We start from the raw sequence: 57,671 nt of genomic DNA, 5'->3' as shown, positions 1-57,671 counted from the left end.
ACTGATTCTTGCTAACATTCTCGGACCTATCTCTTCATTATCATGAAATGCAAAAACGAAATCATCCCAATCAGGACGTGACAGAATTTTGTGTGAACCTGATTGACGTTTGATTTCCCATCCAATACGCAACAATGCGGCTAAAACACGCTTTGCTTTTTGACTAGACCATTGACTCATGCTGCTGCAAAAGAAACACTAAATAAATCTGAGTGTACTTCACCATGTTCCAATTTATCCGCTAATACCCGCAAAGCCAAAGCCTGAACCTTAGCTACCGCTTCCTGTCTTGTATTTCCATAAGCCAAAACACCGGGAATATCTATCACCTCAGCAATAAAACGCCCGTCTTCCTCTTGTTCAATCTCAATCTTCAAGTTCATAGCTTGTAACGGTATCGTAATAAAAGCGATATTCAAGAAAAACAAACAAAATAAATGACTACCATAGATTCTAGCAAACACAAAAAAGCCAAAGCCCTCAAACCCGGAAGCGTGCGCCCCGCCAAAGAACTCTGTAGCGAATGCGGACTATGCGACACCTACTATATCCACTACGTCAAAGAAGCGTGCGCCTTCATCACCCAAAGAATAGACGAACTAGAAACCAGCACCCATAACCGCCCCCGCAACCTAGAAGACGAAAACGAACTCTATTTTGGCGTACATCAAGAAATGATAGCCGCCCGCAAAATACAACCCATCGAAGGCGCACAATGGACAGGAATAGTCAGCACCATAGCCATAGAAATGCTCAACCGGGGCTTAGTTGAAGGAGTCGTCTGTGTGCAGAACTCCAAAGAAGACCGCTTTCAACCCATGCCCATCATCGCCCGCACCCCCGAAGAAATACTAGCAGCCAAAGTAAATAAACCCACCCTATCCCCCAACCTCTCCGTATTAGAACAAATCGAAAAATCAGGAATGAAACGCCTATTAGTCATCGGAGTAGGATGTCAAATACAAGCATTACGCGCCGTCGAGAAAAAACTCGGACTAGAAAAACTCTACGTCCTGGGTACACCATGCGTAGATAACGTTACCCGCGCCGGACTGCAAAAATTCCTAGAAACCACCAGCAGATCCCCGGAAACCGTAGTCAGCTACGAATTTATGCAAGACTTCCGGGTACATTTCAAACACGAAGACGGATCAGAAGAAAAAGTACCCTTCTTTGGACTCAAAACCAACGTACTTAAAGACATCTTCGCCCCATCATGTATGAGTTGCTTTGATTACGTCAACTCCCTAGCAGATATAGTAGTAGGATACATGGGCGCACCCTTCAACTGGCAATGGATAGTAGTGAGAAATGATACCGGGAAAGAAATGTTAGAACTCGTCAAAGACCAACTCCACACCCAACCGGTGATGTCCAAAGGAGACAGAAAAGCCGCCGTACAACAAGGAATAGAAGCCTACGATAAAGCCGTCACCTTACCCATGTGGGTAGCCAAATTAATGGGAGTCGTCATAGATAAAATCGGACCACAAGGACTGGAATATGGTAAATTTTCAATGGATTCCCACTTTACAAGAAACTACTTATATGTTAATCGGAATCATCCAGAAAAATTAGAAGATCATGTACCAGAGTTTGCCAAGCGGATCGTAGCGCAGTATAAATTACCGGAATAAAAGCTCACGCAGAGGCGCAGAGACGCAGAGAGTTTTTAGAGGTTGTTGACTACTCGTGATATGCCATCTTTGATGAGTTTGACGTTGAAGTTTATGATTAGTCCAACTTTTTTATCAGCAAGGCGTAAATAGGTTAATAGTTGCTTGTGGTGTACAGGATTGAGATTTTCTACTGATTTTAGTTCGACAATCACCTTGTCTTCAACTATCAAATCAGCACGGAAACCCTCCTCCAAAACCACACCCTCATAAGTGATAGGAATAACTACCTGTTTTCTGACTTGCAACTTTCGCCGTCTCAACTCAACATCCATCACAGTCTCATAAACAGACTCCAACAAACCAGGTCCCAAAGTTGTGTGAACCTTATAAGCCACATTAACAATAACTCCCGTAATCTCATTCTCAATCATACTCTCTGCGCCTCTGCGTCTCTGCGTGAGTAAAAATTATCTCATGCTTCTCCCACAGCTTCAATAGCTGCCTGTAACGCAATAGATACATGAGTCCAATGTGTACCACCTTGGCAATAAACAATATAAGGCTCTCTCAAAGGTCCATCGGCTGATAATTCCAAGGTGCTACCTTCTATAAATGTCCCCCCAGCCATCACAACTTGGCTTTCGTATCCCGGCATTTCATCAGGTACGGGGTCTAAATAAGAACCAATGGGCGAGTTTTGTTGAATAGCTTTACAAAAAGCAATCAGTTTTTTGGCTGAACCGAGTTTAATCGCTTGGATCACATCCCCTCTTGGTGCTAGGGGTGCGGGGTTTACAGGATAACCCAACTTATCAAATACGTACCCTGTTAGGTACGTTCCTTTCATTGCTTCCCCGACTATTTGGGGTGCTAAAAATAATCCTTGGTATAACAAGCGGTTTTGATCAAAGGTTGCACCTCCCGCACTACCTATTCCTGGGGCGGTAAGTCTACAGGCGGCTGCTTCTACTAGGTCAGCTTTTCCGGCTATGTATCCCCCTGCTGTAACCAGTGTACCACCTGGATTTTTGATTAATGACCCGGCTATGAGGTCTGCACCTACGTGGGTTGGTTCTTGGGTGTCTATAAATTCTCCGTAGCAGTTGTCTACAAAACAAACTGTGTTGGGGTTTTGTTGTTTGACGATGTGAATTATTTTTTCAATCTCGGCTATGGAAAGGCTAGGCCGCCATGAGTATCCACAGGAACGCTGAATGAGAACTAAACGAGTATTTTCTGTTATGGCAGTGTTTAAAGCTGGCCAATCTATTTTTCCTTCTTTGGTTAGTTCCAATTGGCGGTATTTTATGCCAAACTCAATAAGAGAACCTTGGTTTTGCCCTCGCAAGCCAATTACCTCTTCCAAAGTATCGTAGGGAGAACCCACTACTGCTAACATTTCATCCCCAGGACGAAGCACACCATACAGCGCACAGGCGATCGCATGAGTTCCCGAAACAATCTGCACTCGCACCACCGCAGCTTCCGCCCCCATCACTTGGGCAAAAACCTGATCTAAGGTATCTCTTCCTAAATCATCATGTCCATAACCGCTGACACCTGCAAAATGGTGCGCCCCTACACGATGATCTCTAAAGGCATTCAGAACTCTTTGTAAATTATGCTTGACCTGAGCGTCAATACCATAAAAAATTTCTAATAGTGCCTGTTCTGCTTCCCGAAGCTGCTCTAAGCTGTTCATTGTTTCCTCATTAAAAAAAATAATCTAAATATGCGGATTCCTAAATCACGCAGATTAGGCTAGACAATTCCTATAAAGGTTACTGCATGACAATTGCTACTTCCACTAAACTTAAAATTAACTGGGTTAATACCCTGTTCTTCATTGGCCTGCACATCGGCGCTTTATTTGCTTTAATTCCCAGTAACTTTAGCTGGAGAGCAGTTGGTGTTGCATTATTCCTCTACTGGGTTAGCGGTGGTTTAGGTGTGACTTTGGGTTTTCACCGTCTTGTTACCCATCGCAGTTTTCAAACTCCTAAATGGTTGGAGTATTTTTTGGTCTTCTGTGGAACTCTCACCTGTGAAGGTGGACCAATTGAATGGGTGGGTATACACCGAATCCATCATTTGCATTCCGATACAGCTAATGATCCCCATGACTCAAATAAGGGTTTCTGGTGGAGTCATCTTGGTTGGATGATTTATCACTCACCCGCTCATGCTGAAGTTCCTCGCTTCACAAAAGACATTAGTGATGACCCAGTTTATCAGTTTTTACAGAAATATTTCATTTTCTTACAAATTGCCCTGGGATTGGTACTGTTTTTCTTGGGCGGTTGGTCTTTTGTGGTTTGGGGTATTTTTGTCCGCATTGTTTGGGTTTATCACTGCACTTGGCTGGTAAATAGTGCGACTCACAAATTCGGTTATCGCACATATCCAGATTCCGGTGACAATTCTACCAATTGCTGGTGGGTAGCTTTACTGGTATTTGGTGAAGGTTGGCACAATAATCACCATGCTTTTCAATATTCAGCCCGTCACGGTTTGCAATGGTGGGAAATTGATATGACTTGGATGACTATTCAATTACTCCAACTGCTTGGTTTAGCAACAAATATTAAACTGGCAGATAAAAGAGCATAACGCATAATTGATGTTTAAAGTCAATAGTTTTATAGTCGTTTTTTGGGTATGAAACTATTGGCTTTTTGCGTGTAATTACGGAGATTCAAAATAGAAATTATGAATTTTTGAATTTTAATTTTGAATTTTGAATTTTCATCTATCCTAAGTTACTCTTAGGTTGCTATAATCTCAGAAATTCAATGTTACAAAACTTAGCTGTAAACTCATTTTGATTATGACTTTGCAGCCCAGTTTGCTGTTTTTCAGGTATTCATGACTACATCACTAATCAAAGACCAGGAAACTTTCGTCGCCACAAACCTTAGTAAAGACGAAATCAAACTAAAACATATTATCAAAAGTCTACCCAAGGAATGTTTTCAGAAAAATAGCCGCAAAGCGTGGACTACTGTAATTATCAGTTTATCTATGGCAGCGTTAGGCTATTATTTTTTGGCTATTTCTCCCTGGTTTCTTTTACCCATAGCATGGATTTTTACAGGAACGGCTTTAACAGGATTTTTTGTCATAGGTCATGACTGCGGACATCGTTCTTTTGCAAACCGTCGTTGGGTAAATGACCTGGTTGGGCATTTTTTCATGATGTTTTTAATTTACCCTTTTCACAGTTGGAGAATTAAACATAATCATCACCATAAACATACAAATAAATTAGATGAGGATAACGCATGGCATCCCATCAGACCAGAGGTTTTTGAAGGTTGGGATAAAACCAGACAGTCTGCTTTTCAATTATTCATGCGGAAGCGTCTGTGGTGGGTAGGTTCTATCGGACATTGGGCAGTTGTGCATTTTGATGCGCGGAAGTTCCAAGCAAAAGATCGGGCTAATGTGAAATTATCTGTAGGTGTGGTAGTAGCTTTTGCAGCTATTGTTTTTCCCACTTTGATTATTACAACTGGTGTTTGGGGCTTTATTAAATTCTGGTTTATTCCTTGGATGGTTTACCATTTCTGGATGAGTACCTTCACCATTGTTCACCATACAACCGCAGATGTTCCTTTTGAAACCGCTAACAAATGGAACGAAGCGATGGCGCAGTTATTTGGAACTATTCACTGTGATTATCCTCGTTGGGTAGAAATCCTTTGTCACGATATTAACGTTCACGTTCCCCATCATATTTCTACTGCTATCCCCTCCTACAATTTGCGGTTAGCTTACGATAGCATTAAGAAAAATTGGGGTGAATATCTCCATGAAGAATGTAATTTCTCTTGGGATTTAATGAAACAAATTACTAACGAATGTCAACTTTATAAAACTGACATTGGTTATACAACGTTTGATGAATATTACGCCCAGAAAGCTAAATCTCTAGCTTAAATTCAATAATTAACCTCATGATTTAATCAAGCAAAATTTATTAAATCATTTTTCTCAACTTTGCCTGTTTTGGTGGGCATTGCCCACCCTACCTTAATTACTTTTCGTTTTAGAGATTCACAAATCCAGTGCAATTAGAATCAGTTCAATTCAACCAAAATCCTGCTGTTAAATCTTCTCAGGATGAAGATAAACTGCCTTTCACTCTTGCAGATTTAAAAGCTGCTATTCCTGCTGAATGTTTTGAGCCGAGTGTCGCTAAATCACTCTATTATTTTTTCCGTGATGTTGCTATTGTTGCTGGTTTATATGCACTGGCAAATTATCTAGATTCTTGGTATTTCTGGCCAGTTTTCTGGGTGATGCAAGGAACTATGTTTTGGGCTTTGTTTGTAGTAGGTCATGACTGTGGACACCAATCTTTTTCTAAGCACAAATGGCTAAATGATTTGGTTGGTCATCTATCCCATACACCTATTCTTGTACCTTATCACGGTTGGAGAATTAGCCACAGAACCCATCACAAAAATACTGGCAGTGTGGAAAATGATGAAAGCTGGTATCCTTTGAGTGAATCTCAATATAAACAATTACCTTTCTTGCAAAAGCTAATCCGCTATTATCTGTTTTTACCTCTAGCTTATCCCATCTATTTGTTTCAACGTACTCCTGGTAAAAGTGGGTCACATTTTGATCCCAGAAGTTCTTTGTTTAAACCTTCAGAAAAGTGGGATATTATCACTAGCACTATCCTTTGGATTGGGATGGTAGGTTTGTTAGGTTTCCTTACCTATCAATGGGGTTGGATGTGGTTAATTAAATACTACGCTGGTCCTTACGTTGTGTTTGTAATTTGGTTGGATTTGGTGACATATTTACACCATACAGAACAAGATTTACCTTGGTATCGTGGTGATAATTGGACTTTTTTAAAGGGTGCAATTTCTACCATTGATAGAGATTATGGCATTTTTAACCATATCCATCATGATATCGGTACTCATGTTGCCCATCATATCTTTTTGAATATGCCTCACTACAATTTGTTGAAGGCAACGGAAGCAATTAAACCTGTGATGGGTGACTATTACTATAAGTCTGATGTTCCTATCTGGAAAGCTTTGTTACATTCTGCTAAGGTTTGTCGTTTTATTCCTGATGAGGGTGGTAAGGTTTATCACACTTATTATCAAGAGAATGCGAAGTAATTTTTAGGTTTTTGATGTTTATTAAGTCCGCCGAGTGCGGGCTTTTTTGTCTGAATCAGGATTTATAGGATTTAAGGATTTTCAGGATTTTGGTTATTGTTTTAATTTTCGATATTTGTTATAGATAGTATTTGATATTTGTGATAATGAAAAGAATAAAAGGATATAAAGTTGGACAATGAACAACATCTAGTTTTCTTATTATTAAATATTAAATAGATAACTGTATCACTTTAAAAGTTTAAATGTACAAGACTTACCTGAACTTCAAGCAATAGCAAAAAACAAATCCTGTAAATCCTTAAATCCTGGATATCCTGATTCTGACAAGATTTAATTACTACTATTCTGGTAAGAACTCATTATCTAATATTTGTAAAATTGTATAATTACAACTTTGTGGAAAGCTTTCAAAAGGTAAATTAGTTTCCTTAACAGCTAAGTTAATTCCATCTTCATAACTTAATTGCAAAGCTTCTTCTAAATAAGATTTTAAACTGGGACTATCTGTTAATATTCTTTTGACTTGAGTGCGCTGTTCTCGAATGGTGGCTAACCAACTATTACTGCGTTTTTCTGGTTGGTATTGCCATTTTAGTAAATGTCCTAATAACAAGGCTAAACGGTTAACTAATTCTCTTCTTTCTTGTCTTCCCAAGGCTTCTATTTCCTCAATTAAGTTTAACTTATCGAGTATTTCCCATTTTTCTTCTCTTAGTAGTTGAACTTGTTCTTTTGTCCATCCATAAAAATCCGAGTCGTAAAGTGTATTCATGGATTTTATCTATAATACTACTGTTGATGATAAAAAATTAACCGCAAATTCATCTGTTAAAACCTTCCATTCCCCTGAATAATATGCTTCACCGTTGTCAAGGTTTCCAAACTAATAAACCCTCTGCGGTGTCCTTTTTGATTTGACATTCCTAAAAATACTGAATCTCCCCGTGAAGGGTTACGAGAAAACCGAGGAGAAGCATTGATATAAGTAGAGGCGCTATTAACTCCTAATGCAAATTGGCGACTTTCTTGGTAAGAGTCTGTAACTATTGCATCCGCATGACCGCTACTATATTGATTAATCCAAGCGATCGCACTTTCTAAGCTATCTACTAATTTAAACGCTACGGTTTTACTTAAATACGGTGTTCCCCATTCTCCGTCTTTTGCTAATTGTAATTGGGGAAAGGCTTCTACTAATTCTGCATCTGCTTTGAGTTCAAAGCCTTTTTCTTTTAAGCTATTCCACAGCACAGGCAAGGAAGATGGTAAAGCTTGACGATGAATTAAAACTTTTTCAATGGCATTGACTGGATCTGGTTCACTTTTATGGCTATCTAAAATCATCCAGCGTACCATTTCTAAACTACCATTGAGGGACCAGTACAGGTAACAATTGCCCATTGCTGACTTTAACACGGGACAGGTGGCTTGTCTGACTACTTGCTGAATTAAGCTAGAACGTCCGTAGGGTATGACTAAACTTAAATACTGGTCTTGAGTGACTAAATCTCGTAAAGAAGTACCATGTTCAGTGGTGACTAATTCTATACAACCTGGGGGTAAACCAACTTCACTAATGGCTGTTTGCAGAACTTCGGCGATCGCCGCATTAGAATGACTAGCTTCTGTACTGCCTTTGAGAATCACAGTATTACCAGTTTTCAAACAAAAACCAGCAGTGATCGCCCCTAGTTCTGGAAAAGCCTCATAAATAAACCCAATTACTCCCAAAGGCATCAACTGGGTATAACTTTGAGAATCTTCCTGTTGATAATCAGCATTTCTCACCCGTCGCAAGGGATCGGATAATTCCCCCAAACGTTGGAGAATCTCAACAGTATTCTCTAACCGAGAGGGAGTTAATTTCAGCCAATCCAAAATTAATTCTGGTACTGCCATTTCCCGACTAGCTTCTAGATCCAGGGTATTGGCTTCGAGAATGTCGTCAAAGGAGCGTTTTAGCGCCCGTGCCATTGCCAACACAGCGCGACTTCGGTCTGCCCCTTTGGTAGTTCCTAACTTCAGGGAAGCTTGATAAGCGCGTTTGGCGCTGTTCATTGGTTCGGGATAATCATCAAAAGCTTCAACAGTCATCCGATTTTGGATTTTGGATTTTAGATTTTGGATTAGTTCCTCGGATAAATCCGGGGCGCTGATGCAGTTAACGTCTGTAAGTAAGCCAGACCATAATTGCTGGCAGAATAGCTAATAGCACCGCCACTATTGCCCAAGCAATAATACTCGAACCATTTGCCAAGCGTAATGCTAACGGTAGCCATATAATGACTAACACGAAAATAATGCCCAACGCTATCGGCAGATAACTTTCTGCCAATTTTGGTTGAATCAGATTCCAGCTTTTCCCTGTCCAGCGCCAAGCCCGCTTATAGGGATAAGTGGTAGAAAGTTGCTCCAGTACATATCCATTATCTTCAACGACAAATATTTGCTGACAGCGATCGCAGCCAAATGCTTCTGTCAGGGTAATGGGAATTAACCGCCCCCGACGACGACAAGGACAAGTATAATCCGTATTTAAGTCTATTTTTTCCGGTTTTTGAGATGGCACAAGCAGTCTAAATAACTTGAGCGAGTTTTTGTTAACGGTTTTGGGTGGGAATGCCAAAAATTACTTTTTGGTCAACATCCCCACACTTAGCATTATTTCTAGTATATTTCTGCAAGCATTGTAGCCGCTATTTTCAATTAGACAAAATAGGAAGCAGGAGGCAGAAGGCAGGAGTTTATACAATTAAAAATTTTAGGTCTGAAAATCTAATCATGATTTCCCAGACCTAATGATTTTGTTGGTTGATTATTTGATATTATTTTTTTCAGAGCGGGTAACGCGATTCGAACGCGCGACATCAACCTTGGCAAGGGTAAACCATACCCGATAACCCTTGTAATTCCGTTAGTCGCACCTCACTTGCTATTATTTTTGGGGCAATTTTGGGGCAATTCCTAACCCTACCAATCACCAGATTTTTACTGGTAGTTAGGTAGGACATAATGCAAGATTTAAAAAACATCACTGATTTATTAGACGCGGTTAAACGTGCTAACAACGAACTGGAAATAGTCACCATCAGCACTAAACAAGATAAAAATGGCAACCATAGGTTAAGGTTGCGTGCGCGATCAAGAGAAATAAGCTTTGAAAAATATACATTCCCGTTAACAAAACAGGGACTCAAAGCAACGATTAAAATAGCACAAGAGATCGAAACAGACTTTTTTAGAGGGTGTTTTGATCCGTCCCTGATCAAATACGGGTTAGCTAAAAAAACTGATCCTAAGCTTACAGAAATCGCAACACTACCAATAAATAATGAACCCGATTTAAAGGAAATCTGGGAGAATTATAAAGCACTCAAACCAGATACACCTAAATCGACGATCCGCGCAAAGTGGCAACCTATCGACAAATGGCTATTAAAATGCCCCAAAGAGTGCTTAAATCTAGCTAACGCAGATAAATTACTTGCATGGTTAAGATCGCAAAATCTGTCAGATGGATATTTAGAACCGAGTTTAAGGACACTTAGGAGCGCTGTAAACCTATCAATCAAGCTAGGTAAAACTAAAGCAAGCAACACCATAGCCGCATTAATTCCACTGTTAGAAATTGATGATCGCAACATCCAAATATACACAAAGTCCGAAGCCAAGATAATACTAGCTGCATTCAGATCCGGTAGATACGACAGTGACGCAAGCGCATACAGCAGCGAATATTATGCCAATTTTGTCGAGTTTAGAATTAGAACCGGTTGCCGGCCTAGCGAAGCGATCGCACTGACTTGGGAAGATATCAAAATAAATGGCGACAAAATGCAGATAATTTTTAACAAGCGTTTTGTCACTGGACAGCTACTGCAAGGAACTAAAAACGGAATAGCAGCTAGGATATTTCCTTGCAATAGGGGAATGATTGACTTTATCAAAAACCTGCCAAAAATCCCTAATGATAAAAATCTAGTATTTCCTAGCTACTCTGGACTATACCTTGATCTTGCTAATTTTAATCGACGGTATTGGCAACCTATCGTAAAAAATTTAGCCTTGTCTAAAGTAATCAGCAAAGAATTAAACTTTTATGATCTTCGCCACTCCTTTATCACTTGGCTAGTCAGGGACGGAATTGACATCAAAACCATAGCGACTATTTGTGGGAACACACCTGAAACAATTATGAAGTTCTATCTTGCAAGTAACGACTCAATCGAACTTCCAGAAATCTAGTCCTATTCCTTACTTTGTACGTCACCTACTCATATACCGAGTAGGTTTTTTTTTAAGGTCAGTTTGCATTACCGTTAATGAAAACTAGCAAATATCAAGCAAGTTAATCCCACTTTTGATCGCGGTAAAATGGCTGAAACCTATACCCAGTAAGGGTTTCCAGTCCCACCGACAAATTCGGCAGGGTTACGATAATAACGAACTCCTTAAAAATGGCTGAAACCCTTACAACAAGCCAGTTACGGGATTCCCCATATCCACTTTTGTATCAGATTGATACAGAATCATAATGCCGAATTATTCGGTATTCAAACTAGGAAAAATAGCAGCTTTAGAGCGATCGCACATAATCCCCCTCTATATTTTTGCTAGTCATATCAAGCGTTATGCTATTTGGCGTAACGGTAAAATCCCCGCCTAAGTATTTTATTTACGTTTTTAGGTATTCTAGAAAACTATCGGTGACATTTCCCCATAATATATTAATAAGTTAAGGGTGAGTGAGGAATTAGCAAGTTTTTGGGGGGGAACTAATTAAAGAATAGGGAGGGCTTGTTTAAAACCCATTCCCCAAAACCCGCCAAAAACACCCTCTAAACAACTTTACCTAGTCCTAATAACAGAATCATCATTAGCTACTTTCAACAGTCCTTAAAATCCAAATTAGGGGCGAAGTTAGAAAATACCTTATAGTTCCCTAGTTTCACCCTATTAAAATCCTTAAAATCCCTAAAAACCTTATGCCGTAAGGATTACAAGGTTCACTACTTAAACATCTTAGTTATTTATTTATCCTAAAAAACTGTAAGTATAGCCGCTACTGAGTTTTTTAAAATACAAAAATTTTGTAAGTGAATTTTAACTAATTTGGTAGATTAGTTTGTATAAATAAAATTAGAGATTTTCCCGTGTTTAACTAAAACCCTTACAGTGTAAGGATTCCAGTATTTACTACTTAATATACTTAGTCAGGTAACTTACAATTTAATTTCTAAGCACAGTATACGGATTGTGTTATAAAATTTAAGTAGTTTGTTTTATACCTCATAAAATGTAAGTAGTTTGTGCGATCGCTATAATCAAAAAAAAATCCTCACTACACAAATTATGGAAACCGATTACTTCGACATTAAAATAGAGTTCCCAGAATTGCAATTAGAACCAGATCCTGAACTAGCTGAATTGCAGCAGCACCTTAAACAAAGTTTCTATAATATTTTGCTGCATAAAAATAGAGTGTTAAAATCTAAATTAAGTCCCCACAAAAAACCCAAAAAACAATGAATAATCACGAATATAACGGGATAATCAAGGATTACGAAACTTTAGGTATACCGTCCCCACTCGCCAAAAAATTAGCAGATGTTCACTTAAAAGAAAAAACTAAACCTTATTACGAAAGATCGCGCCAAGATAACGAATTATTTGAGGAGGCTCATAAAATAATGGCTATGAAGTCGGTTCTACCCATAACAACACCATTCATAACAATCTAAAAAAAGTACAGCACTAAAAACTAGTGCTGATTTTTTTTATTAACTTTTCTCAATCACCTCATAACCTTGCGAATCAAGAATTGAAACCGCGCGATTTACATCTAACAAATGAAGTCCATTAACAATAAATTCATTTTTCTGGATATTGCACAGTGAGCTAACCAAGATACCAACATTTTTAAAATTTATATCCTTGTATTCTTTATCTAACTCAATCAATAACTTATCTTGCAACCTTAACCGGATCTCCCTATTTTGCGCTGCTATTTCCTCACTTGTCTTAATAGCGCGATCCAGCCAATCACTATGGGTTTCTATTATTTTGTTAGAACTCAACTCAATATCATAATCATCTAATCTCTCTCTATAATCTGGATTTTCGTGCTTAAACTCGGTAAACCATCTGTATATAGTCTTATCAGTGATTATGCCACTTAATTGCTTCCTAACATATTTAAGCGAATGTCCATTTGCCCAAAGACTAAAAGCGGTTTTCTTTTCTTGGCACGATGATCTAGGCATTTTTATAAGTTCCTTAAATTACGACAAATCAAGTCTAAATTACTTACATTATAATGTAATTATGTACGTATTAGGTGGAAAAAATGCTAGATAATTGCGCTATTCGTGTCAAAAGAAACCATGCGGTTATTCAATGCCCTAACGAACAAGAATACAAAAACTTAATGAGGAATCAATCAAAACTAATAGCTTTATTTCCAGATTTTGAAACAGTTTCAATAAAACTAAAAAACAAAATTACAACCTTAAATTGTGTCGAGTATAGGGGACTAGCCCCTATAAATTAGCTAAGGAAATGACGGAACAAGCTTAAAACTAACCTCACCCTCTAAAGCAGCTTGACCTATATCAACTAAATCAGCAAGATTGAATTGAGATTTGATATCGACTTGGGGAACTGCTGCTTTTATAGCCTTAGCATCTAACGTTATTGGTTCATTGTTTGCGATTGCCAACTCATCAATAAATTCCGAGTAAGGGTTATTTTCGCTGAATGCAGACAAACCAATCAATTTACGCATTGTTTCGTGGTAAAGGTTTCTAAGTGCCTGATTATTCTCCCTAACTAACACGTATTTTGTGGCTTTACCATTCCCAATAGTTTCGATCTTATAGCCGAAGATATCCAGCACCTGCCGAATAATAGCTAAAGTAGTTTTCTCAGGTTTGAAACCTAGTAAATTCTTCGCTTTTAAGGGTTCATTAGCTATTTTTTCAGCTATTGACTGTAACAAAGATCCTTTACTTAAATCAAGTCTAGTTCCTGTCAAATTAACGGTTAATTTTGCGCCATTAACATCAATTTCTTTAGTAAATTCTTGGTTAGGCGACTTAACAAACTTTGATGATTCAAATTTTAACGATCCAGCTTCAAGCCAATATTTCTCGCGTATCAGCAAATCTAGTCCCAATTCACGTAAATAAACTGATCTTGGAAGATCAGATTTTTTAACCCAATCGAAATCAAAAAAGTGTTTATTCTTGATCGACTTTTCTAACTTGATTGATTCCTCAATTCTGGTAAACCAAAATCTATCGATCAACAAAGAAAATTCTGATTTTAGTTTCCTCCAAAAACCATCACGCCATAGTTGAATATCATCCTTATTTGGGTTGGGAATTACCCCTAAACAAGCTTTATTAAACTGATACCGATCAAGCAATATTTCCTCATCCCTACTAAATTTCTGATTTTGATTAATTAGCTTTTTATAGTCGTCATCTGAAATTAATTGAGCGATCGCAACTTCGCTATTCTTACCCTCTACAGTTTCAACTTGCGACTTCTTGATCGCGCTATATAAGTCCATTTGTCCTATTTCCGTTTTTGGGTTATACACCCTATCAATAGTTTCCTTATGAACACCAGATTTATATTCTTCCATCCATTTATCAGCCTCCAATAAAGTCCAATTTTGCTTATGTTGCATTAATCTCAAGACTGCACGCCTAAACATAGATCCGATCTTTAGGTTTGATTCAAGAGCTATCATCTCATACATATATTGGCTTGATAAAGCACTCCTAACCAAATCAGCAGGATTATAATAACCTCTTAAACGTTCATAGCCTTTATCAAAATATTGAATTTTTAGGTTAAGTTGCTCCTCAACTTGTTTAGGAGTGTAGCCTGTTAATGTGCTAGATCCTAAAACGGCATTAGCTACCCATATATGGCGCTGCAATCCTTGTTTGTCGCGTAGCCTTAACGGGATCTGTAACGCGTCTGTTGGCAAACCTTGATTATAGAAAATATTAAATTGATAATCAAAACAGTGTGACGCAACACTCACCCCGCTAGAAAAGAAATTTTGATTTGTTATTACAATTTTCCCCTTACAAAACTTTGAAAAATACGCTTCTTGGATATGCTTAGGTTTTGACAATATATCAAAACCAGGATGATCCGGTTCTAAATTTTCCCCATCATGCACAATAATGTCTTCAAACCAAATACCCATATCCATCAATGCATTAGCTATATTTTTAGGGGTGTACGTTGCGTCAAATTTTGCGCTCTGAGAATTAACATTAATTGTTGCGTTAGGTTCATTCAATCGGATCAAATGGACAGCTTTTAGCATATCTTTGGGACTAGCACCATTCCATAAAACGAACTCTCTATTAAATTTGAAACCAGTGCCAATTTTTAAGCTATTTCTAGGCGCGGATCGCTGCACATAATTAACAACCGATTGATAAATATCAGCATCGAGAAATACATTCAACTCGCTGCTATTTAACAACTTTTCAACTTTCGATAAATGTAGCGCCCTATCTTTTTTAATGTGGGTATCACCTGTATGCAAATGACTAATATTCTTGCTACACTCATCAAAAACCAAAATATATTTAATATCGTGTTCCTCCAAAAGTGGCATTACTCTTGTAAACAAACTGTCCAAACAAGTCACGCAACCTCTAAAAATTTTAGGATTTTGATGTATCCAAAAACTCTCATCGACTTGGGGTAATTTATACCCAACACCACAATTTTTTCTTAATGATATTGTAGGCGTTACTACTACAGTTGCAATATTAAAAAGTTCCCAAAAATAGGCGCTCAAAGCTGTACTAAAAGTGGTTTTACCCAGTCCGTGCGGTGCCTCAAAATATATGTTTTTAGATTGTCTTTTTTCGATTTCAGCTATTAGATGATCAACATCAACATTCCGATCATCAAAGCATATATCAAGATTATTCAAACTTAGCTGATTATCAATCAAATCATCTGCTAAGAAGTCAAACATATCTTGACCGTCAATAGTCAACTGACAATCACTAACCTTGTTTTTAGAACCGTTATTTGCAGTAACAAACTTAACTAAATTCACAAAATCAGATTTAGCCCATTGTTTAGCGTTTTTTGTGTCGATGCTAATTTCTCGCTTGTTCCCAATATAAGGTTTCAAACCCTCCCTTAAATCATAGTTGATATACTCTTGGTTTGTTTGTTTAATGTCGGGAATAGCGATCATCGGAATACCCGGCAATAACGCCACATTCCCAAAAACAATAGTTAACGGTTCACAAGATTCACTAAACCTAGTCCAATTTAGGTAAGTAGATTTTGATAGATCAGAGAACCTTAAATTAGAGTTAGTCGTATCTAATTTAGGCTGATCAGCTGTTTCTAAAGGATTATTAATTTTTTCTCTCTTGCAGTAAAAAGCTAATGTTTTACCAACTTTCTCAATAGTTAATTTATCCAGGGAATTATTAGGATCTAAAGTTTCAGATCCTACACTAGCCAACATATTAAATGCAGCAAGATAGGAATCATCACTAGGGGATAATCTCGAATTTTTCGCCCAAATAGTTAATAAATCAAAAGGTGTATTTTTAGTTGCAAGTCCTAAGCTGATTAAGTAGTTGTAAGTCTTGGCAAGAGAGTGACATAGTACCTTATATGCACTGTACCTAGTCCCTGAAATAGAACCTGACTCAATCAAATCTCTGTCTTGTTTCCAGACAAAATCCAATAAATCAAAATTAGTTTTTTTAGCAGACAAAACCAACTCTTTATTGATAGTTATTTGGGGAATTGCTACTTTATTAGGTGTTAATTTTTTGCTACCCTCCTCCTCATATTGAATTGGCCTAATCTTCCCTAGTTGCTGATCAAAAATAGCTTGATTGTGTTGCTTATCAATAGCAGCTAAAAACTCATCAATATTATGATTCTGAAAATAATCAGCAGCGCCAAAACCAGATCCGTTTTTTTCTTGCTTGCAATTAACGGTTTTCCATTCCCATCTGGGCAGATCGCGCCAGAATAATCTGGGTTTTAAAATTAAACAAGGTACACCGACAATTGCACTAGCTACCCTAACCTTAGCTGCTTTTTTAATCCCCTCCAAATCATCATCCATCCAAAAAACTAGCAACGATATGCCGTTATCTTTGAGGAGTTTAATGTTATGCTTTAATCCATCTAACGCCCAACACTTCGCCATAAATGTAGACGCGGCTAATCCCTTTTGACGCAAACTTTCACAATCTTTCTCGCCTTCAGTGACGATGATCGCTTTATTAGCTGCAAAGTTCCTAACATCATCAATTCTATAAGGACTAAAGAATTTTGTTATAGTCCAGTCATACTTTCTAAACAACAAACTATCGAAAGTGAGGGAACTAAAAATACTCTCATCGTGCAACGTACCCGGTTTGAGTTGATATTGTCGAATATCCTTGATAGCTTTACCTTTAACCGGATCTATAACAAGGTCATTCCACCTTATGACAATACCCTCAACATACTTATAAATTATGCGATCGCACTCCCTACCCCTCACATCTTTTTTACTAAACTTGTGACTTGTCCTATATCTTGCCAACTCCCTAGCAGCACTAGGCAATTTAGCAATATCGACATTAGCCGGAATATTAACAGGATTAACGATCATAAGATTATCCTCAAAAAATTACTCAACTTCGCCCTACCTACTCACTATTTTAAGTCCAATTATGTTCTATTCCCGTAGTGCAGACATACCGATAACTTATTGAAAAAAGCCGTTCTAAACTGTATCAATAAGAGAACATTATCTAATGTCAAGCACTAAAGTAGAACCCTTATAGCGTAAGGATTCCAGCCATTGCAAATATAACGATCTATCATCAAAAATCAGCTATTTATCGACTAACGCGACGATCTCGTTAGGCTGTATCAAATAAGTTTCACATATTTTTTTTAAATTGACGCTGCTAGGTATCTCATCTGGATTATTTAAAAACTTATATATAGTGTTTAGACTTATCTTTGTTTCTTTACCTAACCTATACGCGGTAAATTGAGAATAACCCTTACCCGTGCCGTGCAACCTGACATATTCAGCTAATCGTCGTTGATCTGTTGTCTCAATAAATTGCCTTAACGTGTTAACTAGTTTCATTTTTTTAACCAATCACTTTTATCTTATTATACCAAAAAAACTAATAATATAAATAAACACACATAAAAACCTATTCGTAGGGTGTAGGGGCGAAGCATTTGGACGATAACTTAACAGAATGATCGACAAATAAACTTCCAAATGCTTCGCCCAAACCATCACAAACAAACCCAAACCAATCGCAACTATAACAAAATAACTGCTATAATACAAATATATTACAAAACAAGGATGTTGCAATAATGAAAACAGAAATAATAATTGAAACCATAAAATCATGGGCATTCAGATTGTTAATTGATAACCAAAAAAACCAAATAAACATCCAGCGCGGCTGGTTAGAATTTGCCCAACCAATCAACACAGATAACGCCCAAATCGCAACCATCAAAAACCAACTAGCTAAGGATAAAAACTTCATAAAAATAACGGACAATGAGTATATTAATATGTCCTTAGCTAAAGGCTACGAATGTTGTTATTTACCAACCTCAAAAAAAACTTACCAAACCCTAATCAAAATATATTCCGTCAACGATGAGAGCTTAATTTTCGATGTGAACATATATGCTAAATTGCGATCGCAATTCCCAAACAAACTAATAAGCTATGGACTATCATTAGTCTAATCAACTAGGTAAGGAATAGCAGATAACCCGACACTTAGCCGGGTTATTTTTTATACCTGTCCGAAATCTGTACTTAAAAATAGCCTCAAAGCTTTATGCTGTAAAGGTTTGAGCCTGGCCGAAGCCTAGACGATAAAAAAACAGTTCCCAATCACTACTTACAATTTAAGAGGTATAAAACAAACTACTTAAATTTTACGACACTATCCGTATACTGCACTTACAATTTAAATTGTAAGTTGCCTGACTAAGTAACCTATGTAGTAAACCTTGGAAACCTTACACTGCAAGGATTTTAGTTAAACATCAAAAAAAAGATGTTTTTATTAATACAAATTAATCTACCAAATTAATCAAAAATCACTTACAAAATTTTAGTAGCTTAAAAAACTCAGTAGCTGCTATACTTACAATTTTTTAGGATAAATATCTTACTAAGATGTTTAAGTAGCAAACCTTAAAAACCTTATGCTGTAAAGGTTTCAGCAATTTTAAGGATTTTACCAGGGCTAAATCAGGGAACTATAAGGAGTTCCCCCAATCGTCCTTTAAAACCCAATTTAAGGACTGTTGAAAGTAGTTAACGATGATTCTGTTGTTGAAACTAGCTAAAGACATTTAAAGGGTGTTTTTTGTGGGGATTTTTGTGGGGACTTCTAACCAACCCCTCCCTATTCTTTATTAGGTTTCCTCCCAAAAACTTGCTAAAACCTCACTCACCCTTAACTTATTAATATATTATGAGGAAATATCACCGATGTACACAAAAGTTACCTGAAAAATTAAATAAAATACTTAAAAGGAGTACGGCGAACGTACCCCTAACTGATCAACCTTGCAGCTTTAGAACATTCCCATCCCACTCACCATAGCCAGCATCAGCTAACTCTTTTAACCATGCCCTAATCTGATCAGCACTAAAGCGACTGCCATTAACTTTAAAGTTCGGCTGAATATACGCTGCTGTAATTAGCTTTTTATTAGTCCTATTTAGGTAATCTAGTAGGTTTTTAGCATTGTTACTTAACTCAACATTTTGGCTATATAACTCTTCCAATCGTTCCCGTTCCCGTTCCCTGAGCGAAGCTTGCACTGAGCGAAGCCGAAGTGTCGAAGGGAACAAATCCCCAAAAACTCGAATCTTTTCACTAATTTTTGGCAACGCAACCTTAACCCAATCGTTGCTATTTTCTATTTTCAAAAGTGCTGTACCTGACGACATAGGTTGCTTAGTTTGTGGGTTAGTCGTAGCTAATGGCTGTATCTGCTGACTTCGTTCTATTAAATTAGCCAGTCCTTTAATATTACCTAAACAAGATTGTGTATTATTGTGGGCAACAAAAATAACAGGTAATTCTTGTTTCCTAGAAAGTGTTAATGCCACTTTAAAAAACTTACCAATGAGTTCCTTGTCATCAATAAAGTCAGCATACGTGCTGACCTCCTCACATAACACGGATACAGCTTTACCCTGTTTCCATAAATTAGCCCGCCATTCCTCCTCAGATATATTTGATCTTCCAAAATCCTCATATCTTCCCATAACCTCCTCAACATATTCCCTCATATAGTTTTCAATCTCATGATGAGTATTAATAAGCCTCACACCCTGCCATTCATAAGCATTAGAGTTCGGATCTAGCACTACAATTTGATAACCCATATTGGATTTTTCTCTTAACAAGTATCTTGCTAACCAAGATTTACCACTACCCTGATTTCCCCAAATTAAACAAGTAGTTGATAGAAAAGACTTAACCCAGTCAGTTGAATTATCTTCTAGCGTTAACTCTGTAGTTTGTGTTGATTCTTGCGATTGTGCGATCGCCCAACTTCCATACTTATCAAATGACTTACCACCATCCAGCAAATAACCCCAATCGCGATAATCATCCCTACCCATACTCATCAATAAAAGATTAATTTGCACCGGGCTAATATTTCTTAAAAATTCCAGTTTAGCCTCACTAGACTTAATAGGTTTCAAATGTTTAAGCAACTCATTCGCCGAATAATCCACTAGTTGCTTATCAGCTGCTAAGTTAGATCCAGCAATATGATTATTAAGTTCCAAACTACTCAAATAATGAGGTCTGGTATAATTCAAACTTTCTCTTAATTTTGCAGCCGTACCTACAGTCAAACCACCAAACAACATAGCACCAATTCCCAGATTAAACTTGTTAGGATTATCTGCTTTAATTCTCCTAACTGTTGTCAAATTATCACTCGATAAAAAAGCATAGCTATTAAAATCAGGATTTGATGATTTATGTTGATTAGCCACAAAATAAGGATCGGGTATGGTAGCTATCTTTGTTAATTTGCAACTTTCGCCCTTGGGACTAAAACAAACCTCTCTCTTACCTATTCCTGATCCTATTGATGCAAGTAAAGCTAACGTTATTGAAATCGCTCCTAACCCGTAGCTTGCAAATTCCAGATTTAACGTTTCATAGCTTCTTTGCTTGTTCATTTTTCTAGCTCCTTAGTTGATTCATAAGTTTTAATACATCCAACAATCAGCGTATTTAACGCTGTAACCCAGTCATATTAAGGACTTTGAGCCATCCTGGTATCGTTATTAGCTATAACCTAAACTTATCAATTGATTAATTAATAAGTTTTACTAATCAAGTAAAGTAACCCGTACCGTTCGACAAAGCCTTATATAGCAAGCATTTTGAGGAATATTAACTAATTAAGCATCAATCCAAAACACTTATTAATTCGTGTCGAACGAAAACCCTTGTCGAACTGAAAACCCTTACTATATAAGCACTTCGACATTTTGCACCTTACTCCATGTCGAACTGAAAACCCGCCCTGCAATTCGGTATAGCGGCGAATACATAAGATTTCCTTAACTAGCGCCAAGTTAGTTTTATCAAACCGTGAGGAACGGGAAACCCTTGCCTAGACTGCATTATTGAGGATTAATGAAAACTCCCCGGAGGAACTAAACAACATAACCAAAACTTATACAACACCCAATTGATAAGTTTTCTTAATGTAGCTTGACCCAGGCTTAAAGCCTTACTATACATAAGTTTCAGCCTGGGGCAAAGTTACCAGAGGAGCAGGGGAGCTATAAGCAAGAGTTATATATCTAGAGGTTCGGGTTAGAAACGGATAACCCTCAAAAACCAGAGATAAAGGAAGAAATTAGCCAAAAATAGCCAAAATAGAGGTAAAGGTTCTAAAACGGATAACCCTCAAAAACCAGAGATAAAGGAAGAAATTAACCAAAAACGCCCAAAATAGAACCGTGCCTATTTTTTCCTTAGCGCGATCGCTCCAAAGAAAACCAAAAACAACGCTAAAAACACCACAAAGAAATTATTAGCTTGTGGCTCTGGTAAATTGCGATATTCTCGCTCTTGCTTAATAACCAAGTCAAAACTATTTTTAGCTAATGTATCAATCTGATGTAAATCAAAAGATATCTTTCCGGCGTTAGCTGACAAGGCTAATGTCCTTAAAATCTGAATAGGCGCTTTATATTTATCCTCTATTTCCACCCTCACCCGTTCCCGTTCCCGTTCCCGTTCCCTGGAATGATCAAAACTAAAATTAGTCAACGTCACAAGTCCAGATCCTAAAACCGGAACTAAAGAAACCATAACAGGGAACAAACCAACTACCCCAATAGATAGTAAATACTGACTAGTAACAACTTGGCAACCTGCCAAAAAAGCAGTTTGCCCAATTCCTACTAAAAAATCACTAGTATAGTCCTTAGCAACAATAGATTTATAAGCTTGCTTATCATCGTATTGCTGACGATGATCAACCGGAGAATTTACCCTAGTTTCACTACTCAAATTAGCAGTAGCTGATTTGACAATATCCGTTTTATTCGCTATCATAGGTATAACATCCTTAAAAAAATTATCGTTCTACCTTTATTGACCGGATCAGCGAGCGATCTGGTTTTTTTATTTGTGGTTGTTTGCAAAATAAACCTCATAATAATTCCTCATCGAATGACCCAAATAGTTGCCTAAAAAACAAGGAACAAAAACCAAAATCAAAACCAGATAAGGCTTGATCAAAACCGCTTTATATTCCCTAGTTGCCGCTGCTAAATTATCTTTTTTGTGTTGCATAAGAATAAACTCCCAAACCAATTAAACCCGCCCCTAAAGGATTAATAGCAGCAGCTAACCCAAACAATAAACTTAATGTCGCAATTCCGGTATATGTGCATAATTCGATCATGATTTTTTTCTCTCTCTCTGATCTAATGAATGAAAGTGCCATAAGGTAGCGTGAGTCGATCAAAGCTACCTTATAGCTAAGGAAATTTAACTTTTCATTAGTGAAAATATTGCCTTCGACGTTTCCATAGCCTTCATTGTCGCCACTGACTTTTTTTTACCTTGTGAGTTAATTCCTCTAGCAGCTAAAAACTCATTAGCATCACTAGCCATAACCAGTTGAGCCGCTTCACTCGCTTGATTCGCAAAATCATCTAAGTAAGTTTCTAACCCGTTCCTAACTGTTTCAGAGTGAATCGTTACAAAGTCATTTACCGTTTTTTGCGCTGAAACATAAGCAAGGGCTTCATTTATCTGTAGAATTGATAAATGGTAACTACCATAAAAATCACTAAGAGAATTAATACATCCATTGTAAATTTGCTCCTTAGTTTCGTTAGTTAAACCTGCTGATTCGCCCATTTGTGCGATCGCACAATCTTCAAAACTAGTCCCTGTTAATTTCTTAATTCCCTGACTAGCAGCCAATTTTAAACTTTCAACAATCACCTCATATTCGCTCAGTGGAATATCTTTGATCGACTCGTAGTTGTCAGGATAGCGATCCGCTAAAGCAAACCGAATCACGTCCTCATCAATGCTTAGTTGCTTAGATATTTCTTTGATAGAAATGTTAGTCATCTTTTCTCGCTCCTAATTAGTTAATACATTTTTGCGACAGCAGCTTTAAACTTATAGACTGAAAAATCATCAGGATTTTTGCTTATATATTGCGCTACCCTCTCACTGGTTTCGTAAATCTTAAACAACCTGCCGATCAAGCTAATCACCCAACATTGATAAGGAGATAAAGGAGCTTGCTTGTCAATATTTCCATTAGCTTTAGTAGGATACGCTTCCTTGAATCCAGGAACTCGAAAGTAGGCAATTCGTGACCATAAATACAGCGTTGATCTTGCAATTCCCAACTCCTTAGCTAAATTGGTTTTGTTAATAGGTAAATCAGTAAAAAAAGGAGGAGAATCCTTAGCTAGTCCAGTTTTTGCGGTTTTCATAATATGACAATCATCTGGTTTTCAAACATCAAAATCAGGAATCGAACAATAAACTTGCTATTTTTATCAAAAGTGATTGATGTAATACGCTAAAACCTAGTATTTATAAGCAGTTAGGTTACTCGATTCACAATCAATTTCTATCTGATAAACAAGCTATAAATCATTTATTTCTGACTCATGATTACAATGTAACACATAAATTTAGGATACAGCTACTTTCTATTATTTAGATTGTTTATTGTAAAACCATTGTGTTAAGTTGTTTCAACAATATTTACTTATGTCTGCAAACTGTAAACCTAACAACAACAATATGCTATATATATAAGGTAGTTTTACATACAAAAACCATGAAAAATAGAGTCAAGGAACTTAGAAAAGATAAAAATCTCACCCAAGAAGCTATAGCCGAGTTTTGCCAAGTTTCTATTCCGACAATCAAGCGGCTAGAAAACAATAAATCATCCAGAATCCAAGTTTCATTATTAAGTCCATTGTGCAAAATTCTTGACTGCAAGCTAGATGAAATATTCATAGTGAACTCAGATTAGTTTAACTAATCAAACATAGTCCCAAATAGACAGATCAAAAAAACCAGACAGAATCCAAAACCCTTACTATATACAGATTCTGTCTATTCCTCCCTAGACAGATCCCCCCCAAAAAACCATAAAATATTTAAATATAACCTAAAGAAAAATAACCTAAAAATAACAAGATACCTTGTTATACTATGGGAACAAACTTAAACAAGGTGCTAATGATGAACTTGCAAGAATTAGAACTAGCAATTGCCGAAGCTAACCAAAAAATAGAAGAGATAAAAGCTGAATTATTAGCCGCTAAACAAGCTAAAAAAGAATTAGAAAAGAAACAAAAAACAATAAAAAAAAATATTGATAAAGCAGCTAAATTAATTAATCAGACCAGCGAACTATCAGGAACTAGCCATGATGACGTTATTGGCGCGATCAAAACCGAACTTGACAACCATATAGCCGAAACTGCTAATCCAGTTGACACCGATAGCGCCATAACCACTGCTGATCCGGCTGCAAGCGACGCTCATCTTACACAAGCTACAGATTCGCTTAAACACTTGCAGCCCCAAAATGCAGACGACAACGCGCACGATACCCAACTAAATCCTATAAAAGAAGAATTAGAAACAAGACTAACCTTACTAACACTAGGCGAACGTGCAATAATCGCTAAAAACTTAAATTTAAAAAACAGCAGCGAACTGTACAACTATTTAGCCGATGCTAACAAACAAGAGATAGATATACTAGTCAGGGAACTGGAAGAGATCCCCCCAAAAAACGCCCCAAAAATTACCCCAAATTTGCCCCAAAAACATATCCATCAACTAGCAGCATAACCCACATATAACCATTGACTATATTAAATTTATTTGTTATACTTATAGCAGTTTACCGAGTAATCGCCATGATTGAACAAGATATAGAGAACAAGTTAGCTGAAATAGAAAAAACTCATCCTTGGTTCAATGGTAGTAACAAACCAGTCACAAAAGAAAAGACAGCACCCTCACCAGTGCCTACGTTCTCACCTGAGATCGAGAAAAAAATAGAAGAAGTGGCAAGATCACATCCTTGGTTTATTAGACGCTAGGCGCTAAAAATAAAAAAATCCCTGACCTCAACAGTTAGGGATTTTTTTTGGATTTTATTTTTTGGGGCATTTTTGGGGTAAAATTGATTTATTGGTGCTTGATAGGGAACTGGAAAAAACCCTAAAACCCTTACGTAGCAACACAAGCGGGTAACGCGATTCGAACGCGCGACATCAACCTTGGCAAGGTTGCGCTCTACCACTGAGCTATACCCGCGACCTCAACATAATCTTAGTATTTCAGATTTATCTAGGTTTGTCAACCCCTATTGGAAATTTTTTTTTGAGAAGTCAGGAGTCGTAGGGGCGAAGCATTCGGACAAAAATATTGGAGAAAAATCGAGAATTGATCACCCGAATGCTTCGCCCGTACAGGAGGCAGAAGTCAAGAGTCAGGAGGTAAATATTTCTCCCCATCTCCCCAAACTCTCTTTTAAACTACTTCTGACTGTACCAATTTTTGGACTGATGCTGGTAAAGACTGAGCGTTACTGGCATAAGGTTCTGCTAGGTTGGAACGTAGTTGACGCATCAAACTGGCCATTTCTATGGCATTCATGGCATAATCCCAGCCATGATTACTTTTAATCCCTGCTCTTTCCAATGCTTGCTGCATGGTATCTGTGGTCAAAATGCCAAAAATCACAGGTACACCAGTTTGAAAGCTGGCTGCTGCAATACCCTTGGCTACTTCAGCAGATACATAATCAAAATGGGGTGTTTGTCCTTTAATTACCGCACCCAAGCAAATTATGGCATCATAACGTTGAGAGAGTGCCAACTGACGAGCGACGGTAGGAACTTCAAAACTGCCTGGAACCCATACATAATCTACTTGATTGCCTTGGGGGTCAGGATCTATACCGTGACGTTTTAGGCAATCTTGACATCCTTCTAAAAGCTTAACGGTAACTAGATCATTGAATCGACCGATCACCATTGCAAACTTTAAAGGTTCTGTTTGAGTAAAGTTGCCCTCAAAAACTGCCATGACTGCCTCTTATAACTATACTTCTTAGCCAATACATTTTTCTGGATGGAAATAAAGGAGCAGGAAAGCAATATCAGCACGGAAAAAGAACAAAGAAATTTTTGCTTCCCTTTCCTGTGAGTTCAGCTTTTCTGCTCCTCTGGTTTTTATGTTATGTGTGAACGCTTGTGTGCAGCCGTTGTCTACACCACAAAAAAGTTTAATAAACCAACTAAAAGCACTAAAGCAATCCAAACACCAGAACCAACCCACAGCAGCTTTTTAGATTCCACCCAGTTTTGAGGGGTTGCGTAAGCAACAGGAACACCAATAACCAGGACGAAGGACATCAGAACGAGAGATACTAAAGCAAATTGGAATACTATGGTCATTTTTACTTTTCCCAACACAGCGAAATCGTAACTTTCACCAAGACTGTCACGATATGATAGACAGACTAGGCTGATCAGTGAACCATTTAATTTAGGTCTTCTGAACAATTAATATTTTAAAGCTGCTTTGTAACAGTTGATCAGTTATTAGGAAAGAGGTAATGGGTAATGGGTAATGGGTTATTAACCTCCCCCTGCTCTCTTTTCTGTCCCCAGTCCCCAGTCACCAGTCCCCAATCACCTATCATGGATATAATTCTTTGTCACACAACTGCTGATTTTGACGCTTTAGGGGCGGCTGTGGGGTTAACTTGCCTCAAGCCAGGAAGTAAGATTGTCTTAACTGGGGGATCTCATCCACCGGTACGAGATTTTTTGGCTTTGTATCGGGATGAATATTCACTGATTGAAAGACGTTCTGTAAATCCTGAAAAAATACGTTCTTTGATGGTTGTAGATACTCAACAGCGCGATCGCTTAGGAAAAGCTGCTGCATGGTTAGATTTACCGCATATTCAAGAAATCATAGTTTATGACCATCATTTAACACAAGATAGCAATATTCCCACCACAAAATTATATATTGATAAAGTCGGTGCAACGACCACTTTAATGGTGGAAGAATTACAAAAACAGCATATTTCTATTAATCCTGCTCAAGCAACAGTAATGGCTTTGGGTATTCATGTTGATACAGGTTCTTTAACTTATGATCAGTCTACGCCCAGAGATGCTTTGGCTTTAGCTTGGTTGATGCAGCAAGGGGCAAGTTTATCTGTAATTGCAACTTACCGAGATCCAGGTTTATCTCCCCAACTACAAAAATTATTAACTCAATCTTTGGAAAATTTAGAATATATTTGTTTCCGGGGATATACCATTGGACGAGTTACTCTCAAAACTGATAATTTTGTACCTGGTTTATCAGCTTTAGCATCAGAACTGGTAGAATTAACAGAAATAGATGCTTTACTGTTAGCCCATGAATATCTTTTAGAAGATGGAGAAGTTAGATTAACAGTAATTGGTAGAAGCCAAATTACCCATACCAATCTTAATCTTTTATTTCAACCTTTCGATGGTGGTGGACATTCTCAAGCTGCATCTTTCAATATTAGAACCACTGATTCACAATCAATTTTACAACAACTATTAGCAGGGTTAAAATCACAAATTCCCCATCCTCCCACAGCCAGAGATTTAATGTCTTCTCCTGTGCGAACTATTCGCCCAGAAACCACTATTGCTGAAGCTCAAAGAATTTTACTGCGTTACGGACATTCTGGTTTATCTGTTGTCAATCATCAAGATAAATTAGTGGGTATTATCTCTCGACGTGATTTAGATATTGCTTTACATCACGGATTTAATCATGCACCAGTTAAAGGTTACATGACCACTAATTTAAAGACCATTACGCCAGACGCTACCCTACCACAAATTGAGTATTTAATGGTTACTTATGACATTGGACGTTTACCAGTTTTAGAAAATGAAAATCTCGTTGGTATTGTCACTCGTACTGATGTTTTAAGGGAACTGCATCAAAGTGATATAAGTGATGAAGAAATAGATCAAAAAAGCGAAAATAATATTACATTACCACAATTACAAGCTAAATTAAAGCCGCAACTTTGGCAATTATTAAATATAGCATCTCAAGCAGCTGAAAAACGTGGTTGGCATCTTTATTTAGTAGGTGGTGCAGTACGTGATTTACTATTAGCAGAAGGACAAACTGGCACATTAATGATTAATGATATTGATTTAGTGGTAGATGGTTTTCATCAAGCAGCGGATGTGGGTGCAGGTGTGGAACTAGCAAAAGTATTGCAGGAAGTTTATCAAAATGCACGTTTAGAAATTCATGGTGCATTTCAAACTGCTGCTTTATTATGGCATAAACACCCAGAATTAAATTCATTATGGGTAGATATTGCCACTTCAAGAACAGAATTTTATCCTTATCCCGCAGCTAACCCAGAAGTTGAAGCTAGTTCTATTCGTCAAGATTTATATAGAAGAGATTTTACAATTAATGCAATGGCATTAAGGTTAACATCTCCCCGTAGCGGTGAATTATTAGATTTTTTTGGTGGTTTATTAGATTTACAAGCTAAGGAAATCAGAGTTTTACACCCTAACAGTTTTATTGAAGATCCTACTCGTATTTATCGCGGAGTTCGCTTTGCTGTGCGGTTTGGATTCGCCATTGAACAGCGAACAAAAGAGTATATTAACTATGCCATAAATAGCGGAGTTTATGACAGAACAACTCAAGAAAATGTCAAAACTCCTGCCTTACAAACTCGGTTAAAAACTGAATTAAAGCATATTCTTGAAGCTCCCTATTGGCAATCTGCTTTACAATTATTAGATGATTTGGGTGCTTTACAATGTATCCATTCTACCCTAAAATTAGATATTGATATTTTACAAGAATTACGTTTATTGGAAAAATTAATTATCATATATTTGCGAAGCTGTGAAAAACAACAAATATTACATCCTTTTTTACATCCTTGGCAAATGCGTTTAGAGTTATTAATTGCCCATTTAGAACCGCAATATAGAACAAAGGTAGCTAAAAATCTACAATTAGCTGATGATAGTATTAATAGATTAAAGAAATTAGCAGAAATGCAAACAGAGGTAATTTCATTATTACCAAGTTGTGAATTACCGAGTCAAATTGTCCACTTATTGAAAAAATATGATGCACCAACTTTGATGTTAGTTGCTTTAAAAAGTCCGCGCAAAGTTAGACGGAAAATCTGGTATTATTTAACTAATTTGGCAAATGTCCAACCTTTGTTAAATGGCAATGATTTAAAACAATTGGGGTATAAACCCAGTCCGATTTTTAAACAAATTTTGGATGATTTATTGACTGCTACTCTTGATGGTACCATTAAGGATGAATCTGAAGCGCGGGAATTTTTAGCTAAACATTATCCTCGTTAATTTTAATATTGCCAGAATCAGGATGTCCAAGATTTGAGGATTTTCAGGATGTTGATTTAATGTTGATTTAAAAATTAGTAATTTGAATTAGTAATTTGAATTAGTAATTTATATGTGAAAAAGTGCTGTTACCTAATTCTGAAAAATTCCACCTTAAACACCAACAAAAAATTAATCAATTACCATCCTGTACATCCTTTAATCCTGGTTATCCTGATTCTGACAAATTCTATTTTTTAAAACGAACCACAGAGTCACATAGAACACAGAGAAAAACAACATCATGTAAATCCTTAAATCCAGGAAATTCTGATCATGATCTAAAAATCATCTGCGTTCATCTGCGTTTAATTTTTGATATTTAATATTTAATCCTGTAAATCCTCTAATCCTGGACATCCTGATTCTGACAAATCCTGATTGTGACAATTTAAATTTAATTATTCTACTTAATTTAAATTGAACTAATAAATAGTTAATATTAAATTAAATATATTGCAATAAATATTTACGTATGTATTCATAATTATTTAGATATTAAAATTATTTAATAATTCCAGTATTTGAGGGATTACCAGCTAAAATTATACAAATTCATTAGCGTCCCAATACTGATAAAATTCTGAATGATAGTCAACACCTGATGCTGAATGCAAGTTATAATTTTCTTGCGGAGCAACTTTACAAAAATTTATGAGTAATCCTCTTGTGCAAGCCTTTTTTGTAGGCAGAGCAGTAGCAGAAGTAATTAATGAGCGTGTAGAAGTCGCCTTGACCGATGCTTTGAGCGAACTGGGTAAATTTGATGCTGAAGCCAGAGAACAGTTACGCCAGTTTACAGAGGAAGTCATAGCACGAGCTAATCGGGCTGCCGAAGCCTCAGAAACTGGAACAACCAAAGGTAGCGGTGCATCTGGTGTAGGTTCAACAGACTTACAAGCAGAAATTGACGAATTGCGGGCAGAAATCGCTTTATTACGCACTGAATTACAAAAATATCGCAGTGCGTCAAAATAGATAAAGGGAACGGGGAACGGGGAACAGGGAAAAATAACATTTATTACCCATTACCTATTACCCATTACCCATTACGAAGAGTGTCTGTTATTAGTGGAGATTCCGTGAATACCCAACGGTACGAAAAAAATATGGAACAAGGTTATTCAGGTAAGGCTTACCGTTGGAATCGGGAAAAATACTCTAGCAAACGCCGTTTTGTGGATATTTGGTCTTTTGTTCTGACTTTAATGTTCAAAATTTGGCGGTATAATAAAGCTTGGAGTTATCCTGGGGGTGTAACGGAAGCTAAACAAGCTGCTAGACGTAAAGCCCAAGCTATCTGGATTAGAGAGACCTTTTTAAATTTGGGACCGACTTTTATTAAAGTTGGTCAGCTGTTCTCTACCCGTGCTGATATCTTTCCTAGTGAATACGTGGAAGAGTTATCTAAGTTACAGGATAGAGTACCAGCCTTTAGCTATGAACAAGTAGAGGCAATTATTGAGCAGGAGTTAGGTAAAAAAATTCCTGAACTATTCCACAGTTTTGAACCAGTTCCCCTGGCTGCTGCTAGTTTGGGACAAGTTCACAAAGCTGTGTTACATTCTGGAGAATCGGTAGTTGTCAAGGTGCAACGTCCGGGACTCAAAAAGCTGTTTGAAATAGATTTACAAATTCTCAAAGGTATTGCCCGCTACTTCCAAAATCATCCTAAATGGGGACGGGGACGAGATTGGATGGGTATTTATGAAGAATGTTGTCGCATTCTCTGGGAGGAAATTGATTACCTAAATGAAGGGCGCAATGCTGATACTTTTCGCCGCAATTTCCGCGCTTATAGCTGGGTGAAAGTACCCAGGGTTTATTGGCGTTATGCTACTTCTAGGGTCATTACTTTGGAATATGTTCCCGGAATTAAAGTGAGTCAATATGACGCTTTAGAAGCTGCGGGTGTGGATCGGAAAGCGATCGCTCGTTATGGCGCTCAAGCATATTTACACCAATTACTAAATAACGGTTTCTTCCACGCTGATCCCCACCCTGGTAATTTGGCAGTTAGTGCCGATGGTGCTTTGATTTTCTACGACTTCGGGATGATGGGAACAATTAAATCCAATGTCCGCGAAGGATTGATGGAAACTTTGTTTGGCATCGCTCAAAAAGATGGCGATCGCGTGGTACAGTCTCTGATTGATTTGGGTGCGATCGCACCAATAGACGACATGGGTCCGGTGCGGCGTTCTGTCCAGTATATGCTGGATAACTTCATGGATAAACCTTTTGAATCTCAATCAGTGGCCGCCATCAGCGAAGACCTGTATGAAATAGCTTACAATCAACCATTTAGATTTCCAGCAACTTTTACCTTTGTCATGCGGGCTTTTTCTACCCTGGAAGGGGTGGGAAAGGGTTTAGACCCAGAATTTAATTTTATGGAAGTTGCCCAGCCTTATGCAATGGAACTTATGACTAATAGTAGTGGTTCAGAGGGGAATAGTTTCTTGAATGAATTAAGTCGTCAAGCAGTACAAGTCAGTAGCACTGCTTTAGGTCTACCACGTCGATTAGAAGATACACTGGATAAACTAGAACGGGGTGATATTCGTCTGCGGGTTCGTTCCCTAGAAACAGAACGTCTGTTAAGGCGACAAACTAGTATTCAAATGGGAATGAGTTATGCTTTGATCATCAGTGGATTTACAATTTCTGCTACGATTCTTTTGGTGAATCATTATGTATGGTTAGCAGCAGTAGCAGGTTTAATTGCTGCCGGAGTTTCACTTGTACTTCTCCGCCTAATTTCACGCCTTGACCGTTATGATCAGAAGTATTAATTATTGCTGCACAAATTTATGAAACTTAACTTCGTGGGTTTGACCGATCCAGGACTTATTCGTTCTAATAATCAAGATGCTTACTATATAGACCCGGAAGGACGGTTTTTTATAGTTGCTGACGGTATGGGCGGTCATGCAGGAGGAGAACAGGCCAGTCACATTGCTACCCAAGAAATTCGGGGATATTTAGAAAAAAATTGGCAATCTTCTGAATCTACGCCAGAATTATTAAAAAACGCTTTATTGTTCGCTAATGAAGCAATTTTGCAGGATCAGCAAAATCATCCTGAACGTGCTGATATGGGGACTACTGCTGTTGTAGTGGTTTTTCGTGATTCAGATTTACCTTGGTGCGCTCATATCGGCGATTCAAGATTATATCGTTATCGGAAATCCCAATTAGAGCAAATCACAGAGGATCATACTTGGGTGGCCAGAGCTATCAAAATAGGCGATATCACTGAGGAAGAAGCTAGAGTTCATCCCTTCCGTCATGTTTTATCTCGCTGCTTGGGACGTGAAGACTTGCATCAGGTTGAAGGACAACCACTAGATATCCAGGTTGGCGATCGCTTACTTTTATGTAGTGATGGACTCACGGAAGAACTCGTCGCTCCCCAAATTAAAACTTGCCTTGACAATTTTCCCGTATTGGATAAAGCTGCTTTCTCTTTGGTTGAAGCAGCAAAAGAGGAAGGTGGACACGACAACATTACTGTTGTCCTTGTAGTTGTTGAGGAAAATTCATAATAGGGAATAGGGAATAGGGAATTAGGGATTGCTGATAGCGTAGCGTGGCGTTAGCCATATAAATATGAAAACTTTACGAAACTGTCACCTGTCACCTGTCACCTGTCACTGGTCTTTCACAGATAACTTTTTCAGCAAACCCTAATTATCTATTCTTCCCATATCCCTATCTTCCAATGCCCAAAAACCAACAAAGTAAATATACTCAGCATTTTGTTCAATTTGAGCATTTTTTATGTTAGCAAATTGCTAAAAATATCTTTAAGCCTTTCAATTCACCTGATGAGGCTAAATTTACATTAGACTTCTCCGAAAAAGACGTAGAGACAATTCATGAATTGTCCCTACCAAGGGTTTCAGGTTATGCTTATGTAATTCTCGGAGATATCTATTATTTAGAAAATTGAAATTTTGAAATTATCGCCCTTGTTAGTCCCAACTGCAAGGATCAACAATCAAGCTCAAATAAATCTACTGTAAAAATCCTTGATTGGTCCATAAGTCTATTTACATAAAACCTGCTTTCAGGAATCATGGGCTTAAAACATTAGATTTAAACGCAAGATTTAGAAACAGAAAAATTAACCGCAAGGTACTGGGCAATTTGTCAAACAATTGTTATCTTTCTTAATACAGAGGAAAAACAAATGCTGAAAACAAATATCAGCCCAAGTCTCACACCCTTGGCTTTTCTGTCACCAATATCACTGTTAAGCGTTGTTTTTTGAGGTTTTAACTATGAATCAACCAATAGAGCTTTCCTTGGAACAGCAATTTAGCATTTGTTCATTTGCTACACAGGTCAAGAACATGAGCCATGAACAAGCACAAGAGTTTTTGGTTAAACTCTATGAACAAATGGTTGTAAGGGAAGCAACTTATAAAGAGCTTCTCAAGCATCAGTGGGGATTAGATTCAGGTTCCACTATGGCATAGAGTAGGTTTGCTTTTGTCGCAGTGGGCGACCTCCTTCTCTTGCTTGGTTCCACCAGCGGAAAAAAGCTGGGGATGTTGGGGCGTCAACTTCGATTACCAGTCACCTAACTCTTGATCTCACAGGATCTGACACAGGTAAATTCAGTAATCATATTTCAGTCTAATAATGCCCAGACCAATTTTGTAGAAGATGCTATTGTATATAGCTGAAACTAATTTAGTGGAATACAAAAATTACCCAAAAAGCTCATATCTCAAAGAATAGAGCCGTTTGTTGTTTGCTTCCTCCTGCTACCAAGGATGTCGACATCTTTTTATTATGTCGAGAGTGCAGTTAAATTTAGCTTTCCATTTTATATAACTATAATTTGCGTTAATCAAGAAATTTTATTTACAAAACTTTACTTATTATCCAGATATATCAAAGGATGAACCAGTATGACTTGTTTGCAGTTTAGCTAATATTTGCCGTTTTATCTTTTCATACTCCTGTTTGAGAAAATTTTTACTAACTTGAGCATCTGCGGATGATGTCAATACTTTGCTGATTTCTAGCCACTCTTGCAGTCTTTCGCGTTGAATAGGGGCAATACTAGAGGAAAGAACATGAGTGCAGTGACCTTCCAGGAGTGAGTTTAGTGATTTGTTTCTGCCACGGGAGGGGATTGTCATTAACTGGAGTTTAGACTAAGCCATGAAAAATGACCCCAATGAGTTGGGGGTTTTGAATCTGGCGCGGTTGCGGCTTTATTTGGACCTGTTTTCTCTGTGGTTAGTGGGGGAATAGGTACGATTTTGGTGGTGGTTGTGACGGCGATGATTTGGCCGGAGATCCGCAATTTGGGGGCGTTGCATGAGGATTTATAGGGGAAATAGTCTCACGCAAATACGCAAAGAAAGAAGGAGTCTGAGAAATGAACTATTCATGACTTCTCTGGTTGAAAGTTGATGAATAATGAATTACATTAAAAATAATGCAATATAATGTTGTGCATTATTGAGGTAATTTCATGAGTACCACGAGTTTTCGGCTTGATGATGACTTACAAGAGAAACTTGAAATCACTGCCAACCGTACTAAGCGTTCTAAAGGTTGGATAATTAATGATGCTCTCCGTCGGTATATTGAGCAGGAAGAACTTAAACAAAGGATATTGGAAGAAACTCAAGAAGCTTTAGCTGATATTGAAGCCAGTCGCGTGGTATCAGGAGAAGAGGTGATGAAATGGTTGGAGACTTGGGGAACTGCGGCTGAAACTAAGGCTCCTTTGCTATGAAATTAGAGTTTTCGGAAAGTGCAGTTCAAGATTTGATTCGTCTACGAGAGTCCCATTACATTCTTATGATCAATGGTAGTTTTGATGTAGTGACAAACAGAAATTCATTAACTGAAACTGCTTTAAGAATTCTGAATGATGATGATTTTGTAACTAAAATAAAACAATTCTTTGATCTGGCAAAATTTAATATTCAAGTTTTTCGCGAACTTATTGATACGCTAAATAAACAAAAGCAGGATGTCATTAGTCTCAAGAAACTGCTTGATAAAACTTTTAATTGCGAATGGTTTACCCCACCACCAACACCTATTTTTACAGCAAAGAAAGGTAAGAAAAAGTAAAAATATAAAGGATATAAACTGTGTAAAAGCAAAAATACTAAAGAGACGTTCCATGCAACGTCTCTATGTTTTTACTACTGTTATCCAAAAAATCCCTAACTACCCAACCGCTACCGGAACTTTATAATAAACCGGCTCATTCCCTGCTTTCCATTTAATATTACAACCAATACAACGCTTTGCCATTACGACTCCTTACTCCTGACTCCTAACTCCTGATGTATTTACTTGACTTGACGTTCTAGGCTGGCCTCCATGGTACTAGTGAGAAAATGACCTGCTAAGATACCGCTAGTCAGGTAATAACTATCTTCTGAAATCTGGTGTAAAGTTTCAAAACCGCTGCGACGTTCGCGATCGCCCAGGACCAAATAACGCTGTACGATGGTATCTGGGCAAATCCAACCTTCACCTTCAATCTGTCCAAATATATTATGCTGAAGCAAAAAAGTATATTGGCGATCGCCTTCATGGAGTCTACCTTTATATTGGCAAGATATTTCTGAATGATCGCTACCAGGAAACACCAACTTTGTCGCCATAGAAAACCAATCATCACCATCCCAAACTACCAAAGTCATACCTTTAAAGCTGATCGGCATACTATTTCTTTCCAACCAACTTCCTTGCATGATCCAGCGTCCTGGTTCCAACAAAAAACTGTGAGCCACCTTATAAATTCCTGTGATTTTTTCAACAACAATAATCTTAGGAGTCAGGAGTTATTGATTTTGGATTTTGGATTTTGGTCAAGCAGTGAGTTCTTGGGGGTTTCCCCATGAGCAACTGCTGTTAGCGTAACGTGCCGGAGGCATCAACCGAAGGTATTGTTTTTGTGATTTCCAATCTAAAATCTAACATCTAAAATCTAAAATTTTCCTCACTTATCACCTGTCACCGGATGTACTTCTCCTAAAACCACTTCTTGATCTGCTCCAGTTGCAACGGGTAAATTACCAGGAAGACCTAACTGTCTCCAGTAGGCTAAAATAGCGAAAGCGATCGCTTCTTTAAACTCTGCACTTACCCCGGCTTCATCTGTAGTTAAAACTTTTACTGATTTCAACAATAACTCTAACCTGTGTTTTAAGTAAAGATTCTGACTACCCCCTCCACATAATAATAAACATTTTGGCATTCGCGGTAAAAAAGCATGGTAACTATTAACAATCGAAGCAGCCGTGAGTTCTGTAATTGTTGCCAGCACATCTGCCGGACTAAGTTGATATGCTTGACATTCTTGTAAACACTGATGTAGATAAGTTACACCAAATAACTCCCGACCAGTAGATTTAGGGGGTGGTAAACGAAAATAATCTTGACTTAGCCATTTTTCTACCAATGGATAACAGGGACTACCACTAGCAGCCCAACTACCATTTTCATCATAACTTTTAGCACCATTGCTAAAATATTGCACTGCCAAATCCAAGAGACTATTTCCAGGACCAGTATCCCAAGCCAGAATTTGATTTAACCAGTCATCACGCCGGGGAGGTAGATAAGTTACATTGCCAATACCACCAACATTTTGAATACAACGTGCTTCCTGGGGATGACTCAGTAAATAGGCATCGACTCTAGGAACAAGAGGCGCACCATGACCACCAACAGCAATATCAGCCACACGGAAATTACTAATAGTAGTGATGCCTGTCAGGCGAGAAATTAAAGCACCCCGGCCAAGCTGCAAACTGTAACCTAATGATTGGGGATAGGGGAATGGTGACTGATGACTGGGTAAAATATTTGCTGAAACAGAATTTTCTGAAATAGAAAATCCTGGAGGTCGATGGTAAACAGTTTGACCGTGAGAACCGATAAGGGTGGCAGGGGGATAACCGACTTGAATATTTTGGGCTGCTTGGGCAAAAACAAGAGCGATCGCATCATCTATGGCTGCCAGTTCTGCCATTGAGATAGGCGCACCACCACAGATCGCCAATATTTTTTCTCGTAGTGCAGCAGGGTAAGGATAGGTTTTCCCGGCTAATAATTCAACTTTCAGATCCAAATCTGTACCAACAATTTCTACCAAGGCAGCATCTATCCCATCCACAGATGTGCCACTCATTAAACCTATAACACGAGTCGGGTGCATTGACAGAGATTCTGGTGTGATTTTCAAAGGTAGTTTAACTTAAATGTTACCTTGATGAAAACCATTTATACAATCGTGAATCTGTTAATTCCTGATTTAACAAATATTCTGACTCCTGACACCTGACTTTTAAATTTCTAATTTTTCCCAGTGGCAATAATATGTAAATCAATATTTTTTAGCAAACCCACCAATTTTTGAATTAAAGAACCTTTCAGCAGAATTTCCCAACGAGAACGCCTACTCGCACCAATAACTATCTGAGTAATACCATATTTTTCTGCGACTTCTACAATTGCCTTAGCAATATTACTATTACTTACCCGAATAAAAATTCCATTAAATTCTTTACATAAATTTTCACAAATATCAACGTGTAGGCTTTCTTCTTTAGTTAGAAAATGATCAGGATTAGCCACAAATAAAACATACAAAGGAGCATTTATATAACCAGCTAATCTTGCGCCCCGACGTAAAAGTTGTACAGAATTAGGGTAAGTAGATACACAAACTAAAACTCTTTCGTGAACACTAAAACTTTGACTTTTCTGTATACAAGCAATGGCATCTTCTTCTACACTATCAGCAACTTCCCGTAAAGCTAATTCTCGTAAAGCGATTAAATTACGTCTTTGAAAAAAGTTATCTAAAGCTGATTTAATTTGATCATGGGCATATATTTTGCCTTCTAATAACCTTTCTTCCAAAGTTTCTGGTGTTACATCTACAACAACTACCTCATCCGCCACTTCTAAAAGTTTATCGGGGACTCGATCACGCACAACTACACCCGTAATTCTTGCTACTATATCATTAAGACTTTCCAGGTGTTGAACATTCATAGTTGAGTAGACATCAATACCTGCTGCCAAAACAACTTCCACATCTTCATAACGTTTTTCTTGTGGTGAACCAGGAACATTAGTATGGGCAAGTTCATCGACTAATACTAATTGAGGACAACGGTTAATAATTGCCTGAGTATCTATTTCTGGTAACATTAAATCACCAAGAGACCATAATTTTGGCGGTATGATTTCTAAACCTTCAGCTTTTTCTGCCGTTTCTTTTCTACCATGAGTTTCTAACAGTCCGATAACAACATCAATACCTTCCTGTTTGAGTGCGTGTCCCTCTTCCAACATTCGATAGGTTTTACCTACCCCTGGAGCCATGCCAATAAAGATTTTGTGTTTTCCTCGTCCTTGGAAATACATAGAATCAGTGTCAATTGATTATTAATTTTGCTGACGGTTAATTTCTTGCAAATCTAGAGCATAATTTAAACGCAAAACATTAACTCCTGGTTCACCAAAAATACCTAAAAATCTGCTATCAGTATACTTATTAATTAAAGGGATAATTTCATCTTCTTTAATACCCCGTGCTTGTGCAACTCTGGCTAACTGCTGACGTGTTGCCTTCAAAGAAATATGAGGATCTAAACCAGAACCAGAAGAGTAAATTAAATCAGCCGCAGGTTGTATATTTTCATCTTGAAACTGAGTTGCTTCTTCAATAATTCTCTTAGTTAGTTCTGAATTACTAGGAGCAAGATTACTACCCCCTGATATACCAGTTGGTCTAGCTATTCTACCTTGGCTATATCTCACAGCACTGGGACGACTCTGAAAATATTTATCTGATGTGAAAATTTGACCAATCAAAGATGAACCAATGGGTTGAGCATCTATATTTAAAACAATGCTGCCATTAGCTGAAGAAGGGAAGGCGAACTGACCAACGCCTAATATTGCTACAGGATAAATAATTGCTGTTAACAACCAAAGTAATAAAATCATCCGCATAGCGCGGATAGTTTCTCGAATAAACACCATAATTGGATCTTAGATTTTAGATTTTAGATTTGGGATTTTGAACTTGGTACTTGGTAGTTGGTAATTGGTAGTTGGAAAAAATAAAATTGATTACCCAGTCGCCAGTCACCAATCACCAGTCACCAGTCCCCGATTAAGCTAAACCTGCAACTGTAATTAGCATATCTATGAATTTAATAGCAATAAATGGAGCAATTACACCACCTAAGCCATAAATAAAAATATTGCGTTGCAGAAGTTGATTGGCTGTTAAAGGCCGAAATTTGACACCCTTCAATGCTAAAGGAATCAAAATCGGAATAATCAAAGCATTATAAATCAGTGCCGATAATACAGCCGAATTCACACTGGTTAACTTCATAATATTCAAGCCTTGTAAATTAGCATATGCAAAAATTACTGGTATAATGGCAAAATATTTAGCAATGTCATTGGCGATAGAAAATGTCGTCAATGCCCCACGAGTAATCAATAATTGTTTACCAATACTAACGATATCAATGAGTTTGGTAGGATCAGAGTCTAAGTCCACCATATTAGCAGCTTCCTTAGCAGCTTGAGTACCCGTATTCATGGCTACACCAACATTAGCTTGAGTTAAAGCAGGAGCATCATTAGTTCCATCTCCGGTCATGGCCACCAGTTTACCTTCTGCTTGTTCCCGCTCGATGACGCTGATTTTATCTTCTGGTGTAGCTTCGGCGATAAATTCATCTACTCCTGCTTCTTTAGCAATAACAGAAGCGGTGATGCGGTTATCTCCAGTTAACATCACGGTACGGACTCCCATGCGCCGCAGTTGCTCAAAACGTTCGCGGATACCAGGTTTAACAATATCTTTGAGATAAATCACCCCATAGATTTCATTATCGAGACAAACAGCTAAAGGCGTACCTCCTTGATGAGAAACTTCCTCATAAGCATTATCTAATTCTGGAGTTTCCCGTCCATTGCGAGAACGAACAAAGCCTTTAATTGCCCCCACCGCACCTTTTCGTGCCTCATGTCCACCAGGAAAGTTAGTGCCACTGATGCGGGTTTTGGCAGAAAATTCTACTCCTTGGGCTTGTTTGCGGTCTATATCAAATTTTGCGCCAAATTTTTCTGCCAAGCGGATAATAGATTTACCTTCTGGAGTATCGTCAAAGATACTGGCAGCTAAAGCCACATTAGCAATTTCCGATATTGAGTGACCGTTGATGGGTATAAAAGCTTCTGCTAAACGGTTTCCCAAAGTGATTGTACCTGTTTTATCTAAGACTAAAGTATTTATATCTCCACAGACTTCCACTGCCTGTCCTGAAGTAGCAATGATGTTAAATTGGGCGACTCTATCCATACCCGCAATACCAATAGCACTAAGTAAACTGCCAATGGTGGTAGGTATAAGTGCAACCAAAAGGGCAATTAATACGGTAACGCTCACAGGACTGTTGACATAGTAGGCAAAGGCGGGCAAGGTGGCGACTACAAACAAAAATGCCAAGGTCAGCACTGACAGTAAAATTGTTAAAGCAATTTCATTAGGTGTTTTAGTGCGTTCTGCCCCTTCTACTAAGTTGATCATCCGGTCAATAAATCCTTTACCGGGGTCAGCAGTAATACGGATGATTAATTCATCGGAGATAATGCGCGTCCCACCAGTTACAGAACTGGCAACATCTGAACCTGATTCTTTGAGGACTGGGGCTGATTCACCGGTAATGGCTGATTCATCAACAGAAGCGACACCCATAATCACTTCCCCATCGGCGGGGATGATATCACCAGCAACTACATGAACGGTATCGCCTTTTTTCAGTTCCGTGGAAGGGATTTCTGTGATTGTGCCATCGACGACAATTTTTTTGGCTATGGTTTCTGAACGGGTAGATCGTAAAGCATCGGCTTGGGCTTTACCTCTTCCTTGTGCCAATGCTTCGGCGAAATTGGCAAAAAGCACAGTGAAAAATAAGATAACTGTAACTAAACCGTTGAAAAGCTGGGGGTTTTTCTGGGTGACGGGTCCAAATATGGGGGGATAAATTGTGGCAGCTAGGGTAATGACTGTTCCCAACCACACCAAAAACATGATGGGATTTTTAATGGCATATTGGGGAGATAGCTTCACAAAGGTATCTCTCATTGCCCTGATGTAGAGTCCTTTGGTACTAATCCGCCGTGTTTTTTTACGTTTGATACGTCGATCGCGGGGACGCAAACGAGAAGATTTCGGTCTTGGGGTAGTTGCAGCAGAGTTCATAAAGGGTGATTGGTGATTGGTGATTGGTGATTGGTAATTGGTGATTGGTAATTGGTGATTGGTAATTCAATTTTGGATTTTGGATTTTGGATTTTGGATTGTTTTTGTTATCCCCAATCTAAAATCTAAAATCTAAAATCTAAAATTTTTCTCCCAGTCACCAGTCACCAGTCACCAGTCCCCAGTACCCTAACTTCCAGATGCTAATTTTAAACCTTCGGCGACTGGACCAAGGGCTAAAACTGGGAAGAAAGTGAGGACGGCTAAAATTATGGCTACAAAAGCTGTAACGCTGGTAAATAGGAAAGAGTCGGTTTTGAGAGTACCACGAGTTTGGGGAACTTTTGGTTTACGGGACATACTATCAGCTAATAGGATCAGGGCAATAATGGGAATGTAACGCCCTGCTAATATGCTGAAACTGCTACTCAAGTTCCACCATAAAGAGTTGTCTTTCAACCCCTCTAGTCCAGAACCATTGTTAGCTGCCGCTGATGCGTATTCATAAACTACTTGGGAAATACCGTGAAAACCGGGGTTACTGATTCCTGATAGGGATATGGGATAAGCTAGGGCGATCGCACTAGGCACTAATACTATGATCGGATGAATCAGTAGGACGACGCTGGCCAGAAATATTTCCCGTTGTTCTATTTTGCGTCCTAAAAATTCGGGGGTGCGTCCTACCATTAACCCAGTTATAAAGACGGTCAGGATCAGATAAATAAATAGGTAGGCTGTTCCTGTTCCTTGTCCTCCCCAGATTATCTGTACAAATAAATTGAATAAGCTAGAAAATATACCTTGGGGCATTAAGGAATCGTGCATTCCGTTAATTGCACCGGTCATGGTAGCGGTGGTTGTCACCGCCCAAAATGCTGTTTCTGCCCAGCCAAATCTTACTTCTTTTCCTTCTAAATTCGGTAGTTCTGTATTTAAAGCTTGGTTAATAATGGGATTTCCTTGCAGTTCACCCACTGCTGTAACCCAGATCATAACTATGAAGATTACAAACACCATCCAAAACAGTAACCAAGTTTGTTTCTGGTTATTGGCAAATACACCGTAGGTATAAATTAAGGATGAGGGAATTGCCATCATGGCAATGATTTCTAGTAAATTAGAAGCACCATTGGGATTTTCAAAGGGATGGGCTGAGTTAGCTGCAAAAAAGCCGCCGCCGTTGTTGCCTAACAGTTTGATAATTTCAAAGGAAGCAACAGGACCTCTGGCTATGTACTGTGTTCCTCCGTCTAGGGTTTGGACAACTAAAGTACCTTCTAATGTTTGTGGTACACCTAAAGCCAGGAGAGCGATCGCCCCAATAATTGAAAGGGGCAACAATATCCTAGTAATGGCAAGGGTAATATCAACGTAAAAATTCCCTAACTTTCGACCTGTTAACCCCCGAATAAATGCTATTCCTACTGCTAAACCAGTTGCTGCTGAGGTGAACATTAAAAAGCCTAAAGCTGCTGTTTGGCTAAAATAGCTTAATGTTGTTTCCCCTATGTAATGTTGCTGGTCAGTGTTAGTCAAAAAGGATATGGTAGTATGTAGCACTGTATTCCATGTAGGCATTACTAAACCGTTGGGATTCCAAGGCACTATTCCCTGAAAAGAGATTAGTAAATACACAGAAATTGCCATGATTAAGTTACTACTGATGACTGCCCGGATATACTGCCAAGCTGTCATCTCCTCTTTTTTACTTACACCCCCCACTAGGTAGAAAATTTTTTCTATCGGGTTCATGATGGGATCAAGTATTGTGCTTTCTCCCAAAAAAACACGGGCTATGTATTGTCCCAATCGGGGTGTGATAGCTATGACAATACATAGGGTTAACGCAATTTGTAAAAAACCTTGTCCCATTTATTTATTACTCGATTACACTGAAGTTATAGCCAGTCAATATTGAAAAAATCACCGAAGTTACTCTTACATTAGATTGCTAGGTTTGGATAATGTCTCAATATCACCTCAATTTATCAATCTTGTTTTACTATTTTCTGGATGTTTGTGGGATTTAGTATTAAGAATATTTCATTTTTACTATTACTCATCTATTTTGCTGGTTATGTCACTGATACTTTTTTATACAAAAATGCAGTAAGCTTATACTTTCAAAAATATAAAAACTCCTGATAATTTTATTACATCTTTATTGGTCTCTAGTATAAGACTACACTTTTAATATATCGGATGCCAACCATAACAAAGGTTAGCAGATAATTATATTCTCTATTTCCGAGTTTTGGTAAAAATTATTAGTTGTGCAAGAAGATATAGGGAAATTATATATGTTGGCACATAGAGATTGTAAACAGGAATACAAGGGTTATTGGTTATGCCAATGTTGATTTTTGATTTTAGATTTGATTATTGTTATAAATTCTGAATTTTTACTGGATGACTAATTAACTGTTTTTGTAAAGCTACGGTAACAGCAGTCTGGCGATCGCCAACTCCCAATTTATGTAAAATAGCATGAACATGAACCCTCACAGTACCGGTGGTAATATAAAGAATTTCTGCTATTTGATGGTTAGTTTTTCCTGCTACTAAAAGTTGGAGAATTTCTATTTCTCGATGGGTGAGAGGATTGAGAGTTTTTGAGTTATTTTCTGAAGATAAATGAGCAGAATTTAAAGTCAAGGAAGAACGAATTGCTTGAGTTGCTATTTCATCCCACCAAGATGCACCAGCAGCGACAGAACGGAGAGCTAAAATCAATGTTTCCGCAGCTACACCTTTGAGACAATAACCTTGAGCGCCCGCAGTAATTAACTGTGTAATTAGAGATTTTTGAGAATGGGAAGTAAGAACTAAAACTGGTAAATTAGGGTATTTTTGTTTAATTTGATAACAAGCGTCAAGACCGCCAATTCCTGGTAAACCAATATCTAATAATACCACATCCAGGGAATATTTATTAACTAAATCAATAGCTGTTTCTCCATCTTCAGCTTCAGCGATAATATCCAAACCAATTTCCTGTTGCAATCGTACACGCAAACCTAAACGAAAAAGTTCATCATCTTCAACAAGCAGAATTTTAATAGTGGTAGAAGACATTTTACCTAGATATTAGATATATTTAAAACTTCAGCAGACTGAAATAGAGAGTATCCCCATTTTGGGAAATAAACGCAGCAACACTAAAAAATCTCTCACAACCTCTTACCTTTGTGTCCTTTGCGTTCTTTGCGGTTCAATCATATCAAGTTTTGGATCACTTTATTTCCCCAGTGAAAAATAAACTTACACATTTGGGATGCTCCCCTGAAATGGTAAAACAGGTAGCTTGAAAGCAAAAACTGCCCCTTTAGGAAATCTGTTTTCTGCCCATATTATACCATGATGGGCTTCAATAATTTGTCGAGATAAATAAAGTCCTAATCCCGAACCTTTAGCTTGACGTTGGGAAAGACTGCCATAATCATCATGTACTTGATAAAATCGCTCAAACAAGTGGGAAAAATGTTCTGGAGGGATACCAGCGCCCGTATCCATAATTTTTACAACTTGATAGGAAAGTAGGGATTCTAAGACCACTTCAACGCGATCGCCTCTTCGGGAATGATTAATAGCATTAATTAACAGGTTATCAATAACCCGTTGTAATTGTAGTGCATCACCAAGCACCCAGAGCGATCGCTTCCAATCAGAATCACCATAGTTTAATGATATATGAATACGACGATTTGCTGCTAATTCCATCAAAGTAGAAACTGCTGTTTCCGCCAAAACAGCTAAATCCACAGGTGCTAAATTTAGCTTTAATCCGTCAATATCATTACGATAAACATCTAACAAAGTTTCCAATAAAACCAAAGATGTTTGATGACTACGTGCCATTGTTGCTAAAACTTTTTCTTGACTTGGTGAAACCGCACCAAATTTTTCTTGTTGAAAAGCTTTTATAGTTTCAATTGCCCCTAAAAGTGGAGTTTTTAAGTCATGGGTAAGTGTAGAGGCGAAATCTTCTCGTAGTCTCATTAATTGTGCTTGATTTTCTAATTGGGTTTGAGTGAGTGAAACAGCTTGTTGTGTGATTCTCAATCTTTGACTTAAAAATCCTGTAACTATCAATGCTATAGCTGCAATTACCCGATTAGCAATAGTAAAAAACTGAATTGATTCATTTCCAGGTATCCAAATATTGAAGATAGTTAAAAAAACAGCCAAAAATGTAGCACCTATTGTTGCTATTCCTCTAAACCAATAATTAACTAAGACAATTGATCCACTATAAAGATAGCCAAAAACATAATCATTGGGGGTAGAATATTCTAACAACACTAAACAGATAAATATAGTAATAATTATCAAAATTTTCCCCGTATACAATTTATTAGTTAATAATTTAAGCTGTAAATTTTTCATTTTGCACCCAAATGACATCATGATATTAATTTACATTTTATATAAAAACGACCCTTTTTACTCCTGACTCCTGACTCCTGAATTCTGCTATAGCGTTTAGATTTTAACTAAACGCCCTAAACAATGATATATACCTGGCAATAAACACATAAATAGAAAAAATAAACATTTTTTATATCCTTGTATCCCTTGTTTTCTACCTCAAAATCAATAATCATATAAATTCATCAAGCCCAGATCACGGCAGTATCCCAAATGTGTAAGTTTATTGTTTTGGAATCTTGAAATTACTACTTGATACGATTGAACCGCAAAGAACGCAAAGGACACAAAGGTAAGAAGGTTTAAGAGAGTTTTTAGTATCGCTGTGTTCATTTTTGTAATTGGGATGCTCCCCAGATCACAGCTATTTGATTTAGTCTTTAAGGAGTTTTAATCATTCATGATACAAGGTTTATTACAAATAGCATTGACATTAATAATTGTCATTGCTACCACTCCCTTACTAGGAAAATATATTGCTCATGTTTTTCTAGGACAAAGAACAGTATTAGACAAAGTCTTAAATCCCATAGAAAGAATAATTTACAAATTGATTGGAGTTACTATTGAAGATGAAATGACAGGTTGGCAATATGCAAAAGCCATACTATATAGCAATCTTTTCATGGCAATTTTGGTATTTTGTATATTTATTACTCAAGGATTTTTACCACTCAATCCTACAGGATTAAAAGCACCGAGTTGGGATTTAGCATTACACACTACCATCTCCTTTTTAACCAACACAGATCAACAACATTACTCTGGAGAAACAACCTTTAGTTATGCCAGTCAAACCTTCGCTATAGGTTTTTTAATGTTCACATCAGCAGCTACAGGTTTATCGGTAGGAATTGCCTTTATTCGCGGTTTAACAGGCAGAAAATTAGGTAATTTTTATATTGATTTAACCAAATCAATTACCCGAATTTTATTACCTCTATCTATTGTAGGAGGATTATTATTAATCATAGCTGGTGTACCAGAAACCATAGCAGGAGTAGCAACAGCAACAACATTAGAAGGATTAACACAAGCTATAGCTCGCGGACCAGTTGCCCACCTGGAAATTATAAAACAAATTGGTGAAAATGGGGGTGGTTTTTTTGGTGTTAACTCAGCCCATCCCTTTGAAAATCCCAATGGTTTTTCTAACTTATTAGAAACTTGGGCAATGATTTCTATTCCTTCAGCCTTGATTTACACCTATGGGGTATTTGCTAATAATATCAAACAAGGATGGTTAGTATATTGGATGGTATTTATCATCTTTGTTTTCTTAGTCATGATCACAGCTATTGGTGAATATCAAGGTAATCCTCTTGTTAATTCTATATTAGGATTACAACAACCTAATTTAGAAGGAAAAGAAGTAAGATTTGGTTTCGCGCAAACAGCACTTTGGGCAGTGATGACAACAGCAACAATGTGTGGCGCAGTTAACGGAATGCACGACTCATTAATGCCTACTGGGGGATTTTCTACCCTTGTAAATATGTTTTTACAAATTATTTGGGGAGGACAGGGAACAGGTACAGCTTATTTATTTATCTACTTAATTTTGGCAGTATTTCTCACAGGATTAATGGTAGGGAGAACACCGGAATTTTTAGGGCGAAAAATTGAAAAACAAGAAATAGTTTTATCCAGCGTAGTGTTATTAGTTCATCCTTTTGCTGTTTTAATTCCTTGGGCGATAGTTTTTGCCTTTCCTGATGCTATTTCAGGTATTAGTAACCCAGGGTTTCATGGTGTTTCTCAAGTAGTTTATGAATATGCTTCTGCTGCTGCAAATAATGGTTCTGGGTTTGAAGGTTTGGCGGATAATACCCTGTGGTGGAATCTTAGCACTAGCGTCAGTATTTTAGTCGGTCGTTATATTCCCATTATCGCATTATTGTTATTAGCAGATGGTATTTCTAGAAAACAACCAGTACCCATAACTGCCGGTACTTTGAGAACTGACACTCGTTTATTTACTGGAGTTACAGGGGGAGTAATTTTAATTCTGGGGGCGTTAACTTTTTTTCCTGTATTAGTTTTAGGTCCGATTGCTGAATGGTTTTTGATTAGTAAATAAACTTCAGATCCCCGACTTCTCAGAAAAAATCAGAATTTATAGAAAAGATTTAATCAAGAAGTCGGGGATCTTAACCTCACCAATAAAAAAGATATGAAAATTACAAAAACCCGACAAGAACGTAAACATACACCCAAAATTAAAATTTCTGGGCTTTATCCTAGCGCATTTAAACAAGCATTTGTTAAACTAAACCCCCGCCATCTAATCAAAAATCCCGTGATGTTTTTGGTGTGGGTAGGGACAATTATTACAGCTTTGGTAACTATTGATCCTCATCTTTTTGGTGTTACTTCTGGGAATAATCCGCGATTTTTTAATGGTTTAATTACCATAATTTTATTCTTCACTCTTGTTTTTGCTAACTTTGCAGAAGCTGTTGCTGAAGGTAGAGGAAAAGCTCAAGCTGATTCTTTAAGGGCAACAAAATCAGATGTTACAGCTAGAAAACTTCTTCCTGATGGTTCTATTCAAGAAATTAATTCTAGTCTTTTACGTCGTGGTGATCAAATTAAAGTTATTTCCGGTGATGTGATCCCCGCAGATGGAGAAGTAATTTCTGGAGTAGCTTCTGTTGATGAATCTGCTATTACTGGAGAATCTGCACCAGTATTAAAACAACCAGGAACAGATATTGCTAGTTCTGTCACTGGAGGAACACGCATTACTTCTGATGAATTAATCATTAAAGTTACATCAGATCCGGGACAAAGTTTTATTGATCGAATGATTTCTTTAGTTGAGGGTGCAGCGAGAACTAAAACCCCTAATGAAATTGCTTTAACTGTGCTTTTAGCAGTTTTAACTCAAGTTTTTTTAGTGGTAATTGCCACTTTACCTACCGTGTCAGTTTATGTTAAATCACCTGTGAGTATTGCGGTATTAATTGCTTTATTAGTGGCATTAATTCCTACTACAATTGGCGGTTTACTGAGTGCCATTGGTATTGCGGGTATGGATAGAGTCGCTCAATTTAACGTCATAGCTACTTCTGGAAGGGCTGTAGAAGCCTGTGGAGATATTAATACTTTGGTTTTAGATAAAACGGGAACTATTACTTTAGGCAACCGCATGGCTGAAGAATTTATTCCCATCCAAAATCATCCTTTAGATGAAATTGCGAAAATTTGTTTAGCATCCAGTATTTTTGATGAAACTCCCGAAGGAAAATCTATTGTTAAATTAGCAGAATCATTAGGAGCAAAATTAGATTTTAACCCCCAAACTGCGGAGGGTATAGAATTTTCTGCCAAGACGCGCATGAGTGGAATTAATTTACCCAATGGTGTGGAAATTCGCAAAGGTGCGGTAGATGCAATTAAAGGATTTGTGCGTTCTCGAAATGGGCAATTAACACCAGAACTTGATGTAGCCTATGAGCGAGTTTCTAAATTAGGTGGTACACCCTTAGCAGTTTGTCAAAATGATGAAATTTACGGTGTAATTTACCTCAAAGATATTATCAAACCAGGGATTAAAGAACGATTTGCACAAATGCGAAAAATGGGCATTAAAACTATAATGTTAACAGGAGATAACCGCCTTACAGCTTCAGTTATTGCCCAAGAAGCAGGGGTAGATGATTTTATTGCCGAAGCAACTCCAGAGGATAAAATTGAAGTAATTCGCGCTGAACAAGCTCAAGGAAAATTAGTTGCTATGACTGGAGATGGTACTAATGATGCACCAGCTTTAGCTCAAGCAAATGTGGGTGTGGCGATGAATTCTGGTACACAAGCGGCAAAGGAAGCTGCTAATATGGTAGATTTAGATTCTGATCCTACAAAATTAATTGATATCGTTACTATTGGCAAACAATTACTCATTACTCGCGGAGCATTAACAACTTTTTCTATTGCTAATGATGTCGCTAAATACTTTGCAATTATTCCGGCGATTTTTCCTGGTATTGGTGTGAATGGATTAAATATTATGGGTTTAGCAAGTACCCAATCTGCTGTGTTATCAGCTTTAATTTATAATGCTTTAATTATTCCGGCTTTGATTCCTTTAGCATTAACTGGTGTGAAATTTCGTCCTTTAACTGCTGATCAACTTTTGCAAAGAAATATCTTTATTTATGGTTTGGGTGGTGTGGTTGCTCCTTTTATCGCTATCAAAATTATTGATGTTTTAATTGTGTCTGTGGGTTTAGCTTAATCAATTTTAGATTTGGGATTTGAGAATTATGGAATATTTATCACTGGCATTTTCTAAACGTAATCGTTTTCCTCTGATTTTGTTTTTATTACTTTGCGTTAATGTCTTATTAGCACCAGCAGTACGAGCAACAACACCGGGAGCAGAATCACGTTTTTTTGCTTACACAATTACTTTATTAGGACTTGTCACCCTCAGTTTTTGTGTTTATTTGTTTGTCGTGATTTTTCAACCTGAGAGGTTTTAATTACTAATTTGTAATTCGTAAGTTGTGTTAAGCGATAGCGCAACCCAACAAAAACTTTAATATTTTTGAAATGGAGAGGTTTTAATATGCGTCAGAGATTTCAAGTTAGTAAGGCGATTCGTGCAACTTTAGTTTTATGGGTGCTAACAACCTTTATCTATCCCTTATTTATGTTGATTTCAGGACAGGTTGCTTTTTCTTTTCAAGCAAATGGCAGTTTAATTACAAATTCCCAAGGTGTGGTGATTGGTTCTGCTTTAATTGGTCAAACTTTTACCAGTGAAAAGTATTTTTGGAGTCGTCCTAGCACTACTAACTATAGCACTGCTGACCCCAAAAATGATGAGGCTGGTATTTTGAAAACTGGTGTATCTGGTGCTAGTAATTTAGCTCCTAGTAATCCCGCATTGTTAGCAAGAATTAATGGTAATGAAGGTGAAATTAATAAGCTCAAAAAATTCAATATTCAACCAACTGCTGATTTAGTTTATACTTCTGGTTCTAGTCTCGATCCTCACATTACTCCTGAAGGTGCAAAAGTGCAAATTCCCAGGGTAGCAAAAGCTAGAGGAATTGAACCCCAGCAAATAGAAATTTTAATTTCTCAAAACACAGATGGGCGTTTTTTGGGTATATTTGGTGAACCTGGAATGAATGTTTTAAAATTGAATCTTGCATTAGATAAAATCAGGTAATTATTAGGAAATTAACTCATGTTTTATTCTTCTACTCGCTCCCCTGATAGTTCTTATATCCGTCCTGCTCGTCGAGGGAAACATAAAATTTTTATTGGTATGGCTCCCGGTGTGGGTAAAACTTATAAAATGCTAGAGGAAGCACATCAACTGAAACAAGAGGGGATTGATGTTGTTATTGGTATTTTAGAAACTCATGGACGTAAAGAAACTGCTCTTAAAGCACAAGGATTAGAAGTTATTGCTAGAAAATCCATTATTAAAGAGAATATTAAACTGCAAGAAATGGATACTCAAGCAATTTTAGAACGCTCTCCCCAACTGGTGTTAATTGATGAATTAGCTCACACAAATATACCGGGTTCTGAACGAGAAAAACGCTATCAAGATGTAGAAGAAATTTTAGCATCTGGCATAGATGTTTATTCTACTGTGAATATTCAACATTTGGAAAGTTTAAATGATTTGGTGGCAAGAATAACAGGTGTTGTAGTGCGAGAACGCATTCCAGATCGGGTGCTGGATGAAGCGGATGAGGTGGTTGTAATTGATGTGACTCCAGAAACTTTGGAAGAGCGTTTGCTTGAAGGAAAAATCTATGCTGCTGATAAAATTGAACAGTCTTTAGAAAACTTTTTTCAACGTCGAAATTTAATAGCTTTGCGAGAATTAGCATTAAGAGAAGTTGCAGATACGGTAGAGGAGGAGGCAAATACTTCAATTACTACTGGACAAGTTTATAATATTCATGAACGGGTTTTAGTTTGTGTTTCTACTTATCCTAATTCTTTGCAATTATTACGTCGGGGGGCGCGACTTGCTAATTATATGAATGCTCCACTTTATGCTGTATTTATAGCTGATCCTGAAAGATTTCTCACTAAACAAGAAAGTTTACACATTGATACTTGTGAAAAACTTTGTCGAGAGTTTGGTGGTGAGTTTCTGCACGTTAAAAGTAGTAATGTTCCTAAAGAAATAGCTCAGGTTGCTGCTACCCATCACATTACACAAATCGTTATTGGTGAAAGTCAACAACCTAAATGGAAAAGATTTATTAAAGGTTCTTTTACTCAGCGATTAATGGATTTAATCAGAGATAAAAAAATAGATTTACATATTATTGCTACTGAAAAATGATAACAATATAGCAGGAGTCAGGAGTCAGGATTCAGGAGTTATTGATTTTGGATTTTGGATTTTGGATTGTTTTTGTCAACTTCAATCTAAAATCTAAAATCTAAAATCTAAAATTTTCCTCCCTATTCCCTATTCCCTACCTCAACGGAAAGACTTTCTCAGTAACCCCTACATAATATTAATGGGATCGACATCAATAGTTAAGCTGACTGAAGCAGGACAAAGTTTTCTGATTTCTTCCCAATCTGGTAAATTAGGCAGTGCATCAGGAGCAAATTTTAATAGTATTTGCCAGCGATAACGATTAGCTACTCGTAAAATACTAGCCGGTGCTGGTCCTAATATCTCTAATCCTTCTTGTTCGCTAAAATTTGTCGCTATGAGTTGGGCTATATTTTCCACTTTTATGGGATCAGAACTACTCAAACGTAATAATATTAATCTGCCATAGGGGGGATAATTAAGTGCTTCCCTTTGTTCTAATTCTGCATCACAAAAAGATTGATAATCATGGGTTTTCACTGCTTCAATAACTGGATGTTCTGGGGTGTAGGTTTGGATAATTACTCTACCGGGATCTTCTCCTCTTCCCGCCCTTCCTGCAACTTGGGTTAAGGTTTGAAAAGCTCGTTCACTAGCGCGATAATCTGATAAATGTAGTAACCCATCAGCCGCAACTACCCCTACTAGGGTAACTTGGGGTAAGTCTAAACCTTTGGTGAGCATTTGTGTACCCACTAATAAGTCTGCTTCACCGTTGGCAAATTGGCTGATCAGGGTGCGATGTGCGCCTTTTTTGCGGGTGGTGTCGCTATCAAAACGAATTGGTTTAATGTGGGGAAATTGGCGTTGTAGTTCCTGGGTTACTCTTTGAGTACCACTACCAAAGAATTTGAGGTAGGGTGAACTACATTGAGGACAGTTTTTAGGGTGTGGTTGACCATAATTACAATAATGACATTTTAATAACTGGGGTGCGCCTTCTTCTACATGATGATAAGCCAAGGATACATCACAGTTTGGACATTCCAGCACATAACCACAGCTACGACAGGAAACAAAGGTGCTATGTCCCCGACGATGAATAAATAATATTCCTTGTTGTTTTCTTTGTTTTAATTCTTCTAAAGCTTGTTGTAGGGATCTACTAAATATTGATCTATTTCCTTCTTTCAACTCTTGACGCATATCCACTATTTCTATAGGTGGTAGGGGTTTGGAGTTGATGCGTTCAGGAAGGGAGAGGTATTGGTGATTGGTGATTGGGTTGTTGATCTCTCCCTGCTCCCTGCTTCCTGCTCCCCTGCTTTCTTTGATACTTACCCAACTTTCAAGGGAGGGGGTAGCAGAACCTAAAATTAGGGGGCAGTTTTCTAGTTCTGCACGCCATTGGGCTACTGTGCGGGCGTTGTAAGTGGGGATGGGTGAGTCTTGTTTAAAGCTGCTGTCGTGTTCTTCGTCGAGGATAATTAATCCCAGGTTGGGTAAGGGGGAAAAGATGGCGCTGCGTGTTCCTATGACTACTTGGGCTTCTCCGGTAAACATTTGTCGCCAGGTGTCGTAGCGTTCACCGTCGGAAAGGGCGCTGTGATAAACTTGCACTTTGTTACCAAAACGGGCGCGAAATCTATCTGTGAGTTGGGGTGTGAGGCCAATTTCTGGGACTAATACTAGGGCTGATTTTCCTTGGTTGAGTAGGGGGGCGATCGCCTGTAGGTAAACTTCGGTTTTTCCTGAACCTGTTACCCCATGTAATAAAATTTGAGCAAATCCGTTTAATGATTTGATGGTTTCTAAAGCATTAGTTTGGGCTGGTGTTAATAATTTGGCTTGATCCCCGGCTATTTTGGGTCCTTGTTCTCTCCGTAGTTTTTCCCGTTCTTCAATGACAATACAACCTTTTTGTTCTAATCCTCTTAAAGTAGGTAGTGTAGTTTGACATATTTCTACACACTCTGTCACCCATAATTCACCACCATGATCTCCCAGTATTTTCAATATTTCTTGTTGCCGTTTAGTGAGATTCATGTATCTTCCATGATCAACTAGCGTTACTGCTAGTTTCATTTGTGGTTTAGATTGAGTGAATTTGAAATAGCTTTCTGCCCAGTTTCTATCTATTAATTGTTTTTTTGCCCAATAAAAACCTTTGACTTGACGTTTGAGGTATTGAAAACTGTAATCTCCATCTGGTTGCGATTCAAGTATTGTCAGTATTTCTTTGGCAGCTTGAGAACGTAAAAATTCGGCTGCACCATTGGGAATATTTTCTGGTTTTAGTCGCAGACGACTTTGCGATCGCCCTAATAATCCTGGTGGTAATGCTACCCGAATGACTTGAATTAATGGTGTGTAGTAATAGGCGGCGATGCGATTCAGTAATTCCCAATAGGTGCTAGAGAAAAATTCTTTGCTGACTACATCTTGTACTTCCCGAATTTTCTCTAGTCCTAAATTTGCTGGTGGTTGGGATAATAAACGAATCGCTATTCCTCCTAACAGTTGTGTCCTCCAGGGAACTGTTAAAATATCACCCGGTTTAATATCTAAATGTTCTGGTATCTTATAAATCAATAGCTCCTTGTTAGATAGTTCATCAACTGATAATTCCTGTTCTGGTATGGCATCATTTAATAAATCTTTTTCTACTGTTTCATCAATTGCTACATTCTCTTCTGGTGTTTTATTTGTCGTCGGCGCTAAAGTTTTTGACAAATCTACCAATACTTCAATCCAAGGATAAAGATTTGTTTTGGACTGGTATGATGATCCTGGTTCAGCTACCAATAGAGAGGATAAACTTACATCCTGAATATACATAATTTTTGGCTTTTTTAATAGATATTTGCTCATCTGAATGAATCAAATTCACCAGACGCACTTAACGTTTAACTACTATTTTACTACAAACAAACTGTATTTCGCAATACTTTTATTACTCATGATAGTTGATAACTTTGTTTATATGTCATCTTATAGACAAAATAATTTCTACAATACGTGCAATAAATATTTTATGCTAACTACACAAATGAAAGTATATCCGATAATAATGAGTTGTTTTTGTCTACTAAATAGGTAGTAGAGTTTTTCCACCTATTGATAGATATTCAATAGTTTTTGTATGTGAGATGCTTTGATACAATCAAGATTGTCCGGATTTTAAGCTACCATTTTTGTAATTTGGATCATTTGGGAAGCTTTAACTTAGGAAGCTTTAACTTTTTTACTCCAAATCAAACAAAACTTCATGGAAATACATAAAAATTTAACGTATAGGGTCTTTAGATGGAATTTTTATATTTGTTAAGCTGGAGAATGTTTGAGGGGGGTTTGACATATTTGGTGATGAAGAAAAAAATTAGAAATATGTCTGCTGGTAGTGGGGAAAGATGGTATTTTGGGTGCAAAGACCATATAAATTGTATCTAGATGTAACCAAAATATGGCAGACAGATACATATTTTCTTTCCGAATCAAGAATTTTCAAGAAGATTGTATTTGGCTGGGTAAATGGGTGTATATGTCGGTAAAAACTAACTATTCTCAAACGAGCAGCTGTCACTAAATTTATGTACCAAACCAAGCAACTATCCCAAAAGGAAACTATGAATCTTGCTGAATTGGGAACAATGGAAATACTGGATAACGCTGCTGATCATGAAGAACCATCACTTGATAGTTTAGATGCAGTAGTATTTGAAGACTCTTCAATTGTGGAAAATTTGGAGTCAGATGAACGAGATGGGGATGAAATGGCAGCGGCACGTCCTTCGGGATATAATAAAACCGAACATGACGATGCTGTGGGCGCGTTTTTTAAGGAAATGGCGCGTTATCCTCTCCTGAAACCTGACGAAGAAGTAGAGTTGGCGCATAGGGTAAGATTTTTAGAAGAAGTAAAAGACTTACAAGCTGCTTTAGAAGCAGAACTGGGACACAACCCCAGCAAAAGCGAGGTAGCTGCTAAGTTTGATATGACGGAAAAACAACTGGAAAGTCGGTTGTATCAAGGTAGGGTAGCGAAGCGGAAAATGATTCGCTCTAACTTGAGATTAGTAGTATCTATTGCTAAACGATATCTTAATCGGGGAGTGCCTTTTCTAGATCTAATTCAAGAAGGGGCTATGGGTTTAAATCGCGCTACAGAGAAGTTTGATCCCGATAAGGGCTATAAGTTTTCGACTTATGCTTATTGGTGGATTCGACAGGCGATTACACGGGCTATAGCTAATGATGCCCGCACTATCCGCCTACCAATTCACATTGTTGAAAAACTCAACAAACTTAAAAAAGCCCAAAGAGAACTTAAACAAAAACTCGCTCGCAACCCGACAGAAGCGGAAATGGCCGAGTCGTTGGAAATAAGCGTTCAACAACTGCGTCAACTGCAACAACTACGCCGGCAAGCATTATCTTTAAATCACCGTGTTGGTAAAGAAGAAGATACAGAATTGATGGACTTGTTGGAAGATGAAGATAACCAATCTCCAGAAGCAAAAATGAATGAAAATATGATGCGTCAGGAGATATGGGAGGTTTTAGGTGATGTTCTCACTCCCAGGGAAAAAGACGTAATTTCTTTACGCTATGGACTGACAACCAGCGAACCCTGTACTCTGGAAGAAGTGGGGAATATGTTTAACCTTTCCCGTGAACGAGTACGGCAAATTCAAAGTAAAGCGATGCGAAAATTACGCCGTCCTCATATCGCTAAACGTTTAAAAGGTTGGTTAATTTAAAGCAGGAGTCAGGAGTCAGGAGTCAGGAGAGGTTAACCCAGTCCCCAGTCCCCAGT

At 37.7% G+C, this 57,671-nt stretch carries 52 protein-coding genes, 1 tRNA gene and 1 pseudogene (1 of these 54 running past the window's edge); 26 read left to right on the top strand and 28 right to left on the bottom strand.

What is annotated here, in order from left to right; all coding sequences use genetic code 11:
• Positions 1 to 180 carry the 5' portion of a type II toxin-antitoxin system HicA family toxin gene (locus PN497_RS20185; protein WP_096568882.1) on the bottom strand. Its footprint begins 33 nt before the window's first position, so 180 of the gene's 213 nt are visible here — the first part of the coding sequence; its start codon is at positions 178 to 180; the stop codon falls past the left edge of the window.
• Positions 177 to 383 (bottom strand): type II toxin-antitoxin system HicB family antitoxin, encoded by a 207-nt coding sequence (locus PN497_RS20180; RefSeq protein WP_096568883.1) that lies wholly within the window; start codon positions 381 to 383, stop codon positions 177 to 179. Before PN497_RS20180 ends, PN497_RS20185 begins: the two co-directional genes overlap by 4 nt.
• 54 nt (positions 384 to 437) lie before the next feature.
• Between PN497_RS20180 and PN497_RS20175 the strand changes: the two genes are divergently transcribed.
• The gene (locus PN497_RS20175; protein ID WP_096568886.1) at positions 438 to 1,637 is read left to right on the top strand and encodes a Coenzyme F420 hydrogenase/dehydrogenase, beta subunit C-terminal domain; all 1,200 of its coding nucleotides are present in this window, start codon (positions 438 to 440) and stop codon (positions 1,635 to 1,637) included.
• A 35-nt stretch (positions 1,638 to 1,672) separates the two neighbouring features.
• On the opposite strand, the gene PN497_RS20170 is transcribed toward PN497_RS20175, so the two are convergent.
• Together PN497_RS20170 and PN497_RS20165 are read right to left on the bottom strand one after the other, a co-directional pair.
• The gene (locus PN497_RS20170) at positions 1,673 to 2,050 is read right to left on the bottom strand and encodes a GxxExxY protein (RefSeq protein WP_096568888.1); all 378 of its coding nucleotides are present in this window, start codon (positions 2,048 to 2,050) and stop codon (positions 1,673 to 1,675) included.
• A gap of 41 nt (positions 2,051 to 2,091) precedes the next feature.
• Positions 2,092 to 3,321, bottom strand: a complete 1,230-nt coding sequence (locus PN497_RS20165) for a methionine gamma-lyase family protein (RefSeq protein WP_096568892.1) — start codon at positions 3,319 to 3,321, stop codon at positions 2,092 to 2,094.
• Between the two features lie 86 nt (positions 3,322 to 3,407).
• Here PN497_RS20165 and PN497_RS20160 point away from each other — a divergent pair, with 86 nt between their 5' ends.
• The 3 genes from PN497_RS20160 to PN497_RS20150 all read left to right on the top strand — a co-directional run bounded on the left by PN497_RS20160 (position 3,408) and on the right by PN497_RS20150 (position 6,766).
• Positions 3,408 to 4,229 carry an acyl-CoA desaturase gene (locus tag PN497_RS20160; protein ID WP_096568895.1) on the top strand — a complete coding sequence of 274 codons (822 nt, stop codon included), beginning with the start codon at positions 3,408 to 3,410 and terminating at the stop codon, positions 4,227 to 4,229.
• Positions 4,230 to 4,484: 255 nt separating this feature from the next.
• The gene (locus PN497_RS20155; RefSeq protein ID WP_096568898.1) at positions 4,485 to 5,558 is read left to right on the top strand and encodes a fatty acid desaturase; all 1,074 of its coding nucleotides are present in this window, start codon (positions 4,485 to 4,487) and stop codon (positions 5,556 to 5,558) included.
• A 128-nt stretch (positions 5,559 to 5,686) separates the two neighbouring features.
• On the top strand, positions 5,687 to 6,766 hold the full coding sequence (locus PN497_RS20150; protein WP_096568901.1) for a DUF3474 domain-containing protein: 1,080 nt from the start codon (positions 5,687 to 5,689) through the stop codon (positions 6,764 to 6,766).
• Positions 6,767 to 7,109: 343 nt separating this feature from the next.
• On the opposite strand, the gene PN497_RS20145 is transcribed toward PN497_RS20150, so the two are convergent.
• The 3 genes from PN497_RS20145 to PN497_RS20135 all read right to left on the bottom strand — a co-directional run bounded on the left by PN497_RS20145 (position 7,110) and on the right by PN497_RS20135 (position 9,338).
• A complete protein-coding gene (locus PN497_RS20145) occupies positions 7,110 to 7,541 on the bottom strand; it encodes a DUF29 domain-containing protein (RefSeq protein ID WP_096568903.1) in 432 nt (143 codons plus the stop codon).
• 56 nt (positions 7,542 to 7,597) lie between these two features.
• Positions 7,598 to 8,863 (bottom strand): glutamate-5-semialdehyde dehydrogenase, encoded by a 1,266-nt coding sequence (locus PN497_RS20140; RefSeq protein ID WP_096568906.1) that lies wholly within the window; start codon positions 8,861 to 8,863, stop codon positions 7,598 to 7,600.
• A 67-nt stretch (positions 8,864 to 8,930) separates the two neighbouring features.
• Positions 8,931 to 9,338: a hypothetical protein gene (locus PN497_RS20135; RefSeq protein WP_096568909.1), complete on the bottom strand. Its 408-nt coding sequence runs from the start codon at positions 9,336 to 9,338 to the stop codon at positions 8,931 to 8,933.
• Between the two features lie 443 nt (positions 9,339 to 9,781).
• Between PN497_RS20135 and PN497_RS20130 the strand changes: the two genes are divergently transcribed.
• From PN497_RS20130 to PN497_RS20115, 4 genes are all read left to right on the top strand, one after another.
• Positions 9,782 to 11,014: a tyrosine-type recombinase/integrase gene (locus PN497_RS20130; RefSeq protein ID WP_096568912.1), complete on the top strand. Its 1,233-nt coding sequence runs from the start codon at positions 9,782 to 9,784 to the stop codon at positions 11,012 to 11,014.
• Positions 11,015 to 11,303: 289 nt separating this feature from the next.
• Positions 11,304 to 11,435, top strand: a complete 132-nt coding sequence (locus PN497_RS20125; protein WP_272110790.1) for a hypothetical protein — start codon at positions 11,304 to 11,306, stop codon at positions 11,433 to 11,435.
• Between the two features lie 686 nt (positions 11,436 to 12,121).
• Complete coding sequence (locus PN497_RS20120; RefSeq protein WP_272110788.1) at positions 12,122 to 12,298, top strand: hypothetical protein; 177 nt, start codon at positions 12,122 to 12,124, stop codon at positions 12,296 to 12,298.
• Positions 12,295 to 12,510: a hypothetical protein gene (locus PN497_RS20115; protein WP_096568915.1), complete on the top strand. Its 216-nt coding sequence runs from the start codon at positions 12,295 to 12,297 to the stop codon at positions 12,508 to 12,510. The genes PN497_RS20120 and PN497_RS20115 overlap by 4 nt, the downstream gene beginning before the upstream one ends.
• A gap of 39 nt (positions 12,511 to 12,549) precedes the next feature.
• Here PN497_RS20115 and PN497_RS20110 read toward each other — a convergent pair whose 3' ends face one another.
• The 3 genes from PN497_RS20110 to PN497_RS25975 all read right to left on the bottom strand — a co-directional run bounded on the left by PN497_RS20110 (position 12,550) and on the right by PN497_RS25975 (position 17,927).
• Complete coding sequence (locus tag PN497_RS20110) at positions 12,550 to 13,032, bottom strand: hypothetical protein (protein WP_096568918.1); 483 nt, start codon at positions 13,030 to 13,032, stop codon at positions 12,550 to 12,552.
• A gap of 287 nt (positions 13,033 to 13,319) precedes the next feature.
• Positions 13,320 to 17,438 (bottom strand): toprim domain-containing protein, encoded by a 4,119-nt coding sequence (locus PN497_RS20105; RefSeq protein ID WP_096568923.1) that lies wholly within the window; start codon positions 17,436 to 17,438, stop codon positions 13,320 to 13,322.
• A gap of 225 nt (positions 17,439 to 17,663) precedes the next feature.
• Positions 17,664 to 17,927, bottom strand: coding sequence for a helix-turn-helix domain-containing protein (locus tag PN497_RS25975; protein WP_096568927.1), 264 nt, complete (start codon positions 17,925 to 17,927; stop codon positions 17,664 to 17,666).
• Positions 17,928 to 18,169: 242 nt separating this feature from the next.
• On the opposite strand from PN497_RS25975, the gene PN497_RS20100 reads away from it, so the two are divergent.
• Positions 18,170 to 18,556, top strand: coding sequence for a hypothetical protein (locus tag PN497_RS20100; protein ID WP_272110786.1), 387 nt, complete (start codon positions 18,170 to 18,172; stop codon positions 18,554 to 18,556).
• Between the two features lie 829 nt (positions 18,557 to 19,385).
• Here PN497_RS20100 and PN497_RS20095 read toward each other — a convergent pair.
• The 5 genes from PN497_RS20095 to PN497_RS20075 all read right to left on the bottom strand — a co-directional run bounded on the left by PN497_RS20095 (position 19,386) and on the right by PN497_RS20075 (position 23,831).
• Positions 19,386 to 21,032, bottom strand: a complete 1,647-nt coding sequence (locus PN497_RS20095; protein WP_096568932.1) for a helicase HerA domain-containing protein — start codon at positions 21,030 to 21,032, stop codon at positions 19,386 to 19,388.
• A 796-nt stretch (positions 21,033 to 21,828) separates the two neighbouring features.
• Positions 21,829 to 22,425 (bottom strand): hypothetical protein, encoded by a 597-nt coding sequence (locus PN497_RS20090; RefSeq protein ID WP_096568935.1) that lies wholly within the window; start codon positions 22,423 to 22,425, stop codon positions 21,829 to 21,831.
• A 220-nt stretch (positions 22,426 to 22,645) separates the two neighbouring features.
• On the bottom strand, positions 22,646 to 22,777 hold the full coding sequence (locus tag PN497_RS20085) for a hypothetical protein (RefSeq protein ID WP_272110785.1): 132 nt from the start codon (positions 22,775 to 22,777) through the stop codon (positions 22,646 to 22,648).
• A gap of 86 nt (positions 22,778 to 22,863) precedes the next feature.
• Positions 22,864 to 23,457, bottom strand: a complete 594-nt coding sequence (locus PN497_RS20080) for a hypothetical protein (RefSeq protein WP_096568938.1) — start codon at positions 23,455 to 23,457, stop codon at positions 22,864 to 22,866.
• Positions 23,458 to 23,477: 20 nt separating this feature from the next.
• Complete coding sequence (locus PN497_RS20075; protein ID WP_096568941.1) at positions 23,478 to 23,831, bottom strand: hypothetical protein; 354 nt, start codon at positions 23,829 to 23,831, stop codon at positions 23,478 to 23,480.
• Positions 23,832 to 24,184: 353 nt separating this feature from the next.
• Here PN497_RS20075 and PN497_RS25970 point away from each other — a divergent pair, with 353 nt between their 5' ends.
• The 3 genes from PN497_RS25970 (at position 24,185) to PN497_RS20060 (ending at position 25,469) form a co-directional block, all read left to right on the top strand.
• Complete coding sequence (locus tag PN497_RS25970; RefSeq protein WP_096568944.1) at positions 24,185 to 24,385, top strand: helix-turn-helix transcriptional regulator; 201 nt, start codon at positions 24,185 to 24,187, stop codon at positions 24,383 to 24,385.
• Between the two features lie 182 nt (positions 24,386 to 24,567).
• Positions 24,568 to 25,215, top strand: a complete 648-nt coding sequence (locus tag PN497_RS20065; RefSeq protein ID WP_272110783.1) for a hypothetical protein — start codon at positions 24,568 to 24,570, stop codon at positions 25,213 to 25,215.
• 68 nt (positions 25,216 to 25,283) lie between these two features.
• On the top strand, positions 25,284 to 25,469 hold the full coding sequence (locus tag PN497_RS20060; RefSeq protein ID WP_096568949.1) for a hypothetical protein: 186 nt from the start codon (positions 25,284 to 25,286) through the stop codon (positions 25,467 to 25,469).
• 145 nt (positions 25,470 to 25,614) lie between these two features.
• Here the strand turns inward: PN497_RS20060 and PN497_RS20055 are convergent.
• The 3 genes from PN497_RS20055 to psbZ form a co-directional block, all read right to left on the bottom strand.
• Positions 25,615 to 25,686, bottom strand: a tRNA-Gly gene (locus PN497_RS20055).
• A gap of 216 nt (positions 25,687 to 25,902) precedes the next feature.
• On the bottom strand, positions 25,903 to 26,460 hold the full coding sequence (ribH, locus tag PN497_RS20050) for a 6,7-dimethyl-8-ribityllumazine synthase (RefSeq protein ID WP_096568952.1): 558 nt from the start codon (positions 26,458 to 26,460) through the stop codon (positions 25,903 to 25,905).
• A gap of 182 nt (positions 26,461 to 26,642) precedes the next feature.
• Complete coding sequence (psbZ, locus tag PN497_RS20045; RefSeq protein WP_096568955.1) at positions 26,643 to 26,831, bottom strand: photosystem II reaction center protein PsbZ; 189 nt, start codon at positions 26,829 to 26,831, stop codon at positions 26,643 to 26,645.
• Positions 26,832 to 27,077: 246 nt separating this feature from the next.
• On the opposite strand from psbZ, the gene PN497_RS20040 reads away from it, so the two are divergent.
• The 5 genes from PN497_RS20040 (at position 27,078) to PN497_RS20020 (ending at position 34,318) form a co-directional block, all read left to right on the top strand.
• On the top strand, positions 27,078 to 29,795 hold the full coding sequence (locus tag PN497_RS20040; protein ID WP_096568959.1) for a CBS domain-containing protein: 2,718 nt from the start codon (positions 27,078 to 27,080) through the stop codon (positions 29,793 to 29,795).
• A 693-nt stretch (positions 29,796 to 30,488) separates the two neighbouring features.
• Complete coding sequence (locus PN497_RS20035) at positions 30,489 to 30,812, top strand: DUF6825 family protein (RefSeq protein ID WP_096568962.1); 324 nt, start codon at positions 30,489 to 30,491, stop codon at positions 30,810 to 30,812.
• Between the two features lie 131 nt (positions 30,813 to 30,943).
• Positions 30,944 to 32,629 (top strand): ABC1 kinase family protein, encoded by a 1,686-nt coding sequence (locus PN497_RS20030; RefSeq protein ID WP_096568965.1) that lies wholly within the window; start codon positions 30,944 to 30,946, stop codon positions 32,627 to 32,629.
• 18 nt (positions 32,630 to 32,647) lie between these two features.
• Entirely contained in the window at positions 32,648 to 33,382 is a 735-nt protein-coding gene (locus PN497_RS20025) for a PP2C family protein-serine/threonine phosphatase (protein ID WP_096568968.1), read from the top strand.
• Positions 33,383 to 34,120: 738 nt separating this feature from the next.
• Positions 34,121 to 34,318 (top strand): NblA/ycf18 family protein, encoded by a 198-nt coding sequence (locus PN497_RS20020; protein WP_096568971.1) that lies wholly within the window; start codon positions 34,121 to 34,123, stop codon positions 34,316 to 34,318.
• A 408-nt stretch (positions 34,319 to 34,726) separates the two neighbouring features.
• Here the strand turns inward: PN497_RS20020 and PN497_RS20015 are convergent, their stop codons facing one another.
• Complete coding sequence (locus PN497_RS20015) at positions 34,727 to 34,990, bottom strand: hypothetical protein (RefSeq protein WP_193941610.1); 264 nt, start codon at positions 34,988 to 34,990, stop codon at positions 34,727 to 34,729.
• Between the two features lie 42 nt (positions 34,991 to 35,032).
• Here PN497_RS20015 and PN497_RS20010 point away from each other — a divergent pair.
• The 3 genes and pseudogenes from PN497_RS20010 to PN497_RS20000 form a co-directional block, all read left to right on the top strand.
• Positions 35,033 to 35,185, top strand: a pseudogene (locus PN497_RS20010) (MFS transporter); the annotation flags it as partial.
• Positions 35,186 to 35,328: 143 nt separating this feature from the next.
• Positions 35,329 to 35,595 carry a CopG family ribbon-helix-helix protein gene (locus PN497_RS20005; RefSeq protein ID WP_096568974.1) on the top strand — a complete coding sequence of 89 codons (267 nt, stop codon included), beginning with the start codon at positions 35,329 to 35,331 and terminating at the stop codon, positions 35,593 to 35,595.
• Positions 35,592 to 35,939, top strand: a complete 348-nt coding sequence (locus tag PN497_RS20000) for a hypothetical protein (RefSeq protein WP_096568977.1) — start codon at positions 35,592 to 35,594, stop codon at positions 35,937 to 35,939. Before PN497_RS20005 ends, PN497_RS20000 begins: the two co-directional genes overlap by 4 nt.
• 224 nt (positions 35,940 to 36,163) lie before the next feature.
• Here the strand turns inward: PN497_RS20000 and PN497_RS19995 are convergent, their stop codons facing one another.
• The 8 genes from PN497_RS19995 to PN497_RS19960 form a co-directional block, all read right to left on the bottom strand.
• Positions 36,164 to 36,610, bottom strand: a complete 447-nt coding sequence (locus PN497_RS19995; protein ID WP_096568980.1) for a hypothetical protein — start codon at positions 36,608 to 36,610, stop codon at positions 36,164 to 36,166.
• A gap of 209 nt (positions 36,611 to 36,819) precedes the next feature.
• Positions 36,820 to 38,040 (bottom strand): anhydro-N-acetylmuramic acid kinase, encoded by a 1,221-nt coding sequence (locus tag PN497_RS19990; protein WP_096568983.1) that lies wholly within the window; start codon positions 38,038 to 38,040, stop codon positions 36,820 to 36,822.
• A 137-nt stretch (positions 38,041 to 38,177) separates the two neighbouring features.
• A complete protein-coding gene (locus PN497_RS19985; protein ID WP_096568986.1) occupies positions 38,178 to 39,257 on the bottom strand; it encodes a histidine kinase in 1,080 nt (359 codons plus the stop codon).
• A gap of 21 nt (positions 39,258 to 39,278) precedes the next feature.
• A complete protein-coding gene (kdpC, locus tag PN497_RS19980; protein WP_096568989.1) occupies positions 39,279 to 39,878 on the bottom strand; it encodes a K(+)-transporting ATPase subunit C in 600 nt (199 codons plus the stop codon).
• A 133-nt stretch (positions 39,879 to 40,011) separates the two neighbouring features.
• Positions 40,012 to 42,120, bottom strand: coding sequence for a potassium-transporting ATPase subunit KdpB (gene kdpB, locus PN497_RS19975; protein WP_096568992.1), 2,109 nt, complete (start codon positions 42,118 to 42,120; stop codon positions 40,012 to 40,014).
• A gap of 189 nt (positions 42,121 to 42,309) precedes the next feature.
• On the bottom strand, positions 42,310 to 43,995 hold the full coding sequence (kdpA, locus tag PN497_RS19970; RefSeq protein WP_096568995.1) for a potassium-transporting ATPase subunit KdpA: 1,686 nt from the start codon (positions 43,993 to 43,995) through the stop codon (positions 42,310 to 42,312).
• A gap of 513 nt (positions 43,996 to 44,508) precedes the next feature.
• Positions 44,509 to 45,198 (bottom strand): response regulator transcription factor, encoded by a 690-nt coding sequence (locus PN497_RS19965; protein WP_096568998.1) that lies wholly within the window; start codon positions 45,196 to 45,198, stop codon positions 44,509 to 44,511.
• Between the two features lie 186 nt (positions 45,199 to 45,384).
• Positions 45,385 to 46,509, bottom strand: coding sequence for a sensor histidine kinase (locus PN497_RS19960; RefSeq protein WP_096569001.1), 1,125 nt, complete (start codon positions 46,507 to 46,509; stop codon positions 45,385 to 45,387).
• A gap of 442 nt (positions 46,510 to 46,951) precedes the next feature.
• Between PN497_RS19960 and kdpA (PN497_RS19955) the strand changes: the two genes are divergently transcribed.
• From kdpA (PN497_RS19955) to PN497_RS19935, 5 genes are all read left to right on the top strand, one after another.
• Positions 46,952 to 48,631 (top strand): potassium-transporting ATPase subunit KdpA, encoded by a 1,680-nt coding sequence (gene kdpA, locus PN497_RS19955; RefSeq protein WP_096569004.1) that lies wholly within the window; start codon positions 46,952 to 46,954, stop codon positions 48,629 to 48,631.
• A 93-nt stretch (positions 48,632 to 48,724) separates the two neighbouring features.
• The gene (gene kdpB, locus PN497_RS19950; RefSeq protein WP_096569007.1) at positions 48,725 to 50,791 is read left to right on the top strand and encodes a potassium-transporting ATPase subunit KdpB; all 2,067 of its coding nucleotides are present in this window, start codon (positions 48,725 to 48,727) and stop codon (positions 50,789 to 50,791) included.
• 28 nt (positions 50,792 to 50,819) lie between these two features.
• A complete protein-coding gene (locus PN497_RS19945) occupies positions 50,820 to 51,038 on the top strand; it encodes a potassium-transporting ATPase subunit F (protein ID WP_096569011.1) in 219 nt (72 codons plus the stop codon).
• Positions 51,039 to 51,124: 86 nt separating this feature from the next.
• A complete protein-coding gene (gene kdpC, locus PN497_RS19940) occupies positions 51,125 to 51,733 on the top strand; it encodes a K(+)-transporting ATPase subunit C (RefSeq protein WP_096569014.1) in 609 nt (202 codons plus the stop codon).
• An 18-nt stretch (positions 51,734 to 51,751) separates the two neighbouring features.
• The gene (locus PN497_RS19935; RefSeq protein ID WP_096569016.1) at positions 51,752 to 52,873 is read left to right on the top strand and encodes a sensor protein KdpD; all 1,122 of its coding nucleotides are present in this window, start codon (positions 51,752 to 51,754) and stop codon (positions 52,871 to 52,873) included.
• A gap of 168 nt (positions 52,874 to 53,041) precedes the next feature.
• Here PN497_RS19935 and priA read toward each other — a convergent pair whose 3' ends face one another.
• Positions 53,042 to 55,693 (bottom strand): primosomal protein N', encoded by a 2,652-nt coding sequence (gene priA, locus PN497_RS19930; RefSeq protein ID WP_096569019.1) that lies wholly within the window; start codon positions 55,691 to 55,693, stop codon positions 53,042 to 53,044.
• 752 nt (positions 55,694 to 56,445) lie between these two features.
• Here priA and PN497_RS19925 point away from each other — a divergent pair.
• On the top strand, positions 56,446 to 57,615 hold the full coding sequence (locus PN497_RS19925) for an RpoD/SigA family RNA polymerase sigma factor (RefSeq protein ID WP_096569022.1): 1,170 nt from the start codon (positions 56,446 to 56,448) through the stop codon (positions 57,613 to 57,615).
• Positions 57,616 to 57,671 lie beyond the last annotated feature (56 nt).

Origin of the sequence: Sphaerospermopsis kisseleviana CS-549 (genome assembly GCF_028329225.1) — a bacterium.
Lineage (GTDB): Bacteria > Cyanobacteriota > Cyanobacteriia > Cyanobacteriales > Nostocaceae > Sphaerospermopsis > Sphaerospermopsis kisseleviana.
Note: the sequence above shows the minus strand (reverse complement) of the source record. Positions and strands in the feature narration are given on the sequence as shown.

What these genes read in the sequence shown, in the direction of transcription:
- PN497_RS20180 (WP_096568883.1), bottom strand. Translation starts at nt 383, where the DNA reads ATGAACTTGAAGATTGAGATTGAACAAGAGGAAGACGGGCGTTTTATT.
- PN497_RS20175 (WP_096568886.1), top strand. Translation starts at nt 438, where the DNA reads ATGACTACCATAGATTCTAGCAAACACAAAAAAGCCAAAGCCCTCAAA.
- PN497_RS20170 (WP_096568888.1), bottom strand. Translation starts at nt 2,050, where the DNA reads ATGATTGAGAATGAGATTACGGGAGTTATTGTTAATGTGGCTTATAAG.
- PN497_RS20165 (WP_096568892.1), bottom strand. Translation starts at nt 3,321, where the DNA reads ATGAACAGCTTAGAGCAGCTTCGGGAAGCAGAACAGGCACTATTAGAA.
- PN497_RS20160 (WP_096568895.1), top strand. Translation starts at nt 3,408, where the DNA reads ATGACAATTGCTACTTCCACTAAACTTAAAATTAACTGGGTTAATACC.
- PN497_RS20155 (WP_096568898.1), top strand. Translation starts at nt 4,485, where the DNA reads ATGACTACATCACTAATCAAAGACCAGGAAACTTTCGTCGCCACAAAC.
- PN497_RS20145 (WP_096568903.1), bottom strand. Translation starts at nt 7,541, where the DNA reads ATGAATACACTTTACGACTCGGATTTTTATGGATGGACAAAAGAACAA.
- PN497_RS20140 (WP_096568906.1), bottom strand. Translation starts at nt 8,863, where the DNA reads ATGACTGTTGAAGCTTTTGATGATTATCCCGAACCAATGAACAGCGCC.
- PN497_RS20130 (WP_096568912.1), top strand. Translation starts at nt 9,782, where the DNA reads ATGCAAGATTTAAAAAACATCACTGATTTATTAGACGCGGTTAAACGT.
- PN497_RS20125 (WP_272110790.1), top strand. Translation starts at nt 11,304, where the DNA reads ATGCCGAATTATTCGGTATTCAAACTAGGAAAAATAGCAGCTTTAGAG.
- PN497_RS20120 (WP_272110788.1), top strand. Translation starts at nt 12,122, where the DNA reads ATGGAAACCGATTACTTCGACATTAAAATAGAGTTCCCAGAATTGCAA.
- PN497_RS20115 (WP_096568915.1), top strand. Translation starts at nt 12,295, where the DNA reads ATGAATAATCACGAATATAACGGGATAATCAAGGATTACGAAACTTTA.
- PN497_RS20110 (WP_096568918.1), bottom strand. Translation starts at nt 13,032, where the DNA reads ATGCCTAGATCATCGTGCCAAGAAAAGAAAACCGCTTTTAGTCTTTGG.
- PN497_RS20105 (WP_096568923.1), bottom strand. Translation starts at nt 17,438, where the DNA reads ATGATCGTTAATCCTGTTAATATTCCGGCTAATGTCGATATTGCTAAA.
- PN497_RS25975 (WP_096568927.1), bottom strand. Translation starts at nt 17,927, where the DNA reads ATGAAACTAGTTAACACGTTAAGGCAATTTATTGAGACAACAGATCAA.
- PN497_RS20100 (WP_272110786.1), top strand. Translation starts at nt 18,170, where the DNA reads ATGAAAACAGAAATAATAATTGAAACCATAAAATCATGGGCATTCAGA.
- PN497_RS20095 (WP_096568932.1), bottom strand. Translation starts at nt 21,032, where the DNA reads ATGAACAAGCAAAGAAGCTATGAAACGTTAAATCTGGAATTTGCAAGC.
- PN497_RS20090 (WP_096568935.1), bottom strand. Translation starts at nt 22,425, where the DNA reads ATGATAGCGAATAAAACGGATATTGTCAAATCAGCTACTGCTAATTTG.
- PN497_RS20085 (WP_272110785.1), bottom strand. Translation starts at nt 22,777, where the DNA reads ATGATCGAATTATGCACATATACCGGAATTGCGACATTAAGTTTATTG.
- PN497_RS20080 (WP_096568938.1), bottom strand. Translation starts at nt 23,457, where the DNA reads ATGACTAACATTTCTATCAAAGAAATATCTAAGCAACTAAGCATTGAT.
- PN497_RS20075 (WP_096568941.1), bottom strand. Translation starts at nt 23,831, where the DNA reads ATGAAAACCGCAAAAACTGGACTAGCTAAGGATTCTCCTCCTTTTTTT.
- PN497_RS25970 (WP_096568944.1), top strand. Translation starts at nt 24,185, where the DNA reads ATGAAAAATAGAGTCAAGGAACTTAGAAAAGATAAAAATCTCACCCAA.
- PN497_RS20065 (WP_272110783.1), top strand. Translation starts at nt 24,568, where the DNA reads ATGGGAACAAACTTAAACAAGGTGCTAATGATGAACTTGCAAGAATTA.
- PN497_RS20060 (WP_096568949.1), top strand. Translation starts at nt 25,284, where the DNA reads ATGATTGAACAAGATATAGAGAACAAGTTAGCTGAAATAGAAAAAACT.
- ribH (WP_096568952.1), bottom strand. Translation starts at nt 26,460, where the DNA reads ATGGCAGTTTTTGAGGGCAACTTTACTCAAACAGAACCTTTAAAGTTT.
- psbZ (WP_096568955.1), bottom strand. Translation starts at nt 26,831, where the DNA reads ATGACCATAGTATTCCAATTTGCTTTAGTATCTCTCGTTCTGATGTCC.
- PN497_RS20040 (WP_096568959.1), top strand. Translation starts at nt 27,078, where the DNA reads ATGGATATAATTCTTTGTCACACAACTGCTGATTTTGACGCTTTAGGG.
- PN497_RS20035 (WP_096568962.1), top strand. Translation starts at nt 30,489, where the DNA reads ATGAGTAATCCTCTTGTGCAAGCCTTTTTTGTAGGCAGAGCAGTAGCA.
- PN497_RS20030 (WP_096568965.1), top strand. Translation starts at nt 30,944, where the DNA reads ATGGAACAAGGTTATTCAGGTAAGGCTTACCGTTGGAATCGGGAAAAA.
- PN497_RS20025 (WP_096568968.1), top strand. Translation starts at nt 32,648, where the DNA reads ATGAAACTTAACTTCGTGGGTTTGACCGATCCAGGACTTATTCGTTCT.
- PN497_RS20020 (WP_096568971.1), top strand. Translation starts at nt 34,121, where the DNA reads ATGAATCAACCAATAGAGCTTTCCTTGGAACAGCAATTTAGCATTTGT.
- PN497_RS20015 (WP_193941610.1), bottom strand. Translation starts at nt 34,990, where the DNA reads ATGACAATCCCCTCCCGTGGCAGAAACAAATCACTAAACTCACTCCTG.
- PN497_RS20005 (WP_096568974.1), top strand. Translation starts at nt 35,329, where the DNA reads ATGAGTACCACGAGTTTTCGGCTTGATGATGACTTACAAGAGAAACTT.
- PN497_RS20000 (WP_096568977.1), top strand. Translation starts at nt 35,592, where the DNA reads ATGAAATTAGAGTTTTCGGAAAGTGCAGTTCAAGATTTGATTCGTCTA.
- PN497_RS19990 (WP_096568983.1), bottom strand. Translation starts at nt 38,040, where the DNA reads ATGCACCCGACTCGTGTTATAGGTTTAATGAGTGGCACATCTGTGGAT.
- PN497_RS19985 (WP_096568986.1), bottom strand. Translation starts at nt 39,257, where the DNA reads ATGTATTTCCAAGGACGAGGAAAACACAAAATCTTTATTGGCATGGCT.
- kdpC (WP_096568989.1), bottom strand. Translation starts at nt 39,878, where the DNA reads ATGGTGTTTATTCGAGAAACTATCCGCGCTATGCGGATGATTTTATTA.
- kdpB (WP_096568992.1), bottom strand. Translation starts at nt 42,120, where the DNA reads ATGAACTCTGCTGCAACTACCCCAAGACCGAAATCTTCTCGTTTGCGT.
- kdpA (WP_096568995.1), bottom strand. Translation starts at nt 43,995, where the DNA reads ATGGGACAAGGTTTTTTACAAATTGCGTTAACCCTATGTATTGTCATA.
- PN497_RS19965 (WP_096568998.1), bottom strand. Translation starts at nt 45,198, where the DNA reads ATGTCTTCTACCACTATTAAAATTCTGCTTGTTGAAGATGATGAACTT.
- PN497_RS19960 (WP_096569001.1), bottom strand. Translation starts at nt 46,509, where the DNA reads ATGAAAAATTTACAGCTTAAATTATTAACTAATAAATTGTATACGGGG.
- kdpA (WP_096569004.1), top strand. Translation starts at nt 46,952, where the DNA reads ATGATACAAGGTTTATTACAAATAGCATTGACATTAATAATTGTCATT.
- kdpB (WP_096569007.1), top strand. Translation starts at nt 48,725, where the DNA reads ATGAAAATTACAAAAACCCGACAAGAACGTAAACATACACCCAAAATT.
- PN497_RS19945 (WP_096569011.1), top strand. Translation starts at nt 50,820, where the DNA reads ATGGAATATTTATCACTGGCATTTTCTAAACGTAATCGTTTTCCTCTG.
- kdpC (WP_096569014.1), top strand. Translation starts at nt 51,125, where the DNA reads ATGCGTCAGAGATTTCAAGTTAGTAAGGCGATTCGTGCAACTTTAGTT.
- PN497_RS19935 (WP_096569016.1), top strand. Translation starts at nt 51,752, where the DNA reads ATGTTTTATTCTTCTACTCGCTCCCCTGATAGTTCTTATATCCGTCCT.
- priA (WP_096569019.1), bottom strand. Translation starts at nt 55,693, where the DNA reads ATGTATATTCAGGATGTAAGTTTATCCTCTCTATTGGTAGCTGAACCA.
- PN497_RS19925 (WP_096569022.1), top strand. Translation starts at nt 56,446, where the DNA reads ATGTACCAAACCAAGCAACTATCCCAAAAGGAAACTATGAATCTTGCT.